Origin of the sequence: Pseudomonas sp. GZD-222 (genome assembly GCF_049310525.1) — a bacterium.
Taxonomy (GTDB): Bacteria; Pseudomonadota; Gammaproteobacteria; order Pseudomonadales; family Pseudomonadaceae; genus Aquipseudomonas.
This window is the reverse complement of sequence record NZ_JBMOWO010000053.1, coordinates 173,015-221,080: the sequence shown is the minus strand read 5'-3', so window position 1 is coordinate 221,080 and position 48,066 is coordinate 173,015. Positions and strand designations below refer to the sequence as shown.

Below are 48,066 nucleotides of genomic sequence, written 5' to 3'. Positions count from 1 at the left end.
CATGATCACGGCGGCCAAGCTGGTAGCGTTGCTGCCGGAGCTTGGGCAGGTGGACAGTAAAGAGATTGCGGCTCTGGTGGGTGTCGCACCCTTTAACCAGGACAGCGGCAAGCACTCAGGCAAACGCTCGATCTGGGGTGGTCGGTCGCGGGTCAGGCGAGCGCTGTACATGGCCTGTTGGATCGTTATTCGGCACAACAAGGACTTCGGCACGCGCTACAACGCGCTGCGAGCGCAAGGGAAGTGCGCGAAGGTAGCGGTGGTTGCCTGCATGCGGGTATTGATCGTGCGATTGAATGCCATGCTCAAAAGCGGAACACCGTGGCGCGAGCAGTTGACTTGAAGGCGGTTGAATCCGTGGTTGCTAGCGATGCCCGGGATAGCCGGGCCAGGGGCGCTACGCGCCCCATCGCCGGCTATCGCCAGCTCCTACAGTTAACCAGGTGACAGACAGTTGCTCCTACAGGTGCGGTGTTCCGGGCCGATCAGGCTTTGAGCGCTGCATCCGGCTTGACCGCCGGCACCGGTTTGCCAATGGCCTGCTCGATCCGCTGGGCGGCGTCCGGGTCATCGGCAAATGGCATCAGGCTGACCTGATCGTCCACTTCACGGCTATGGCCGCTCAGGCAGACAGTGGTGACCAGGTAGAAAAACACGATCCCGTTCAGGCAATACAGCGCATACAGCCACTCATTCATGGTGGTTCTCCTCAGGCCAGCTGGGCGTTGGACAGCGCCAGCTTTTCATCCGCTACCCGCACCGTGCGCCAGGTGTTGTAGGCCATCAACAGCATGCCGCTAAGGAACAGCACACCACCGATGAAGCGCACCAGGAAGCCTGGGTGGCTGGCCACCAGCGCTTCGACAAAGGAGTAGGTGAGGGTGCCGTCTTCGTTGGTGGCGCGCCACATCAGACCCTGGGCGATGCCGTTGACCCACATCGAGGCGATGTACAGCACGGTGCCGATGGTGGCGAGCCAGAAGTGCGCGTTGATCAGGCCGATGCTGTGCATCTGCTCGCGACCAAAGACTTTCGGGATCATGTGGTACAGCGATCCGAAGGTGATCATTGCCACCCAGCCCAAAGCGCCGGCATGCACGTGACCGATGGTCCAGTCGGTGTAGTGGGACAGGGCGTTGACGGTCTTGATCGCCATCATCGGGCCTTCGAAAGTCGACATGCCGTAGAACGCCAGTGACAACACCAGAAAGCGCAGGATCGGGTCGGTGCGCAGCTTATGCCAGGCGCCGGAGAGGGTCATCATGCCGTTGATCATGCCGCCCCAGCTCGGTGCCAGGAGGATCAGCGACATGGCCATGCCCAGCGACTGCGCCCAGTCCGGCAGCGCGGTGTAGTGCAGGTGGTGGGGACCGGCCCAGATGTACAGGGTGATCAGCGCCCAGAAGTGCACGATCGACAGGCGATAGGAATACACCGGGCGGCCGACCTGCTTGGGCACGAAGTAGTACATCATGCCGAGGAAGCCGGTGGTCAGGAAGAAGCCCACGGCGTTATGGCCATACCACCACTGGACCATGGCGTCGGTAGCGCCGGAGTAGACCGGGTAGGACTTGAACCAGCTGACCGGAATCGACAGGTGGTTAACCACATGCAGCATGGCAATCACCACGATGAAGGCACCGAAGAACCAGTTGCCTACATAAATGTGCTTGGCCTTGCGGCGCATCAACGTGGCAAAGAACACAATGCCATAGGCCACCCAGACAATAGCCATCCACACCGCGCCGGTGAATTCGATCTCGGCGTATTCCTTGGTGGTGGTCAGGCCCAGGGGCAGGCTGATCAGCATGATGACGATGGTCGCCTGCCAGCCCCAGAAGGTGAAGGCGGCCAGCTTGTCGCTGTACAGGCGTACCTGGCAGGTGCGCTGGACCGCGTAGTAACTGGCGGCAAATTGCGCACTGCCGGCAAAGCCGAAGATCACCAGGCTGGTGTGCAGGGGGCGCAGGCGGCCGAAGCTGGTCCAGGGTAATTCGAGGTTGAGTTCCGGCCAGACCAGTTGCGAGGCGATCCATACCCCCATCGCCATCCCGACGATGCCCCAAACCACCGTCATGATGACGAATTGCCGAACCACCTTGTAGTTATAGGCCTGGGCCTGTTGATGTGTGCTCATGGCTAGTTTCCACAGTTCCTGTAAGGCTCGTCCTACCTAAACGGGGCAGGACACCGGCGCAGACTGTAGGAATCTGCCGGCACTCAAAACAGACTCAGAAACTGGGCATAACACCGGATCAGATAAAAGCCCCGTATTTACTGGGGATAATTACCTCTGATATGGGCAAAGTGCGACGATTTATCTCTGTTATGTGTGAAATTTCCTAGAACTCCGTGGCTTTGTGTCGCAACCCTGAGGCGGTGGAATTACCTTGACATCACCTTTCGAGCGACCGCAGAATTTCTACAAACTTTGCGCGCAAAGTTTTAGGCGTGATCGCACAGGTCATGTCAGTGATGCGCAATAGAAAATGCAGCCAATCCGCCATCGAGCGTGTGCGCCGGTGCTTACACGCCGAGAATCAGCACCGCCGCTAGAGCGGGACACTATAAGAACGACGGGAGCAACAGATGAAGCTTTCCAAGGACCTGGTTCTCCAGGCAAAAGCGACGTTCGGAACACCGACTTACCTCTACGATGAAGCCGTGCTGCGCAGCAGTTTCAACGAGTTGCGAGACGCATTGCCGGACTGCGTGGATATCTTCTATGCGTTGAAGGTCAACCCGAACCTGTCCCTGGTGAAATTGATCCGTTCCTACGGTGGCAACACCGAAGTGTGCTCGCTGGCAGAGCTGGAAATTGCCCTCAAGGCTGGCGTGGCAGCGCAGGACATCATTCTGCTAGGCCCTTACAAGAAGCCTGAAGAACATCGCCGCGCGCTGGAAGTGGGGGTGTTCGCCATCGTTGTCGAGTCTGAAAGCGAGTTGCGCAAGCTCTCGACCCTGGCTGGGGAGCTGGGTTGTGATGCACCGGTGGCGATTCGCATCAATCCGAATTTTTCCGCCTCCGGCTCACCCTGGAAGATGGGCGGGCGGCCCACCCACTTCGGTATCGAAGAAGACACCGCCGTGGCCAACTTCGGCGAGTACGTGGCGCTGCCGAATATCAGGGTCAAGGGTATTCACGTTTATAACGGCACCAAGATCCTCGACGCCCAGTCGGTCTACGACAATGCGGCTTACATTCTCGACCTGTTCCGCAGCCTCACCCAGCGCTATCAGCTGGACATGCGCATGGTCGATGTCGGTGGCGGCCTGGGCATCAAGTACTACGAAAACGAATCAGAGCTCGATACCGCTCAGCTCAAGCAACTGCTGGCGCCGCTGTTCATGGCATTCCATCACGAGTTCCCGCGTACCCGCATCATCCTCGAATCGGGGCGTTTCATTGCCGGTAAGTGCGGGTCGTTGCTGGTCACCGTCGACAATATCAAGGAAAACCACGGCAAGACCTTTGCGGTCACCGATGGCGGCACCAACTGCCATGGTGCGGCGGCGGGCAGCGGTCAGGTGCTCAAGCGCAACTTCCGTATCGTCAAGGCCACCGGCAGCAGCGGCGGACCGCTCTGTGAGTACCATGTCTCCGGGCCGCTCTGTAGTCCCGATGACCTGCTCGGGCGCGACGTTCGCCTGGAGGCCTTGCAGGAAGGTGACATCCTCGCGGTGACGGCATCCGGTGCCTATGGCCCTTCGGCTTCACCGACGCTGTTTCACAGCCATGGCCACCCGGCTGAAGTGGTGGTCAGCAACAACCAGCTGTTTCTCGTCCGGGCGCGGCAGACGGCGCTGGACATTCGTGACAGCCATGCCGACGTGCCGCTTGAAGCGATGCTGCGTCCAGCCCCGGCCGCGCAACCGGCAGCCGATCTGCAGCCGGCAACGGTCGCTCAGCTCAGTGAGATTCTGCGTGTGGTGTTGAAGCTGCCGGAACACACCGTCATCAATAGCGACTCCCACTTGCGGGACGATCTGGGGCTCGATTCGCTGACCTCTATGGAGCTGCTGATCAGCCTGGAGGACGAAATCGAAGGTTTCTTCGTCAACCCCGACACTATTGTTCCGGGGCATTTCAACACCGTCGCGACCCTGGCCGGTTACATCGATGCCCATCGACAGACCCGTGCCGCGCTGCGACCCATGGGGGCGGTCGAGGTACAGCATGAAAGCGCCTGAAGTCCTTCTGCAGGACGTACTGGAGACCCGCAACGGCTTGCATCCGGACAAAGCCGCGATCATCTATGCCGATGAAACCTACACCTATGCGCAGCTGGACGAAGCCAGCGCGCGCCTGGCGGCTGGCTTGCAGGTCAATGGCCTGCTGCGTCAGGAACGGGTCGTGGTATGCCTGGGTAACCGGGTGGAAACGGTGTGCGCGTTCTGGGGCATCCTCAAGGCTGGCGGCGTGGTGGTCAATGTCGGCCTGGAAACCCCGGCGGACAGCCTCGATTACATCATTCGCGATGCCGAGGCGTCGGTGTTGATCACCACCACCGAGAAAATCGCCAGCCTGCCCGGCAGTACCGCCGAGCTCGAGCATCTGCGGCTAATCGTGCTGCTTGATGGCGAGGCCGGTTCAAACGAGGCCCAGACCTTCGAGAGCCTGCTCGGGCAGGGCGCCGGTGTGCCGCTGCCGTGTGCCAACCTCGACCTGGATCTCGCCGCGATCATCTACACCTCAGGCTCTACCGGTGCGCCCAAGGGGGTGATGCTGACGCACCGCAACATGCTCGCGGCCCTGACATCCCTCAATACCTACCTGGGCTACAACGAGAGCGACAACGTGCTCTGCTCGTTGCCGCTGTCATTCGACTACGGTCTGTACCAGATGATCATGGCCATCAGCTGCGGTGCCACGCTGGTGCTGGAAAAGGAATTCACCTGGCCGATTTTCCTGATCAGAAAGATTCGCCAATATCAGATCACGGTGATCCCGTTCGTACCGACCATGCTGATGCTGTTGCATGAGTATGCGCACAAGCGTCAGGCGGTGTTTGCCGATGTGCGCATGGTCACCAATACCGGCGCCGCCCTCAAGGCCCCGCATATTGCCCAGATGAAGGCGCTGTTTCCCCAGGCGCAGATCTTCTCGATGTACGGCTTGACCGAGTGCAAGCGCTGTACCTACTTGCCACCTGAAGACATCGACAGCAAGCCGGGCAGTGTCGGTATCGCGATTCCCAATACCGAATTGTGGCTGGTCGACGATGAGGGTCGGCGCATCGACCAGCCGCATCAAGTGGGCCAGTTGGTGATTCGCGGGGCCACGGTCATGGCCGGCTACTGGCGCAATCCGGCGGCCACTGCACTGAAACTCAAGCCGGGGCGCTATCCGGGTGAAAGCGTGTTGTATACCGGCGACAACTGCAGCCTCGACGAGGATGGTTACCTGTACTTTCACGGACGCATGGACCACATGATCAAGTCGCGGGGCATGAAGGTCAGCCCCAGCGAAGTGGAAAGCTTTCTCTACGCCATTGACGGTGTGGAGGCCGCCGCGGTGGTTGGCGTCGAACATGCGGCGGTGGGAGAGGGGCTGTGTGCGTTCATTACCCTGGGGCAAGGCGTGAGCCTGAGTGCCGGGCAATTGCTCGAACGTTGCCGGCTTGGCCTGGAGGCGCACAAGGTTCCCTTGTCGATCAGTATCGAAAGCAGCCTGCCACGTACCGCCAATGGCAAGATCGACCTCCTGCAATTGCAGCATTCCGCACGCAATGCCCCGCTGGCGGTGGCCGGATGAAGACCAGGGCCGATCAGTTGCACACGCAGGTGCCTTCATGAGCCATTCAGGGCGCGACCAGTCGCTGGATGTCAACGGCAACCACTTTGCCTTGCGTACCTGGGGCGATGAGCGCGGCCATCCGGTGCTCGCCCTGCACGGCTGGCTGGACAATGCCGCCTCCTTTGAGCGCATTGCCCCCTTGCTACGCGACTGCTTCGTGGTGGCCCCGGACCTGGCCGGGCATGGACGCTCCCAACACCGCCGGGCCGACAGTGGTTACTACCTGTGGGAGCACGCCGACGATATGAATGCCCTGGTCGAGTGCCTGGGCTGGAAACGTTTTTCAGTGCTGGGCCATTCCATGGGCACGGGTGTGGCGTCGATCCTGGCGGCCATGAACCGCTCCATCGCCAGCCTGGTGTTTCTTGATGGCATGGGCGCGCCGTTTACCGTGGACGACGGCAACACTGTCGAGCACATGCGCAAGGCCCAGCGCCTGTTGCGCCTGGCACTGAAAACCCGTCTACACGGCTTCAGCGGGCCTGAAGAGGCCCAGTTCAGCAGCCTGGAGACGGCCATCAACGAGCGGCGCAACAGTGTCGGTGGCAGTCTCAGTGCCGAGGGGGCACGGCTGCTGGCCCAGCGCGATCTGCTTAACGTCGGGCATGGTTACCGCTGGCGCCATGACCCACGTCTGGTGCTACCCGAACTGCTGCAGCTGAGCGAACGCCAGGCGTGCGAGTTTCTGCAGCAGATCAGCTGTCCGCTGCATCTGTTGCTCGGGCGCCAGGGGCTGTTCGCCGGGAGTGCATTCGACAAACGAAAAAACGCCTTGCCCGCGCACACCCGGGTGCAATGGCACGAGGGTGGTCACCACTTTCATCTGGACGAGCCAACGCCAGCGTTGGTCGAACAGCTCAACGTTGCACTGGGCCTGGGTGAATCGGGGCCATTGCAACGCTTAGTCAATGAGTAATGGAGTACACACGTGAAAGAGTTCTGGATTGCCCCGTCGATACTGGCGGCCGATTTCGCCCGCTTGGGCGAGGAAGCCGTACAGGTACTGGCTGCCGGTGCCGATGTCATCCATATCGATGTGATGGATAACCACTATGTGCCCAACCTGACCATGGGCCCGCAGTTCTGCAAGGCGCTGCGCAGTTACGGTATTACGGCACCGATCGATGTGCACCTGATGGTGTCGCCGGTCGACAGCATGATCCAGGCGTTCGCCGAGGCGGGTGCCGATTACATTTCGATCCATCCCGAGGCGACCCTGCACCTTGATCGTTCGGTGCAACTGATCAAGGACCTGGGTTGCAAGGCGGGCCTGGTGTTCAACCCGGCCAGTACCCTGGAGGCCGCGCACTACCTGCTCGACCGGCTTGACCTGATCCTGCTGATGTCGGTCAACCCGGGCTTTGGCGGCCAGCGTTTCATCCCGCAGGTGTTGCCCAAGATTGCCGCAGCGCGCAAGCTGATCGATGACAGCGGTCGCAACATCCGCCTGGAGGTGGACGGTGGGGTCAATCTGGACACCATCGGTCAGGTTGCAGCAGCAGGCGCGGACATGTTCGTTGCCGGTACGGCAATATTTGCCCAGCACGACTACCGCGACACGATTTGGGCCTTGCGTCGCACGATTGCCGACGCTGTGAGCAACCACAACTGATAAGTGGCCTTAACCACGATTCTCGCGAATCCAGCATGAGTTACCTGTCCTTGCACAATAAAACCGAAACCACCTTGCAGCCGTTCAGTCGGGTCAGGGGAGATGGGCATGCTTGACCCGACCTTCGACTTCGACAAGATGCTGTGCTTCTCGCTGTACTCGACCGCCAACGCCATGGTGCGCGACTATGCCGAGCCTCTGAAACAGCGTGGCATTACCTATCCGCAATTGCTGGTGATGGCCGGCTTGTGGGGTAAAGACGATGTCTCGATCAGCGCCTTGAGTGAACTGACCCTGTTCGACCTGGGCACCTTGACGCCGATTGTCAGGCGCCTGGCCGATAGCGGCTTTATAACCGTCTACCTTGATCCGGCCGACCGCCGGCGGCGCAATGTGCTGCTGACCGACAAGGGCCGCGAACTCAAGGCCGAAGCGGCCAAGGTGTTCAACAGCATGGCCTGCAAGATCGACCTTGCCGAGGGTGAGGTGGCGCAGGTGCTGAGTGTCTGCCAGCGAATTCGCTCGCGGCTGCGCTAACCGCGGATCGCGGGGCAAGTCGGGTCGCCGCGATAGGGCCCGGATCAGCGCTGCAGAAAATCCGGCGTATTGAAGTTGCTCAAGCGCCGGTCATCCTCGGCATACTCCAGCGCCCGCACCGGGTGCTTGAGCAATGCCCGCTGAATGCCCCGGTCACCCTGGTCCCAGGCCTGCTCAAGGTCAGCGCGCAAGGCGCACGGAATCAGGCTGAACATCGGCTGCCAGTAGCCACCCTGGCGAATCATCGCCGGTTGCCCCTGGTCGTTGGCCTGATTGAGCAAATCAACAATCAGCGCGCTGTCGATCAATGGTGCATCACAGGCCAGCACCAGCATCCACGGATGACGTGCCACGGCAAGGCCGGCCAACACGCCCGCCAACGGCCCGGGGAAGTCCGCCTGGGCATCGCCGACCAGTTGATCGGCATACGGCCGGTACTGGTCCTGGTTGCGGTTGCAGGAAATGATCAGGTCATCGGTCAGGGGCCGTACTACAGCCTCGATGTGGGCAATCAGTGGCTTGCCCTGCCAGGGCAGCAGGCCCTTGTCCTGGCCGCCCATGCGCTGGCCGCGACCGCCGGCCAGAAGAAGAATGGAGCAGGGGGGAGTGGCGGCGGGCATCGGTACGGTTCCTGGCAGTGTCAGCCGGTTACCTTCCCACGCACGCCGCCCTCTGTCCAGATCAGTGCTCGTCGGCCACCGCTGGCTGTTGTTGTGCCTGTGCCCGGCGCTTACCGGTCAGGCGCATGACCACGACGAAGAACACCGGCACGAACACTACCGCCAAGGTGGCACTGAGCATGCCGCCGATTACCCCGGTACCGATGGCCTGCTGGCTCGCCGAGCTGGCACCGCTGGCAATGGCCAGGGGCACCACACCGAGGATGAATGCCAGCGAGGTCATGACAATCGGGCGCAAACGCAGGCGTGCGGCCTGCACAGTGGCGTCGACCAGGTCATGGCCTTCATCGACCAGACTTTTGGCGAACTCGATGATCAGAATCGCGTTCTTCGCCGAGAGGCCGATCAGGGTGATCAGGCCGACCTTGAAGAACACATCGTTGGGCATGCCGCGCAAGCTCACGGCAATCACCGCGCCCAGCACACCCAACGGCACCACCAGCAGCACCGAGGTCGGAATCGACCAGCTCTCGTACAACGCTGCCAGGCACAGGAACACCACCAGCAGCGATAGCGCCATCAGCATCGGTGCCTGTGCACCGGACAGGCGCTCCTGCAACGACAGGCCGGTCCATTCCAGGCCCATCCCCGCTGGCAACTGGTCAACCAGGCGCTGGACCTCTTCCATCGCCTGACCCGAACTGTAGCCGGCAGCCGGTTCGCCCGACACCGCAATTGCCGGGTAACCGTTGTAGCGGGTCAGTTGCACGGGGCCGGTGACCCACTTGGCTTGCACAAAGGCCGACAGCGGAACCATCTTGCCGCTGCTGTTGCGCACATGAATCTTCAGCAGGTCTTCCACCTGGGCGCGCTGGTCGCCTTCGGCCTGCACCACCACGCGCTGCATACGACCCTGGTTGGGGAAGTCGTTGACGTAGTTGGAGCCCACCGCAGTGTTGAGCACATTACCGATATCGGCAAACGACACGCCCAGAGCGTTGGCCTGCTTGCGGTCCACCTCAAGCTGCACTTGCGGGCTTTCCGCCAGGGCACTTTCGCGCACGTTGACCAGCACCGGACTCTTCTCGGCATTGGCCAGCAACTGGTCGCGCGCAGCCATCAACGCTGCATGCCCGAGGCCGCCGCGATCCTGCAGACGGAACTCGAAGCCGCTGGAGGTGCCGAGGCCGTCCACCGGTGGCGGCAGTACCGAATAAGCGATGGCATCTTTGAGCTGGCTGAAGGCCGCGTTGGCGCGGTCGGCTATCGACTGCGCACTGTCGTCGGCGCCGCGTTCGGACCAGTCCTTGAGCGTGGTGAACGCCAGTGCAGCGTTCTGGCCATTACCGGAGAAACTGAAGCCGAGAATCAGCGTACTGTTACCCACCCCCGGTTCCGTGGCGTTGTGCGCCTCGATCTGCGCCGCCACCGCTTCGGTGCGCGCCCGGCTGGCGCCTGGCGGCAGCTGGATGTCGGTGATTGTGTAGCCCTGGTCTTCGGTGGGCAGGAACGAGGAGGGCAGTTGGCTGAAGCCGTACACCAACCCGGCCACCAGCAGCAGGTACACCGCCAGGTAGCGGCCGCTGCGCTTGAGGGCCTGGATGACCCAGCGCTGGTAGCCATTGGTCAGGCTTTCGAAGCGGCGGTTGAACCAGCCGAAGAAGCCCCGTTTTTCATGGTGCTCACCCTTGGCGATCGGCTTGAGCAGGGTGGCGCACAGGGCCGGGGTCAGGCTCAGGGCGAGGAATGCCGAGAACAGGATCGACACTGCCATGGACACCGAGAACTGCTGGTAGATAACCCCTACCGAGCCTTTCATGAAAGCCATGGGCAGGAACACCGCCACCAGCACCAGGGTAATGCCGACGATAGCGCCGCTGATCTGGCCCATGGCTTTTTTCGTCGCGTCCCGCGGTGACAGGCCTTCTTCACTCATGATCCGTTCGACGTTCTCCACCACCACGATGGCGTCGTCGACCAGGATGCCGATGGCCAACACCATGCCGAACAGCGTCAGCACGTTGACCGAGAAACCAAACGCCAGCATCACCGCGAAGGTGCCCATCAACGCAACCGGCACCACCAGGGTCGGGATCAGGGTGTAGCGGATGTTCTGCAGGAACAGAAACATCACCGCAAACACCAGGGCCATGGCTTCAAGCAGGGTGGTGATCACTTGCTGGATCGAGACCTTGACGAACGGCGAGGTGTCGTAAGGGATGTCGAACTTGGCGCCTGGCGGCAGGAAGCGTGTCAGTTCCTCGAGCTTGGCGCTGACCAGGGTCGCGGTCTCCATGGCATTGGCACCCGGTGCCAGCTGCACGCTGAAGGCGCTGGTCGGCTTGCCGTTGAGGCGAGTGCCGTACTGGTACTCCTGACTGCCGATCTCGACCCGGGCGACATCACCGATGGTCACCCGCGAACCGTCCGGGTTGGCGCGCAGCACAATGTCGGAAAACTCTTGCACCGTGCTCAGCTGACCCTTGATCACCACGTTGGCGGTGATTTCCTGGGTGCCGGTACCGGGCAGATCGCCAATGCTGCCGGGGGCGACCTGGGCGTTCTGGGCGGCAATGGCTTCGTTGACGTCGTCGGGGGTGAGGTTGAAGCCGATCAGCTTCTGCGGGTCGAGCCAGATCCGCATGGCCCGCTCGGAGCCATACAGCTGGGCCTTGCCGACACCCTTGAGGCGGCGGATCTCGTTCATCACGTTGCGCGCGAGAAAGTCGCTCAACGTCACTTCATCGAGGTTGCCGTCCTCGGCGGTCAGCGTCACCAGCAGGAGGAAACCGGTGGACACCTTCTCCACCTGCAGGCCCTGCTGGGTCACTGGACGCGGCAGACGCGACTCAACCACCTTCAGGCGGTTCTGCACATCGACCTGGGCCAGGTCAGGGTTGGTGCCCGGCTCGAAGGTCGCGGTAATGGTGGCACTGCCCAGGCTGCTCTGGGAGGCGAAGTAGAGCAGGTTGTCGGCGCCGTTGAGCTCCTCTTCGATCAGGCTGACCACACTTTCGTCGATGGTCTGCGCCGAAGCGCCCGGGTAGACGGCATAGATCTCGACCTGCGGTGGGGCTACGTCGGGGTACTGCGCCACCGGCAACTGCGGAATCGCCAGGGCACCGGCGAGCAGGATGAACAGCGCGACCACCCAGGCGAACACCGGGCGGTCAATGAAAAACTGCGGCATGAATCAGGCCCTCACTGGCCGGTGGTCTGAACGATGGAAGGCGCTTGCTTGCCGGCGTTGTCGACCTGTACGTGGTCGCCCGGATTGACGTGCTGCAAACCTTCGACCACTACCCGATCGCCGGGGGCCAGGCCTTCGCTGACGATCCAGCGGTCGTTTTGCGCACTGCCCAGTACCACCGGGCGGGCGCTGATGCGCTGCTCGGCGTCGACCAGCAACACCCGCGGCTTGCCAGCGCTGTCACGCAGGATGGCGCGTTGTGGCACGCTGATGCCCTGTGGCTGGATGGCTTGTTCCAGGCGCACGCGAATGAAACTGCCCGGCAAAAGGTCCAGATCAGGGTTGGGGAACTCACTGCGCAGGGTGATCTGCCCGGTGCTTGGATCGACACTGATGTCGGAAAACAGCAGCTTGCCTGGCAATGGATACGGTGTGCCGTCGTCCTGGATCAAGGTGGCGCTGGCCTGGTCCTGGCCAACCTGTTGCAGCTCGCCGGCACGCAGGGCACGACGCAGAGCAGTGAGCTCACGGGTCGACTGGGTGACGTCGGCATGGATCGGGTCCAGTTGCTGGATGGTCGCCAGTGGCGTGCTTTCGTTCTGGCCGACCAGGGCTCCTTCAGTCACCAGGGCGCGGCCGATACGCCCGGAAATCGGCGCAGTGACGGTGGCGTAACCGAGGTTCAGTTTTGCCCGTTCCAGCGCGGCCTTGGCTTCGGCGACAGCGGCATCGGCCTGCATCAGTGCGGCACGGGCGTTGTCGTGATCCTGGCGGCTGACGGCATTGATGGTGATCAGTTCGCGGTAGCGCTCATCCTGCAGGCGCGCCTGGTAGCGGGTTGCCTCGGCTTTGGCCAGGGTCGCACGGGCGCTGTCATAGTCGGCCTGGAACGGCGCAGGATCGATGCGGAACAGCACATCGCCTTGTTTGACGTCGCTGCCTTCGCGATACACACGCTTGAGCACCACGCCGGCGACACGGGCGCGAACCTCGGCGACGCGTGGAGCGAGGATGCGGCCATTGAGCTCGGTGCTGATGGCCAGCGGCTGGACTTTTACGGTCTCGATACTGACGGTGCTGGCGGGGGCCTGTTCTGCCTCAGGGCTGCTGTCATTGCAACCACTCAGGAACAGGGGAATGACCAATAGCGCCAGCAGGGCGCGTAGACGGACGGGGCTTGAACTGAACATGCGGATCTTCCATAAATGACCCGGCAATGCTAAGGCAGGAGGCCAACGTCCAACTGTTAAGCTGTGTAGGCCGAGTGTGAAAAAGTGTGAAGGGTTGCGCTGGCTGTGCGCAAGGTCCTATATCCTTGCCTGACTTTCCCTGCCTGTCAAACTGCCCATGCCGAACATCCTCCTGGTCGAAGACGACTGCGCCCTGTCTGAACTGATTGCCAGCTACCTGCAGCGCAATGATTTCTGCGTCACGGTAATTGCCCGTGGTGACCACGTGCTGGCCGAGGCGCGGCGCAACAAACCGGACCTGGTGATTCTCGACCTGATGCTGCCAGGCCTCGATGGTCTGCAGGTCTGCCGCTTGTTGCGGGCCGAGTCGCAGTCTTTGCCGATCCTCATGCTGACCGCCCGCGATGACAGCCATGATCAGGTGCTGGGGCTGGAGATGGGCGCCGATGACTATGTCACCAAACCGTGCGAACCTCGGGTATTGCTGGCAAGGGTACGAACCCTGTTGCGCCGCAGCAGCATCAACGAGCCGCGCCTGGAGACCGACCTGATCGTGGTTGGCGGCCTGCGTATCGACCTGGCAGAGCGTAATGTGTTCTGGCGCGAGCAACTGGTCGAGCTGTCCAGCGGTGAATACAACCTCTTGGTGGTGCTGGCGCGCAATGCCGGCGAGGTGCTCAGTCGCGACCGTATCCTGCAACAGTTGCGTGGTATCGAGTTCAACGGCACCGACCGCTCGGTGGACGTGGCCATTTCCAAGCTGCGCCGTAAGTTCGATGACAGCGCCGGCGAGGCGCGCAAGATCAAGACGGTATGGGGTAAGGGTTATCTGTTCAGCCGACTGGAATGGGAGTTCTGACGCGGCATGCTGAAAATCCTCGTTCGCCTGTACCTGGTGACCATCGCCGCGTACGCCGGTGCACTGCTGCTGATCCCTGACGCGATTGTCGGTGCGTTTCATGAGCGCTTCATCGCCTACAACCTCGATCAGTCCAAAGGTGTGCAGAAGCTTATCGTCGAACGCTTCCACCAGGTGCCTGCCGAGCGCTGGCCGGAAGTGGCGCGGGAACTGGCGGCGGATTTTGCGCCCTTGGAAATCGAGTTGCGGCGCCAAGATCAGATCGGTCTGGCGCATGCCGACAAGGCGCGCCTGGCAGCCGGCGAGAATGTCGTGCGCCTCGGGGATTGGGGCTATTACAAGTCGGCGCTGGCACCTCTGGACTCGACCTGGGCGGTAGAGCTGCGCAACCCGCCAGACCCCCTCGATATCAACCTGTTGTCCTGGGGTGTCACCGTATTGATCGGTGCCGCGTTGCTCGGCTGTCTGCTGCTCTGGGTATGGCCGCACTGGCGCGACCTGGAGCGCCTCAAGGAAACCGCGCGCAGCCTGGGTCAGGGGCGGCTGTCGGAGCGTACGCAGATTCCCGCGCGCTCGAACATCGGCGAGCTGGCCGAAGTGTTCGACACCATGGCCCAGGATGTCGAGCGTCTACTGACCCAGCAACGCGAACTGCTCAACGCCGTTTCCCATGAGTTGCGCACGCCACTGACCCGGCTTGATTTTGGCCTGGTGCTGCTGTTCGACGAAGTTCCGCCGCATTGTCGCAAGCGTTTGCTGGAGCTGGTCGGGCACGTGCGCGAACTGGACGAACTGGTGCTTGAGCTGCTGTCCTACAGCCGTCTGCAGAACGCCGATCAGGCGCGCGAACGGGTCGAGGTGTCGTTGCTGGAACTGGTCGACAGTATCCTTGGCAGCTTTGCCGAAGAGCTGGATAGCCGCGGCATCGAATGGCACGTTCAAGCCGACGACAACTTGCCGCGCTTTATCCTTGACCCACGCCTGACGGCCCGGGCCCTGCAGAACCTGGTGCGCAATGCCATGCGTTATTGCGACCGGCAACTGTTGCTGCGCCTGAGCCTGGACGCCGAAGGCCATTGCCTGCTGACAGTAGAAGATGACGGCATCGGCATTCCCCATGACCAGCGTGAACTGATCTTCCAGCCGTTCTACCGCCTGGATCGCAGCCGCGACCGGGCCACGGGCGGCTTTGGCCTGGGCCTGGCAATCAGTCGGCGGGCAATCGAGGGGCAGGGCGGCACGCTGACGGTGGCGCAGTCGGCGTTGGGCGGGGCGCAGTTCAGGATTCGTTTGCCGCGCGGGTGAGCTGATACCGCGGCGATGCCAACGCCCACATCAATCAAGTGCTCAGCTGGCTTGTTGCCACAGCACATAGCGATCCTTGCCCGCATGCTTGGCCTGGTACAAGGCTTCGTCAGCCTTGGTCAGTGCATTGCTCAGGTTATCGTTGCGGTCAATGCAGGTCAGGCCGATGCTGATGGTTACCGGGTGTTCGGTCAGGTCTTCGCGCACCCTTTGGCACAGGGCATTGACCCGCTGCTCGGCAAGTTCCTGGCTGACTCCCCACAGGCAGATGACGAACTCCTCGCCACCGAGGCGCGCGTACTCGAACTCGGTCATCGACGCCTTGATGTTGGCCGCGGTACGTTTGAGCACCACATCACCGATGTCGTGGCCGAACTGGTCGTTGACCTTCTTGAAGTTGTCGATATCGATCATCGCCAGGTAGCGGCTGTGCTCGTCGCCTTCCTGCAGGCGGGTCTGCGCCTTGGCCATGAATGAACGGCGGTTGGGGATCTCGGTGAGCGCGTCGATGTAAGCCTGCTCCAGCAGCACCTTGGACATGTAGAAGTTGTGCAGCTTGGCGCGGCGCATTTTCAGGTAGGTGTAGAGGATCAGGCCGTTGATGAATACCGCATAGCAGAAGAACATGATGCCGCGCAGTTCGAAAATGTGGATGCCTGGCACCTGGAATGGGTTCAGGTTGATCCAGGTGATCACCAGTGCGGCGAAAAATGACCAGCGTCGCACGGGTAACACCGACACGCTGTATAACACGCTGGAAGCGCCGAGCATCAGCCAGGCCGGCTCCAATCCGACGGGCAGGCCTTCAATTACCAGACGCATGGCCAGGGTGATAACGGCAATGAACACCAGGTTGAGAATGTCGAAATGCCCGGCCTTGCGGGTGAAGGCGAGGATGATGGTGAGGGTCGCCAGGATGGTGATGAAGGCCATCGATTTCCAGGTGAAATCCTGCTGCCCCAGGTAGCTGACGATCAGGTCGAAGAGCAGCCAGATGCCGATGCTGACGCAGAAGATCAGCAGGCAGAACGAGTGCAGGCTTTCGAAATCATGCTGGCGGAATTCCCGGCGCAGCTCGGGCGGCGCGACGTTCCTGCGCACCTGTTGTTCGATGGTCTTGTACATGGTGGCCTTGCGAATTCAATGAGTTCTTATCGTGCTTCCATTGCCGCTCAAGGTTAGCAGGCCCGCTACACAGGGGTAACGTCGATAATCGTTGCACTCATGACTCAGCCGGCTCGCGGGGCGTTTCCTCAAGCCAGCGGCTCAGGCGTTCGGCAATCCGCTCGCTGGCATGGCCATCGCCATAGGGGCTGAATACGTGGCTCATCTTCTGGTAGGCGACGGGGTCGTCGAGCAGCAGGCTGGTTTCCTTGACGATGCGTTCAGTCTGGGTGCCCACCAGTTTCACCGTGCCGCCTTCGAGCACCGAGTGCCGGTCAGTGACTTTGCGCAATACCAGCAGGGGTTTACCCAAGGCCGGGGCTTCTTCCTGGATTCCGCCGGAATCGGTGAGGATCAGGTAGGCGCGGTCCATCAGCCAGACGAAATGCTGGTAGTCCTGGGGTGGCAGCAAGAACATGTTCGACTGGTGCGAGAGTACCGCGTACACCGCTTTTTGCACCTGCGGATTGAGGTGCACCGGGTAGACGAACTGTACGTCCGGGTAACGCAGGGCCAGTTCCGCCAGCGCCAGGCAGATGCGCTCGAAGCCCTGACCGAAGTTCTCCCGGCGATGGCCGGTGATCAGCACCAGGCGCTGGTCATCGCGTAACTGCGCCAGTGGCGAGCCGGCGGCAGGTTTCCAGCGACTCTTGATCAAGTGTTCGCGCATCCACAGCAAGGCATCGATGACGGTGTTGCCGGTAACTTCGATCTGCTCCTGCGCCACGCCTTCATGCAACAGGTTGTCGCGGGCGCGGTTGGTGGGCGGGAAATGCAAGTCAGTCATCACGCTAGTCATGCGCCGGTTGGCTTCTTCGGGCCAGGGCGCCTTGAGGTTGCCGGAGCGTAAACCGGCTTCGACGTGACCGATGGGTATCTGCCGGTGGAAGGCGGCGAGGGCGGCGATGAAGCTGGTGGTGGTGCTGCCGTGAACCAGGACAATGTCTGGCTGGATGCGCGCGTAGGTGGCGTCCAGTTGTGTCAGCAACTGCTGCGACAGGCTGTTGAGGGTCTGATTTTGGGCCATCACCCGCAGGTCTTCATCCACGCTCAGGCCAAAGTCCCTGAGCACTTGCTGGAGCATCTCGCGGTGCTGGCCGGTGGAGCAGATGTTGAGCTCGATGTTTGGCCACAGGCGCAGTATTTGCGCCAACGGGGCCATCTTGATGGCCTCAGGACGTGTGCCAAATACCATCATGACTATGTAGGCCATTGTCTTGCTCTTTTGCGGTTCTGTAGGCTTTAGATACAAGCAGCAGAAGGCTGGGTTGTCCACTGACTGTGTAGGAGCGGATTCATCCGCGATGGACTGCGTAGCAGGCCCGGCAAATGGGGCCGCGCTGCGACCCATCGCGGATGAATCCGCTCCTACAACAACCAGTCGAGGAAGGCCCGCAGCGCCGGTTCGCGCTCACGCCCCGGCAGCCACACCGCGCTGTATTGCGCCGCTGGCAAGCGCACCTCTTCGCGCCATGGTTGCAGCACGCCTTGCCTGACACTCTCGGCCACCAGCACGTTGCTCGCCAGTACCAACCCATAGCCTGCCGCAGCGGCCTGTAAGGCATGCTGCTCATCGTCGTAGTGATGAAAACGTGCGCGTTGCAGCCAGTCGCTGCAACCGGCCAGGGCGCACCAGCGCGACCAGTCGATGATCACCCCGCTGACCGACACCCAGGGCACTTCCAGCAACGCCAAGGGCTGATCTGCGGGCGGCTCCTGCCAGCCCGGCGGGGTGTACACGGAAAAGTACTCGGTCAGCAGCGGCAAACGCTGCAACGCCGGGTCAGGGGCGAATTCAGCGCGCAGGGCGAGGTCGAAGCGGTGGTCGCGCTGCAGGTCGACCACCTCGCTGCCGGTCAGCACGCGGACCTGGATGTCGGCATGGCGGCGGTGAAAATCGCCCAGGCGCGGAATCAACCACAGGCTGGCAAAGGCGGCGGTGGTGGTCAGCGTCAGTTGCTGGCGATCACAGGGTGGTTGCAGGTCGTTGAGACTGCGATGCAGGTCGGCCAGACTCTGATGCACCTGGCGATACAGGCGTTCGCCGGTTTCGCTGAGCACCACGCTCTGGGCAGCACGTTGAAACAGCAGCACGCCAAGCTGTGACTCCAGGCGCTTGATCTGGTGCGAGATCGCCGCCGGGGTTACGGCCAACTCATCGGCCGCAGCCTTGAAGCTACCCAGGCGGGCCGCCGATTCAAAGGTGCGCAGGGCAGTCAGCGGCAGCTTGGCGAACATGACGTTCAACCTGATTGAGGGAGGCTCAATTTAGCTCAATTGAACCGGCGCCTCAACGCGGCTAGGGTGGGAGCTCATTCCTCGAACGGAGCCGATCATGCAAGGCAAGGCGCGCAAGGTGGTCCAGGCCATTCTCTATGAAACCATCGCGGTGATCTGCGTCGCGCCGGCATTGTCCTGGGCTTTCGACGCCGACATGGCGCACTCCACGGTGTTGTCGTTGATCCTCTCGGCTGTGGCCCTGGCCTGGAACATGTTCTACAACTGGGCCTTCGAATATTGGGAGGCTCGCCAGCAGCAACGCCGGCGGACCCTGTGGCGGCGTTTCCTGCATGCCCTGGGTTTCGAAGGCGGGCTGGTGCTGATTCTCCTGCCGGTAGTCGCCGGCTGGCTGCAGATCAGCCTGTGGGCGGCGCTGTTGACCAATATGGCGCTGTTCCTGTTCTTCTTCGTGTATGCCTTTGTCTTCCAGTGGGGTTTTGACCGGGTGTTCGATGTACCGGAATCGGCGCGTGAGCCTGCTTGACTTTGCCTGTAGGCCTGCGCTAGTTTCGTCGGTATGAAAACATTCCTGCAGTCGCCTCAGCGCAGCATTATTACCGCCATTATCGTTTTGGCGGGCTAGCTGGCACTTGCACCGAACCCGCCCTGGAGGCGGGTTCTTTCTCTCTCTCCTGGGCACTTTAAAAAAACCAGGAGTCACTGATGACCAGCCTTGCCGTTAACCCTCGCACACCGTCCGCGTCGCTGAATCTGCTGTCCGATTACGTGCGGCGCATTCTTGCGGCGCCAGTGTACGACCTGGCAATCGAGACGCCCCTGCAACACGCGCCAGCCTTGTCCGAGGCGCTGGGCAACCAGGTGCTGCTCAAACGTGAAGACCTGCAACCGACCTTCTCGTTCAAAATCCGCGGCGCCTATACCCGACTCAGCCGTCTGAGCCCGGCCCAGCGCGCCCGCGGGGTGATTACTGCATCGGCTGGCAATCATGCCCAGGGCGTGGCCCTGGCTGCCCGCGAGTTGGGCATGCGTGCAACCATCGTCATGCCGACCACGACGCCGGAGCTGAAAGTCAATGGCGTGCGCTCGCGCGGCGGTGAAGTGGTGCTACACGGCGATAGTTTTCCTCATGCATTGGCCCATGCCTTGAAACTGGCCGACAGCGAAGGCGCAACCTTCGTCCCGCCCTTTGACGACCCGGACGTAATCGCCGGCCAAGGCACGGTGGCCATGGAAATCCTGCGCCAGCAGCCTGGTGCACTGGATGCAATCTTCGTCCCGGTGGGCGGTGGCGGATTGATCGCCGGTATCGCGGCCTACGTCAAATACCTGCGTCCTGAAGTGAAAGTCATCGGCGTCGAGCCGCAAGACTCCAACTGCCTGCAGGCTGCCATGCTCGCCGGTGAGCGGGTGGTGCTGGCCCAGGTCGGCAGCTTCGCCGAAGGCGTGGCGGTGGCGCAGATCGGTGCGCATTGCTTTGAGGTGTGCCGGCACTATGTCGACGAGGTGATCACCGTCAGCAACGACGAGCTCTGCGCGGCGATCAAGGACATCTACGACGACACCCGTTCGATCACCGAGCCGTCCGGGGCCTTGGCCGTCGCCGGAATCAAGAAGTATGTCGCCCGTGAGCACGCCCAGGGCCAGACCCTGGTAGCGATCGACTCGGGAGCTAACGTCAACTTCGATCGCCTGCGTCATGTCGCCGAGCGCGCCGAGCTGGGCGAGCAGCGCGAAGCGATCATCGCCGTAACCATCCCGGAGCAGCCCGGCAGTTTCCGCGCCTTTTGCCAGGCCTTGGGCAAACGCCAGATCACCGAATTCAACTATCGCTATTACCCAGGCAAGGAAGCCCGCTTGTTTGTCGGCGTGCAGACCCACCCGCAGCACGATCCGCGTGATCAGTTGCTGGCCAGCTTGCGCGCGCAGGGCTACAGCGTGCTCGACCTGACTGACAACGAACTGGCCAAGCTGCACGTGCGCCACACCGTTGGCGGGCACGCAGGGCCGGGGGCGGATGAGCGGGTGTTGCGCTTTGAATTCCCGGAGCGTCCGGGGGCGTTGCTGGGCTTTCTGGAGCGGCTGGGCAAGCGCTGGAACATCAGCCTGTTCCACTACCGCAATCATGGCGCGGCGGAAGCACGGGTGTTCGCGGCGCTAGAGGTGCCGGCAGAAGAACAGGCCGGCTTGCCTGCGGCTCTTGATGGCATGGGTTATCGCTACTGGGATGAAACCGACAACCCTGCCTATCGGCTGTTCCTCGGCTAAGCAAGGTTTGCCCCAGATCAACACGGGGCAGGGCACAGAGGCGGATCCTGAAGGCAATGGAATATTGCACGAGGGTTTCGCCATGAGCAGCACGTTCTTCATCCCCGCCGTCAACATCATGGGCATCGACTGCCTCGACGAAGCGATGGCAGCCATCGCCGGCTACGGATTACGCAAGGCGCTGATTGTTACTGACAGCGGCCTGGCCAAGGCTGGCGTGGCCGAGCGTATTGCCGAACTGCTGGCGATGCGCGACATCGACTCGTCGATCTTCGACGGCGCCAAACCCAACCCCAGTATCGCCAACGTCGAGCAAGGCCTGGCGCAGTTGCAGCGCGAACGTTGCGATTGTGTGGTGTCCCTGGGCGGCGGTTCACCCCATGACTGCGCCAAGGGTATCGCCCTGTGTGCGACCAACGGCGGGCATATCAGCGACTACGAGGGGGTCGACCGCTCGGCCAAGCCGCAGCTACCGCTGATTGCGATCAACACCACGGCCGGTACGGCCAGTGAAATGACCCGTTTCTGCATCATCACTGACGAAGCGCGCCACGTGAAAATGGCCATCGTCGACCGTAACGTCACGCCCTTGCTGTCGGTCAACGACCCGGCATTGATGGCGGCCATGCCCAAAGGCTTGACCGCTGCGACCGGGATGGATGCCCTGACCCACGCCATCGAGGCCTATGTGTCCACCGCGGCTACACCGATTACCGATGCCTGTGCCATTAAAGCCATCGAGCTGATCAGTGCAAACCTGCGTCAGGCCGTGGCCGAAGGCAGCGACCTGCAGGCGCGGGAGAGCATGGCCTATGCCCAGTTCCTCGCCGGCATGGCCTTCAACAATGCCTCGCTGGGTTATGTGCATGCCATGGCTCACCAGCTGGGTGGTTTCTACGACCTGCCTCATGGTGTGTGCAACGCGGTGCTGCTGCCTCATGTGCAGCGCTTCAATGCCAAGGTCAGTGCTGCGCGGTTGCGTGATGTCGCCAAGGCCATGGGCGTGGAGGTGTCCGCGATGACGGCGGAGCAGGGTAGCGACGCAGCGATTGCAGCGATCGAAAAACTGTCGCGGGACATTGATATCCCGGCCGGGTTGGCGGTGCTAGGCGCGAAAGAAGCGGATGTACCGACCTTGGCCAGCAATGCGCTGAAGGATGCCTGCGGGCTGACCAACCCGCGGGTGGCCAGTCAGGAAGAGATTGAGGGCATCTTCAAGGCTGCCTTTTAACAGCATCGCGGGGCAAGCCCGCTCCCACCGGCCTCGGAAAATTCCTGTGGGAGCGGGCTTGCCCCGCGATATGGCCTTCAGACCACCAACGACAACAGCATGATAAAGATGATGCCGACCACCGACAGGATGGTCTCCATCATGCTCCAGGTCTTGAAGGTCTCGGCCACGGTCATGTTGAAATACTGCTTCACCAACCAGAAACCGGCGTCGTTGACGTGCGACAGAATCAACGATCCCGCGCCCGTCGCCAGCACCAGCAACTCACGGTTGACCCCCGGCATCATGCCGATCACCGGTGCCACGATGCCGGCACCGGTAATGGTCGCCACCGTTGCCGACCCGGTGGCGATGCGAATCACCGCCGCTACCAGCCAGGCCAGCATGATCGGCGAAATCTGCGCCTGCACGGCCATCTGGCCGATTACATTACCCACGCCCGTGTCCACCAGCATCTGCTTGAAACCGCCCCCCGCACCGACAATCAATATGATCGCGGCGGTGGGTGCCAGGCTCTGGTCGAGCAGTTTCATGATCTGCTGGCGCGAGAAGCCGCGGGCGGCACCAAAGGTGTAGAAGGCCAGCAACAATGCGGCGAGCAGGGCAGTGATCGGGTGGCCGATCAGATCCATCCATTGGCGCACGATGTGTTCAGCTGGCAGCACCACATCCGCGAAGGTTTTCAGCAGCATGAGGAACACCGGCAACAGCACGGTGATCAGGGTCACGCTGAAGCTGGGCAGGTTCTTCTGCTCGGATTCGCGGGCGATCTGGTCCATCAGTTCCTGGGACGGTGTCCCTGGAATGTAGCGGGAGATGAAATTGCCATACAACGGACCGGCAATGATCGCGGTGGGCAAGGCGACGATCAGGCCGTAGAAAATGGTTTTGCCGATGTCGGCGTTGAAGATACCGATGGCCAGCAGCGGGCCCGGATGCGGCGGTACCAGGCCATGCACCACCGACAGCCCGGCCAGCAGCGGAATACCGATCTTGATCAACGACACCCCGGAGCGGCGGGCGACGATGAACACCAGCGGGATCAACAGCACAAAGCCGATCTCGAAGAACAGCGGAATGCCCACCAGGAATGCGGCGAACATCATTGCCCAGTGCACTTTTTCTTTGCCAAAGGCACGGATCAAGGTTTGCGCAATCTGGTCGGCCCCGCCGGAATCGGCCATCAGCTTGCCGAGCATGGTCCCCAGGGCCAGGACAATACCGACAAACCCAAGCACGCCACCAAAGCCGTCCTGGAAGGATTTCATCACCTTGGCCACCGGCATGCCCGAGGTCAGGCCGAGAAAACCGGCGGCCAGGGTCAATGCGACAAAAGGGTGGACCTTGAAGTGGGTAATCAGCAGCACCAGGCCGATGATGGTGACCACCGCATCGAGTAGCAGGTAGGTATCAGTTGCCAAACCAAACATGGTTCAGTGCCTCATCTTGTCATTGTTGTGGGCGGAGCATTTGCAGCATTTACGGGTTGGGATAGCGCTATCTTTGGTGAGCCGGAAAACCGCCTGAATCAGGCCGTTCGCGCCAGCACCGGTTCACCGCAGGGCTTTAGCCACAGATCGACCTGCACCGCCAGTTTGTCGACCGGCATTGTCGCGTCCAGGGGCAAGGTGAGGGCTTCGCCGTTGGGGCGTTCGAGGGCGGCGAACTGGCTGTCGATCAGGCTGGCCGGCATGAAATGCCCGGGGCGGGCACGCACGCGGCGGCTGGCTTCTTCAGGGCTGAGGTCGAGGAAGACAAAACCGAGGTCGGGAACGGCATGACGCAAGGCGTCGCGGTAGCGCTTTTTCAGCGCTGAACAGGTCAGGATCGGGCGTTCGCCGGATATGAGGGTGGCTTGCATCTCTTCACCCAGGCGGATCAGCCAACCGGCGCGGTCGTCATCGTCCAGGGGAATGCCGGCACTCATCTTTTCGATATTGGCAGCAGGGTGGAAATCATCGCCTTCGATCAGGCGACCGCCGCTCAAGCCGGCAATGGCGGCACCGACGTAGCTCTTGCCGCAGCCTGCTACGCCCATGACCACGATCGCGGATAGGGGTGGGTTCATCGGTACCTCCTGCAAGGCAAGATAGCGCTGTCTTGAGCCGGGAAAAGCTTGGCTCGGGCGCTTCTCACCCAGATGTTATTGATCTTGTATTCAGCAGTCTGGATGCTCATTTCAGGTCACCTGCAGTTATGCATTGCCTGTGTTCTGAGACAGCGCTACCTTAGTGCCCGTTCCCCATTCTTTGCAAGTCGAAAATACAATTCCCCATGACCCGCATCGGCTCCCGTACTACCGGTCGTCCCACCCTGGCTGAAGTCGCCAGGCTTTCCGGGGTTTCCCCGATTACCGCTTCGCGTGCCTTGCGCGGTGTCAGCACGGTGGCCCCGGAGCTGGTCGAGAAGGTCAAGGTCGCGGCAACCACGCTGGGCTATGTCGCCAACCCCGCTGCCCGGGCGCTGGCATCGGCGCAGAGCGAGTCGATCGTGGTGCTGATTCCGTCGCTGTCCAACCAGTTGTTCATCGAGACCCTGGAGGCCGTCCACGAGATCATGCGCCCCCGTGGCCTTGAGGTATTGATCGGCAACTATCACTACGATATCGCCGAAGAAGAAAACCTGATTCGCAATTATCTCGCCTACCAGCCGCGCGGCATGCTGCTCACCGGTTTCGACCGCAGTGACGCCGCCAAGCAGATGCTCACGGCCAGTGGCGTGCCCTGCGTGCACATGATGGAGCTGGGCGTGCAGGAGCAGGGCATGTCGGTGGGTTTTTCCCAGCATCAGGCCGGTGCGGCGGCGGCGCAGCATTTGCTCGAACGCGGTTGCCAGCGCCTGGGCTTTATCGCCGCGCAGCTCGACCCGCGGGTGATGCAGCGAGCCGAAGGCTTTCGCCAGGCGCTGGTCGCAGCCGGGCGCTATGCCAGTGAGCTGCAGGTGTTGTCGCCACAACCGTCGTCCATCGGCCTTGGCGGCGAGTTGTTCAGGCAACTGCTTGCAGAACACGGCGATGTTGACGGCATTTTCTTCTGCAACGACGACCTGGCCCAAGGGGCGACGCTTGAAGCGTTGCGTTTGGGGATAAAGGTGCCAGAGCAGGTCGCCATGGTCGGTTTCAACGATCTTCCGGCTTCGGCACACATGGTCCCGCGCCTGACCTCGATTCGCACCCCGCGCGCTGCCATTGGTCGGTGTGCTGCGCAGGCCTTGCTGGGCTTGCTTGATGGCAAGCGTGGCACGGTGCACAACCAGGACCTGGGTTTTGAGCTGGTGGTCCGCGAAAGTAGCTGAAACCTGGTCCCCCCCTTGATGGGCGGGGCAATATCAAAGTGCTTGCACGGCGTCGGAGTCGATCTATGCTCAGCAAAACCTGGGCGTAGAGGGCAGTACGATGTTCGATTTTCATCGCAAGTCCGATTTAGTCGAAATTGAGCAATGCAACCGGGTTTTGGCCGGTATGAATGCAAAACTGGCCGCTATCAGCCGCTCCATGGCGATGATTGAGTTCAGCCCGGACGGCGTCATTCTTGAAGCCAACGACAACTTCTGCAGGGCCATGGGCTACAGCCTCGAGCAGATCCGCGGCAAGCACCACCGGATTTTCTGCGAGCCTGACTACGCCAACAGTGAAGACTACCGACGCTTGTGGCGCGATCTGGCCCGCGGTGAGCCACAAAGCGGTACCTTCGCCCGAATTGATCAACAAGGTCGCGAACTCTGGCTTGAGGCCAGCTACATGCCGGTGTTCGGACCACAACAGCAAGTCACCAGCGTCATCAAAGTCGCCTCCGACATCACCCGCCGGGTGCGTGACGAGCATGAGAGCGAAAGCCTGATCAAGGCCATCAGCCGCTCCATGGCGATGATCGAGTTCAGCCCGGACGGCAAGGTGATCAAGGCCAACCAGAACTTCCTCGACACCATGCGCTACCGCCATGAAGAGATTGTCGGCCAGCATCACAGCCTGTTCTGCCACAAGAGCGAAAGCGAGTCGGCCAGCTACAAGGCCTTCTGGGCCTCGCTCAATCGCGGCGAGTACCACTCGCACCGCTTTGAACGGGTGAACAAACTGGGGCAGATGGTCTACCTGGAGGCCTCCTATAACCCGATCTTCGACACCCGGGGCCGGCTATACAAAGTGGTCAAGTTCGCCAGTGATATCACCTCCCAGGTCAGCACCCAGCAGACGGCCGCCGAGGCTGCACATGCCACCTCGGTGCAAAACGATGCTTGCGCGCGCAAAGGCTCTCAGGTGGTGCAGCAGACCGTGCAGGTGATCGAGGAGATTTCCCAGAACCTCAATGCCGCCGCGCGCAGTATCGACGCGGTGAGCAAACAGTCGGAACTGATCGGGCAGATCGTGCAGACCATTCGTGGCATTGCCGACCAGACCAACCTGCTGGCCCTCAACGCGGCCATCGAGGCGGCGCGGGCTGGTGAACACGGCCGCGGTTTTGCAGTAGTGGCCGATGAAGTGCGCAACCTGGCCGCGCGCACCAGCAAGGCGACCCTGGAAATTGTCGAGGTGGTACGTCAGAACCACGACCTGTCGTTGACCGCTGTCGCGAGCATGCAATCAAGCCTGAGTCAGACCGGGATCGGCGTGGAGCTGGCCAACGAGGCCGGGGAAGTGATCCTGGAAATCCAGCAGGGCTCCCGGCATGTGGTCGATGCCATCAGTCAGATCAATTCGACCTTGCAGTTGCACTAACCGTTATGGCGTCGTCGGTTGGGCCAGTTGTTTTTCCAGGGTCAGCAAGCTCTGCTCCAGGCTATCGAGCATGACCTTGAGCTGCTCGTTCGAGGCATTGCCGAGACTGGCCTGCTCCAACGCTTCGCAATTGCGCACGACGCCGCGCGCCTTGAGCATCTTGGCCCCACCTTTGATCCGGTGGGCCAGGTTGCGCAGGGCTGCGCGTGAAGGCTGCGGGCCAAGGGCGCGCAGGGCCTTGAGGTCTTCGTGGTTGCTACGCGCCAGTTCGCCTATCAACCTGCGGATCAAGCCGGGGTCACCCAAGGTCAGATACTGCAGGTTATCAATGTCGAAACCGCTGGCATGCTCATCATCTTCGACGGTCTGCGCGTGCACGGATGGCGTGTTCCTGGCGAGCAGGTGACGGCGTAGTTCAGCCAGGCCGATCGGCTTGAACAGGCAATCATTCATGCCGCTGGCCAGGCAACGCTCGCGCTCTTGCGCCTGGGCATTGGCGGTCAGGCCGAGAATCAGGCAGGCGGGGCGCTGCAACTGACGTTCCAGGTTGCGGATCCGACGTGTCAACTGATGGCCGTCCATGCCAGGCATGTAGCAGTCGGTGATCACCGTATCAAACACCTGCTGTTGCCACAGCGCCAGGGCCTGCTGTGCATCGCTGGCCTGACTGACTCGATGGCCGAGCACGGTCAGCTGACGTTCCAGGAGCATCAGGTTGGCGGGGTAGTCGTCCACGACCAGAATCGACTGCGCCGGCATCGGCGTGCCTGTTACCTGCGGGCTGGCGTCGGTGGCAGCTTCGGCCCGGGGCAAGGTCAGCGAGACATCGACACGGGTGCCCTGTTGCGGGGCGCTGCGCAAGGTCAATTGCCCGCCCATCAGCTCACACAGGTTACGGCTGATCATCAAGCCCAGGCCAGTGCCCTGGCGGGCGGTGTGCTCGCCGACCTGGGTAAAATGCTGGAACAGTCGTTGCTGGTCTTCGGTGCTGATACCGATGCCACTGTCTTCCACCCCAAGCACGACCCGCAAATGACCGGGCTGGCTGTCCTCCAAGCGCAGACTGACCTTGACACTGCCGCGCTCGGTGAACTTGATCGCATTGCTCACCAGGTTGGAGAGGATCTGTTTCAGGCGCAAGGCATCGACAGCGACCAAGCTTTCAGTTGCCTGCAAGTCGGTTTCGAGCCGCAGCCCTTTGAGCCTGGCATTGCCTTCGAACACGCGGACAATGGAAGTGATCAGTGCATGCAAGTCGGTCGGCTGCGGCGTCAGGGCCATGTGCCCGGATTCGATGCGAACAATATCGAGAATGTCGCCAATCAGTTCCAGCATGCCATTGGCCGATTCAAACGCCACTTGTAGCGAGGCGCGGTCGGCACGTCCGTGTTCTGCGTCCTTGACGGCCAGTTCAAGCAGGCCGATGACGGCGTTCATCGGCGTACGGATTTCATGGCTCATGGTTGCCAGGAAGGTACTCTTCGCGCGACTGGCGTCTTCGGCCTGCTCCTTGGCCAGGCGTAGTTCTTCGAGCAGACGCTTGCTGAAGACCAGTTCAAGTTGCAGCGCCTGCTCGGCTTCGCTGCGTTGCCGGATCAGCTTGCGCAGGTAGCGGTTCCAGATGATCGCAGCCCCAATCAGCACGCCAGCGCAAAGCAGGATCTGCAGGATGAGCCCGCGGTAGTTGTACCAGAGGCTATCGCTGATCAGCGCATTGGTGCGCCAGCGACCGGTCAGTTCGGTCATCTCATCAGGGGGGATGCTGAGCAGGGCTTTGTCGAGGATCGAGTGCAACAGTGTCGCATCGCGGGCTACGGCAAAGGCGGCAACGCCGGGTTGATCGCCGTATACCGAAGCGATCTGCAAACGGTCTTTGAACATGCGGTTGACGAAATAGCTGGCGTTGATCTGTGAACTCAACGCCGCATCCACCTTGCCCTGTGCCACTTGCTCCATCAGCGACAGCGGGTCATCTACCGCTACCAGCGTGGTCTGGGGGAAGCGCTGACGCAGCTCGGACTCGATCGGGACGAAGTCGCGTATCAACGCCAGGCGTTTATCCTTCAGATCCTCGGCACTGTGCAGGGTGTGGTTGGCGGTGCGGGTGACCAGTACGCGCGGCGTGATCAGGTAGGGGCGAGTGAAACGCAAGGTGGCTTCACGTCCCGGGGTGGGCGGCAGCACACCGGCGATATCGGCTTTGCCTTGCTCGACCTGCTGGATGATCTGCGCCACTGAATCGACGACATGGGCCTCGAACTTCAGACCGGTCCTCAGACTGATCTGGTCAAGGACATCAGCAGTGATGCCACGAAACTGATGGTCGTCATCATAAAAGGTCAAAGGGGCGAAGTACTTGTTGATCGCCACACGCAGCAGTGGATGTTGTGCGATCCAGGTACGCTCAGCGGCGCTCAGGCTCAAGCTGCTGCGATCGAGCAGCACCCGGGTACTGCCGCTGGTCCAGCGCCGCAGGATGTTCAATCGGTCGTTGTCACCGATACGGTCCAGCGCCTGATCGACCAGGCGCAACAAGGTCGGGTTGTTACGCGATACGGCAAAGGCAAAGGTACCCCGCAGGTTCTTGATGAAATGCTCGATCTGCACACTGTCCCGGTAGACACGGGTGATCAGGTAGTCACTGCTAACCGCATCGCCGAGAAAGACGTCAGCTTGCCCCAGTGACACGGCCGAGAGGCCGGCCAGGCTGGAGTTGTAAAGCTGAAGTTTGGCTTGCGGGTAAAGTTCAGCCACCAGCGGTCCAGGCAGGTAATGATCGACCATGGCCAGGCGCAGCCCTTCAAGCCTTGGGTTGATCCCCAGGGATTTACCCGAGCCGATCGCAATCACCGGTTGATCGTCGGTATACGAATGGCTGAGCACCAGCTGTGCATCAGCGGCCTCGAAGGCATTCGAGCTGCCCAGCAGGTCGATCTTCCCGGCATGCAGCGCAGCAATGGCCTGGGCCCGATCGGCAAAACGCCGAACTGTGATCGGGATACCGAGCAGCTCACTGATCAGACCGGCATAGTCGGCGGTCAAGCCTTCGTAGTCGCTGTTGCTGACATTGATATCGAAAGGCGGGTAATCCGGCGCGGTGGTGCCGAGCAGCAGGTGATGCTTGTTTTTCAGCCAGGCACTGTCCTGCGCCGACAGTGTCAATGCCGCGCTGCTGCTGACCGAGCGGGCCAGTAACTGGCGAGGTTCACCAACGTCGATGGCAAGGGCTGGGAGTGCCTGCAGACTTAGCAGGCAACCCCAAAGCACGCGCTCGAACAGATTCATGATGGGCTCAGAATGAATGTCGACGCCACAAGTCGAGCATTTCCACGAATGAACCCAAGTCCAGTTTTTCCATGATCCGGGTCTTGTAGGTGCTGACGGTTTTGGCACTGAGGTGCATGCTGTCGGCGATATCGTTATTCGACAGCCCGTCTGCCAGCAGGCGCAGCACCGCTATTTCCTGATCGGAGAGTTTATCCAGGCGCTGCTGTTCGGTAAGCACAGGACCGTGCTGTGTCGGCAGGTCAGGAAAGATCGAATAGCCCTTGAGCATGGCTTTGAATGCGGCCAGCAAGGCTTCGAGATCTTCGTCCTTGCGCATGAATGCCGAGGCGCCAGCCTCAAGGCAGCGTCGGGCAAACAGACTGGCGGGTTGGCCGGTAAGCACCATTACCCGTGGCGGAGCAGGTTCGAGCAGTTGCAGGCGCTTGAGCACGTTCAGGCCATCAATGCCTGGCAGTCCGATGTCGAGTACCACCACATCCGGGCGTAGCTCCCGGGCCATCCGCGCGGCATCTTCACCGTTGGCGGCTTCACCAATGACGGTGAAGAGGGCGCGCTCAAGCAGCACGCGCACGGCCAAGCGGACGGTGGCGTGGTCATCAACGATCAACACAGAGGTCAATGTTCAGCTCCTTGTCGAGTATGTAAGCAAATTCCCGAATCATTCAGGAGGGCGGCTCTGGCCGGGGCCGGAAGGGCGCCAACGATACGTCGAATCAAGGAACGATAGTACGGGGAGTATAGCGGTGTTGAATTAATCAGCTGTATTTGATGAAAACACCTACAACTTGAGAGGCTTTTATTGGTAGGGCCGACACCTTGATGTGCGGCCCGCTGTAGGACTTTAGAACGAAGTCGTGAAGGACGCGTAGTAAGCACGACCGGCTTCGTTGTAGGTCAAGGCACCGGCTTCGTCGGAGTTACCCTCGCGGTACAGGCGCTTGTCGAACAGGTTGTTGACCCCGACACGCACGCTCAGGTGCTTGTTGAATTCATAGCCGCTGCTGATGCCGACCAGGCCATAGGGGTCGACATCTTTCTGTACCTTGGGGTCGAGCGCTTCATTGGCTCGCGCGTTGTAGCCAGGCGCTTCCTGCTTGCCATAGTAGGTACCGTTGAGCTGGAACGAGAGTTTCTCGGTGGCATTCCAGTCCAGGGTCGTATTCACCGTGTACTCGGGGATGATGCTCAGCGGTTCGCCGGTTTTCTTGTCTTCGGACTCAATCATGTAGGTGAAGTTGGTGTTCCAGTCCAGGCTCGGCGTGAGCGCGATGAACAGGTTGCCTTCCACCCCTTGCACCACGGCTTTGCCGGTGTTCTCCCAGCGCAGGATACGGCGGCCGTTGGGCAGGCGGAACAAGGTCTGGTTACCAGCCTCGATCTTGTTCTTGTAGTCGTTGCGAAAGTAGGTTGCGCTGGTGCGCCAGGTGCCTTTGTCGTAGGCCAGGCCCAGTTCCTTGTTGATACTGGTTTCCGGATCGAGGTTGGCGTTGCCCAGCAAGTAGCAGCCGCCGTTGTTGACTTCGCTGGAGTTGCAGCCGCCGCCGCGGCTGTAGAGCAGGTAGTTGGGGTTGGCCTGGTACAGGTTCGGGGTTTTGTAGGCGCGGGCGATACCGCCCTTGACGCTCAGGGCTTCGGTGATCTGGTGCGAGGCGTTCAGGCTCGGGCTCCAGTTGCTGCCGAAGTCTTCGTGATGATCGTAGCGCACGCCGGGGGTGACGATGGTGTTGGCGCCGACCTCGATGTTGTCTTCGGCGTACAGGGCAAAGCTGCGCGCAGTGGATTTGGTCTGGGTGCGGTCGAAGCCAGGCAGTTCAGCACCCGGGTCATAGCTTTGCGGACGCAGCGAGCCCGGATCGTTGAGCGATTCATAAAGGTACTCGCCGCCCAGGGTCAGCACTTGCTCAAGGCCGATGCTCAACGGCAGGTTGACCTCGCCAGTGGCGCGGGTGTTGCGCAAACGCGATTCAAAGCGCCCGGCACTTTCGGACGGGGCGCCTTCGCCCCAGCCGGCCAGGCCTTCGTTGAGGCGACCGTTACGGGTCAGGTCGTAGGACAGCGCCGCAGTGGAGCTCCCCCAGTCATAGTCGCCGCGATGGGTGACGGCGAAACTGGAGCGTTGCATGACGTTGGTTTCTTTGCCGGCCTGGCTTTCGACGAATTCGCCGCCGGCGTTGAGCATGGTGTCACCGGCAAAGATGTTGCCCTGGCGGCTGTAACTCGACTCCAGGTCGACGGTGTTGGACGGGTCGATCTTCCAGCTCAGCAGGCCGTTGATGTCTTTGTTGCGCACGCCTTCACGCCCGGCCATCAAGGACTCTTCGAACGCCTGGTGCGCCGAGTTGATTTTCATGTCATCGGCGTCGGTCTTGTTCAGGTTGCCGTATACGCGAAAGATCAGACTGTCGGTGAGCGGCCCGCTGAGACTGAAGTTGACGCGCTTGCCGGTACCTTCGGCGTCGTCCTCGGGGAGCATGGTGTACAGGGTCATCGAGCCGCGCAGGTCCTGGGTCGGGCGTTTGGTGATGATATTCACCACGCCGCCCATGGCCCCGGAGCCATAACGGGCCGCGGCCGGGCCGCGCAGGATCTCGATACGGTCGACTTCTTCGGCCGGTACCCAGTTGGTTTCGCCGCGGGTATCGCGGTCGCCACTCCAGCCGTAACGCACGGCGTTACGTGAAGTGGAGGGCTTGCCGTCGATAAGGATCAGGGTGTTTTCCGGACCCATGCCGCGCAGGTCGATCTGGCGGTTGTTGCCGCGGGCGCCGCTGCTGCTGTTGCCGGTGAGGTTGACCCCGGGCTCGCGGCGGATGATGTCGGACAGGTCGTTGACCGGTGGGCGCTTCTTGATGTCTTCAGCAGTGATGATCGATACGCCGGGAGCTTGCTTGAGTTCTTCTTCGGCAGTTCCCAGCACCCGGGTGTTCTCCAACTGGATCGCCTGCCGGCTGCCGTCCACTGGCAGGTCGGTAGGCTGCACCTGGACTTCGTCCGGCTGCAGCTCCAGCGGGGCCGCGGCCAGCGCCGTGGAGCCCAGGGTAGCCAGCAAGGCGATGCTCATGCGGCTGAGGTTGAAGCGCGACACCATGTCAGATTTCTCCTGAAACAAAGGGTGAACCGCCAGGACGGAAAGGCCTGGTGGCTCGGAAGGCTGAGAATGATAAGAGTTACCATTCGCATGTAAACCCTTCGGGAGAAAAATAAAATATTAACGAAGTAGGGCGCTAACGCTCTGTTGCGCGGGTTTTAGCAGATGCACCGTGCTGGCTAGACTCAAGAATGCTGACGTGGTTGGGTTGTTGTGGTTGTGAGCTTATCCATTTGATGTGGCGCCGCTGCCGGCCCCTTCCGCCCTTACGGCGGGTCCCTTTTGTCTTGGTGGCAAAGGAACCAAAACCGCTTGCTCCTGCATACGGCCCTACGCTGCGCTCCGGGTCCCTTCGCTCCGGCACCTTCCGGGGCCACGCGGCCTACGACTTGCTGCGCCAAGTCTACGGCTCGCGTTCTTCGGCTACGCCGAAGGTGCTGCGCACCGGCCCCTACAGGCACCTCCACTCAGCCTCCTGAAGTCGCAGTTCGCGGCGTCTGTACTGGCGTGGATGAAGATCAAGATCAAGATCAAGTTCAGAAGCGGGCTTGCCCGCAGATTTCAGTCTGGCTTCGCCAGATTTGATTTCGAAGATGCGTCAGCACAGGCGCCGCATTGAATGGATAAGTTCGCAAACTCAACCTCCCATAAAAAAGGGCCGTGACCACCCCCATCGGTAGTCACGGTCAAATCGGGGAGAGGAGGGTTGGAACTCACTGCTGCAGCACTGTGGCCTGGTTGCCATTACCGTACTGCTGGATGGTCGAGGTCATGCTCGCACCGCTCTGGTCAACGGTTGCCTGGTTGTAGGAACCTCCTTGGGTCACGTAGGACACGTTGACGCCGTCAGTTTGTTTGATGATCGCGCTGTTGTTGTCACCGTACAGCTGCCAGGTGGAGCTCTGGTTGCCAGTGCCGGACTGCTCCAGTTTGACGCTGTTGCTCAGACCGGTGCTGGAACCCGTGGCGTAGTTGGCGGTGCCGCGCTGATCGGCGATCAGCAGGTTGTCAGTACCGTTCTGTTCGAAGTACAGCTCGTTGTTGTTGTCGATCTGGGTCATCTCGGCGGTGTTGTCGATACCGGTCTGGTTCAGGCGGGCCAGTTGCGCGACATCCTTCTGGGTGATGTTGGCGCTGTTGCCGCTGCCGTTCTGGCTGATGATTGCGGTCTGGCTGGTGCCGAACTGACCACCGGCCTTGTCGCCTTTCCAGTTGCTGGCCAGGACCTTGTTGCCATCGCCGCTGGAGCTGACTTCCAGGACATGGCTGTCGCCGGTCTGGTAGGTGAGGCTGAGGTTGCCGACGCCGGACTGGGTCAGGGTCGCCAGCGACCCGGTCGATTCATACTGGTCGGCGTACAGGGCATTGAGGTTGCCGCCCTGGAACACGGTGGCGGTGTTGTTATCACCGAAGCTCTGGTCGATAACGCCTTCGTTGGTCATACCGTACTGGGTCAATGAAGCGTGGCTACCCGCCTGGGTGTCTTGCCAGACTTCGGTGGAGTTGCCGGTGCCGCTTTGGGTAACGGTGATCGTGCCTCCCTGGCCTTCGCGCTGGTCGCCATACGCCCAGTTGCTTTCACCGGCCTGATAGATGCCGATCTGGCCGTCGTTGTGGTTGATGTGTTCGGCGGCGCTGTAGTTGTCGGTACCGGTTTGGCTGCTGTAGGCGTTGTTGGCAGCGCCGCTGATCAGTTGCTCGACAAAGGCCCGGTTATCGTTGCCGTATTGCACGGTGGTGCCGGTGCTGCCGGTCTGGGTATCCTGATAGACGAACGAGAAGTTGCCTGAGCCTTCCTGGGTTTGCTCGGCGTGGTTTGCGGTACCCAGCGACTGGCTGGCATGGGTGTTGTTCAGCGAGCCGCTCGATTGCTGCTTGATCTGGCTGCCGAACTCGAACAGTTGCTCAGCGTAGCCGGCGTTGTATTCACCGACAGTGCTCTGCTGGATTTTACTGTCGCCGCCCTCCTGCTTGGCGGCGTGGTTGTTACCCAGGCCGACCTGGTCCTGGGTAGTCTCACTGAGTGCGGCGGCGGTCTGTTTGACCTCGGCGATGTTCTCGGTACCGGTCTGGTTCTGGGTCGACTGGCTTTCGTTGGCCATTGCCTGGCCGGCGAGGCACAGCACAATGGCGGCGCTTAAGGGAGCGAGCTTGAACATGGTGGTGCCTCCTGCTGTTAACGGTATTGGTTGACTTGCACGCGTTGACCGTTGCCGGTCTGGACCACCGAGCTTTGCAGCCCGGTGCCGGACTGGACGATGCTGGCGCTATTGCTGTTGCCGTATTGCTCGATGTTCGCGCGGTTGTTGCTGCCGCTCTGAGCAATCGAGGCGTTGTTGCCATAGCCCTGTTGGGTGATGCTGGCCATCAGGTCGTTGCCTTGTTGCAGGATGTACGCCTCCTGCGCCCCGCCGGACTGCACGATGCGTCCGAGCAGGGTCTGGCCGTCCTGGCCGATTGCAGCGCGGTTGGATTGACCGTTCTGCTCCACTTGCGCCTGCTGTCCGGTACTGGCTGGCAACGGTTGCAACGACAGCGGTTCGTCCAGGTCCCCGACGGGACCGAGGTCGGCGTTATCCATCAAGTCGTCGGCCAGGGCGGCCTGACCCAGCAAGGTCAGGCACAGCAGCAAGGTGGTCAGGCGCGCCATGGTCATTTCTCCTGCGTTCTACTGCACGGTAACCGGCACGGTACGGACAGTGCCCTGGCTGGTGGTGATGGTTACCGTTGTTCCTGCGGTCGGGATCGCGGTGGTGCTGGTGACGTTCAGCCGCCAGCGTCCGGTCAGCGGTACCGGGGTGGTGCCCAGGGTGACCGGGCCGGTAGGGGTATTGACCCGCACCGTCACGGCATTGAGCAGGATCACCGATGAGGTACCGGAGATGTCCCAGGTGAAGCGGCCGCCGGCGCGTGCGGTGACGGTTGCGGCGGTGACGGTGAAGTTCTCGTTGATGATCGGCCGTGGCGTGACCTGCACGGTGACCGTGGCCGGTGCCGAGATCAGTCCTGCGCTGTCCCGGGCGGTGTAGGTAAAGGTGGTGGTGTAAGGCAGCAGTACTACCGCCGGTGGGGTGTAGGTGACTTGATTGCCATCGGTACTGACCGTACCGACGCCAGGTTGGGTCACGCCGGCGACGGTCAGCGGCAGGTTGCCTTCCAGGTCGGTGTCGTTGGCCAGGACGTTGATCGGCAGGGCGACACCTTGGGTTGAGGCGAAGTCGTTGACGGCCGTTGGCGCCTGGTTCGGTGTGACGCTGATCGTTACTGTGGTGATTGCCGACTTCAGCCCTTTGCTGTCCTGGGCACGGTAGGTGAAGGTGGTGGTCAGCGGTGCGGTGAGCACCGGCGGCGGTGTGTAGAGCACGGTGGTACTGCTGGTCAGGGCAACGCTGCCTTGGCCGTTGGCTGGCTGGGTGAGGTCGGTGATCGACAGTGGCACATCATTATTCGGGGCACTGTCGTTGGCCAGTAGATTGAGGGTCAGCGGTTGGTCGAAGCGGGTGCTGCCGACGTCCGCTTGCGCCACTGGCACGTCACTTCCGGGTTCGACCGGTGCATTGCCCACTACCACGACCGCTTCGGTATCACTGCCACCTGCGGCGGACTTGATGGTGACATGTGACGGAGGCTGCGCCACATCATTGACCGTCAGGCTTTGCACGGTGCCGGACTTGGACAGGCGGCCATAACCCTGGGCAACCAGGTCAGGCACCTGTACTTCATCACTGGAGCTGGCCTCGATGCGCAGGCGTTTGTTGACCCAGTCGTAGCGTGCCGTGGTGACCTTGACCACGTCGCTGAGCTTGCGCGACAACGCGGTGGGGCGGGTAGCGCCGGTCGGGTCGGTGGCGGTGACCACGATCACGGGCGGCGGCGCATCGTTGCTCAGGTGATTGGCAAAGAACAGGCCATTGTCGTCAGGCTCCAGGTTGAACTGGCAAGGCGAAGCCGGGGTGCCGGGGACCAGTGCCAGCGTCTCACGGAAACACAGGGTGGCGTTGTTCGGTGCCTTGGCGAACACCTCGACCCGGGTACCGTCTGCTGCGGTACGCCGGTAGCTGGCGCGCTCCAGCTCGGCCGGGGTCTGTTTGCGGGCATCGAGGACTTTGCCGGACACGGTGAAAATATCGGTGCTGATGGTGCCGGCCGGCCCCTTGATTTCCACATAGTTCGTATTGAACGGGCTGCCAGTAACCCGTTCGGTGATGTTCGGGTCACCGATGTAGGTTTCACTGGCACTGGTATCCGGGTTGATCTCGGTGTAAGGGCCGCCGACGCCGCGCAGGAATGGACCAATGGCGCCGTTGAGCACACCGCTGAAGTTGCCCGGTGCACCGATGCCGATGTCGCGGGTGATGTTGATCGCGCGCCGCCCGGCGGTGGTGACGTTGACCGTTTCGACGCCGTACGGGTGGGTGATCACATAGGTGCCGGTACGGGGCACCGAGGCGCGGATACGGATACGGGCGAAGCTCTGCTGGTCGCCATCGACCGGATTCTCGCTGGCAAACGCCGCTTCGATACCGGCGACATAGACCTCCAGCTCATAGCCGCTGTTGCCGACCTGCGGGATCTCGGTTTCGGCCAGGAACCAGAACATCTCCGGTGGCCAGTTGTCGGGGAACACCAGGGGCAGGGCGTCGTCATAGATGCCAGGTTCAGGTAGCAGGGTGCACATGTAGCTTGGTGGCACCGATACCGGTACCCGCGAGCTGGCGGCTCTTGACTGGCACAGTTCCATGGACAGGTTGTTGTTGTCCTGGTACCACATCGGGTAACGCCCGGTGGCCAGGGTGTAGGGGCCCGGATCGACCGCTTTGAGGCCGGCCCAGGCAGTGCCGACCAGCGAGAGGGAAAGCCCGGCTGCGCAGAGCGCCAGGCGTGGCCAGTTATTCATGCTGCCTCCTGCTACGGGACGTGGCGTGATGATGTTCATGGCACGAGCACCACTTCTTCGCTGTCGCTACCGCCATACGCGCTGGTCACCGTGACCGTGGCGGGCGGGATTGGCGAAAGCCCGGTGGTGAGTGTCTTGACCGCGCCATTGCCGCTCAGGGTGCCGATGACCGCGCCATTGCCGGTGGTGGCGCTGAGCACCGGTGGGCTGGTTTCGTCGCTGGTCGAGGCGACCAGGGTCAGTTGTCCGGAATTCAAGCTGAACTCGGCACGCTGGATCACCACCAGGTCGGTCAGCGGCAGGCTCAGGGTGGTTGGAGTGCTGCTGGGAATTGCCAACTGGTTGTTGGCGGTCACCTGCAGGTTCAATGGCAGTGTCGGGTTGAGTGCCGACTGGGCGTACCAGGCACCGGTGGTGGTGGCTTCGGTGAAGCTCAGGTTCGGGGTCTGGCTGACCAGCGTGGCAGTGCCTGGCGGCGGCGGGGCCATCACGAATACATCCTGCTGGGCGCGCAAGTTGCCGTTTTCGTTGTGGCGCGAGAACGTGCTGCGCTGAGGAATCATCGGTGTTGGGCGAACGACTGTGGAGAGCTTGCCGGAGACCGAGAACAGCGTGGTCCGCAGGTCCAGGCCGTTGGGCCCTTCGATGCGTACGAAGTTGGTGTTGAACGGGCTGCCGGTGACGGCTTCTTGCAGGTTCGGGTCGCCAATGAAGCGTTCGCTGGCACCGTTGGCCGGGTTGGTCTCGGTGTAGGGGCCGCCGACCCCGCGCAGGAACGGGCCGACATCACCTCTGAGGGCGCCGGTGTAGTTTTTCTGTCCGCCAATGCCGATGTCGCGAGTCATGTTGATCGCCCGCCGTCCGGCCGCCGGCACATCGAACACTTCGACACCGTAGGGGTGGGTAACGATGTAAGTGCCTGCCGTGGGCACGTCGACCCGGATGCGCACCCGGGCGAAGCTGACCTGGTCGCCTTCGACCACTTCTTCGGCGGCGAAGGCTGCCTCGATGGCGGTGCCATAGGTCAAGTCGATACCGCTGGCAGCGTCGGTGATCGCTGCATCGGCGGTGAACCAGAAGGTCTCGTCGGGGTAGTTGGTGGGAAAGCTGATCGGCCGGGTGTCATCGAACACGCCCGGGGCCGGATTCAGCACACACATGTACGACGGCGCGCCAGGTGCACCGGCCACCCGCGAGCTGACAGCCTTGGACAGGCACAAATCGAGGACCCGGCCGTGGGTGTCCTGATACCAGGCGGCGAATCCGCCTGTGGCCGGCAGGTAAGGACCGGGATCTACTTCAAACAGCGCAGCCTGGGCTGGTGCTTGAGTCAGGCCAGCCAGGATCAGCAAAGCCAGGGGGTGGGGCGTTGGACGGTGCATGAGTCTTCCCTCTTGCAATCGGGCCCATGGGCTTGGGTCGTCTGCACAGGGTTCGGCAACTTCCATACCACTTTTCAAAAAGCCTTGCGGGGCCTGGCTTGCAGGGGATTTTCGCCTTTACCCAGGGGCGATGAGGCGGGGGGGATGCCCCAGGGTTGGGGGCAACTGGGGCACGCTTGCGGGGCAATCGAAGTTAACTGGGCTATAACCTAAGAAGTCATTTGCCAGGAGTTCGCGATGGACCTGCAATCACGCCTGGATTCACCCCCCCTGCAAGAGACCGTGCATAGCGCCGCGTCCGCCAAGCGGCCCTTCAATCTGCTGCGCTGGTATGCCTTTGTCAGCCTGGCGATCATCCTCTCGGTGGCCGTAGGGCTTGGCCTGATTTCCAGCCGCTTCGTGATCAACGAAAGCGTTGAACGTGATGCACTGCTCACGGCGCAATTCATTCAGTCCATCGCCTTGGCTGAAGTGCGCCATGTGTCCATTCCCAATGTCAGAACCATGGGCGAACTGCTCGATCCCCGGCTCGACCAGAGCTTCCCTGAGGTCAATCCCGAGGCGCGGCGCAACGCCCGTGGCGAATTCCTCGACCATGTCGCGCACTTGCCGGACATGCTCCTGGCCAATATCTATGCCCCGGACCGCACGGTGATCTGGTCGAGCAACCCGGCGTTGGTAGGGCGGATGATCGAATCGGATGAAGACCTTGATCATGCCTTCGATAACAAAGTCCGGGTCTCGGCCAGCTATCACGACGTTGACCAGGCGCGCAGCGAGCAGAAATTCATCACCCCGCCTGAGAATCTGTTCATCGAGAACTACATCCCGTTGTTCGATGCCGACGGTGAGAACGTCACGGCCATGGTCGAAATCTATAAAGAGCCTCATGACCTGATCGAGCGTATCGAACACGGTTTGCTGATGATCTGGATGGCCGTCGCGCTGGGGGCGGCACTGGTGTATGGCGGCCTGTACTGGCTGATGTATCACGCCAACCGCCAATTGGCGCAGCAGCAGAAACGCTTGATCAATAACGAAACCTTTGTCGCGCTGGGTGAAATGTCTTCGGCGGTGGCTCACAGCCTGCGCAACCCCCTGGCGAGCATTCGCTCCAGTGCCGAACTGGCCCAGGAAATCGAAGAGGGCCCGGCGCAGAAAAACATCGGCGACATCATCAGCCAGGTCGATCGCATGTCGCACTGGGTGCGTCAGTTACTGCAATCGTTGCGCCCGCTCAATGATCAGGCCGAGGCGGTTGAGCTGGAGCGCGTGCTGCAGGACAGCCTGCTGGCGTTCAGCCTGCAATGCAGGCGCAACGGGGTCGAGGTCAAACTCGATTCAATGGCCAATGTCCAGGTGCTCAGCCAGCCGACCTTGCTCGGGCAGATTTTCAACAGCCTGATCGCCAACGCGCTGGAAGCCATGAGCGAAGGCGGAACCTTGCGTATCGAACAGGTGCAAAAGAACCGCAAGACCTTGATCGTCCGCTTGAGTGACAACGGCAAGGGCATGAGCGACGAACAACTGCGCATGGCGGTCAGACCGTTCTACACCACCAAACAGGGCGGCCTGGGCGTTGGGCTGGTGCTGGTCAAAAGGATCATGGAGCGCTTTGGCGGCTCGGTGCGTCTGAGCAGTCGCGAGGGTGAGGGCACCTGTGTGCAGTTGAATTTCCGGGTGGCCCGCGAGGGGTGAGACTGCTGAATATTTGGGGGGCGGACCCGAGTTTGGGGGATGTTCCCCCCCGATTTTTACCGGTAATTGATGGAGATCTCTGCTAAGTCATTGATAAGTAGCTTGTACATATCTTGAAACAGTTTTGGCCAAGTAGTTGCAAATCGACATTACCGGTCGACAACACTGGGTGAGAGATATGGCCAAGCGTGTGTATTACCCCCTCTGCCTGAGCGCCGCTCTGGCATTACTGCTGGTGGCTGAAGTGCCTGCCAGTCCGATTGACGATGTCGACCCGCCGGAGCCGGGAGATCCGTCGGCCTTCACCGATGTACCCGCCGACCCGGCGGCTGCCTTGAGCAACCTGCTGCTACTCCCGGAAGCCAATGAAGGGGCCTTTGACCTGCCTGACGGTGTCGAGGGCAACCGTTCCACACCGCGTCAGGAAAACCCGCGGCCACCGGCGCTGCAAACTTCGTTCAACTACCCCACCAATGGCGCCCCAAGCCCGACGTTCGGGGCTGCGCCCTTCAGTCAGCAGCTGTTGTTGTTCGAAGAATTCGGCCCGACCCGTCTGGACCCCACCACGCCTTCCGGTTTACTGATATTTCCCGCGCCAACCACCGGATCTGCGCCGCAGCAGGATCCTGTCAGCGTCGCCCGCAGCTCTCCCAGCGGGCCGCTGCTCGATGCTTTTCTCAAAGAGCCGGGGCTGACGCCGTTTCCCAGCCAGTTTGCCAACGTGGTCGACCGCAACCCCTGGCAGACGCAGATCGAGACGTTCCTCAACCGCCATATCGGCGCCTCCGCCGAAGGCCGTCCGCCAGGAAAGGGCTGGTCGCACCAGCGCTGGAACGAGTTTTACCCGCAGGCGTCCTACAAGACGGCCCAGGCTGGGGCTCGGCTTAACGGCGGGCTTCGTGATGCGATGCAGATGCACCACTACAGCGTCGGTGAATTCGCGCCTGGTGGGTTGTATTACAACACGGCCGGGCAGGCCTATACCCTGGGGACCACCAAGGGCGTGGATACGCGTTTTCATCCCAACATGCCCCTGCAGGATCACAAATCGCTGTGGACTTTCGACGGCACCCTGCCAGCCAAGCTGCTGATGGTGCGTTACGGCCAGCCGTTGCTGATGCGTCATTACAACGCCTTGCCGATTGATCCGGCCGCCAACCACGGCTTTGGCCTGCACACAATCAGCACCCACGAGCACAATGGTCACTCGCCGGCGGAAAGTGATGGCTATGCCAACGCGTTCTTCTTTCCCGGGCAGTACTACGACTACCGCTGGCCCATGCAGTTGGCCGGCTACGACAGCATCAACACTCGCGCCGAAGATCCGCGTGCCGCGTTTCCCTGCACCCCGGGCGAGAAGCTCTGGGTCAACGACGCTCAGCCCGGCCTGAAAACCTGTGACAACGGCAGCATCCGTATTCGCGGCGACTGGCGCGAAACCATGAGCACCCACTGGTTTCACGACCATATGCTCGATTTCACCGCGCAGAATGTCTACAAGGGCAACGCGGCGATGATGAACTATTACAGCGCCCTGGACCGCGGCAACGAGGCTTTTGCCGACGGCGTCAACCTGCGCCTGCCCAGCGGCTCGGCGTTGTCCTGGGGCAACCGCGACTATGACGTCAACCTGCTGATCGCCGACAAAGCCTGGGGCGCGGACGGTCAGTTGTGGTTCAACCCCTTCAACACCGACGGCTTTCTTGGTGACCAGGTGTTGGTCAACTGGCAGTACAAACCCTACCTCGATGTACGTGCGCGCAGTTACCGCCTGCGTATCCTCAACGGTTCGGTGTCGCGCTACTTCAAACTGGCACTGGTGCGCGAAATCAAGGGCAGTAGTGGCGAGTTCGCCGGGCCCAAGGGCTCCGGCCTGTCCTATTCGCGGGTGCCGTTCCACATGATCGCCAACGACGGCAACATCATGGAGCACTCGGTGCCGTTCGACGGCAGCATGGACCTCGATGCTGACGGCGACCGCCAGAACCATAATGCGATTCTGCCGACCCAGGGCATCGCCGAACGCTTCGACATCATCGTCAACTTCGCCAGGAACGGTATCAAGCCGGGCGACAAGCTGTTCTTCATCAACCTCAAGGCCCATGACACCGGCAAAGGTCCGAAAGAGGACATCCCCCTGGCCGATGTGCTGTCGGAGAAGTACCTGGCGGTGATCAAGCAAACCAGCAAAGGCCCGCAGTGGGACAGGGGTGACCCGGCGGTGGGCAAGATTTTGCAGTTCAACGTCAAGGCCTACAGCGGCCAGGATCTGGCCATGGACCCGGCGGACTATGAACCGGCCAAACCGGGTAAGGCCGAAGGCAAGATCATGATCCCGCTCAAGCTGCACCGCGATAACCCGGCTGATCAGGCGCGCCTGGCCCAGGCCCGCCACCGCACCTTCATCTTCGGTCGCTCCGATGGCACCGACCAGGTGCCCTGGACGATCAAGACCGACGGCAGTCTGGGCTACAACATGGACCCGCGCCGGCTCAGTGCCGCGCCGCAGCTGGCCACTGGGCCAACTGATGGCGGCTACAACGGCGTCGGCACCCTGGAAGTGTGGAAGATCCAGAATGGCGGCAATGGCTGGAGTCATCCCGTGCACGTGCACTTCGAGGAAGGCATCATCCTCAGCCGCGGCGGCAAGGCGCCACCGGAATGGGAAAAATGGGCGCGCAAAGACGTCTATCGCATCGGCAACGAGAGTGATGGCCTGGACAACGTCGAGATGGCAATCAACTTCCGCGAGTTCGCCGGTACCTACATGGAGCATTGCCACAACACCCAGCATGAAGACAACTCGATGCTCCTGCGCTGGGACATTGATCACCCCGGTCAGTTGCAGTTGATGCCGACGCCACTGCCCAGTTGGGATGGCGTCAAGTACATCAACTCCGCAGCGCTGCCGACCTGGCGTGCCGGGGATGGCAAGGGCCCGCAAGTCAAGGTCGGCAAGTAACCAAAGGAGCAGCGATCATGGGGCGATTGGCAATCTGGCTCGGTACGGCGTTGCTGTGCTGGGCCCTTCAGGGGCAGGCGGAAGAAGCCACCCCATGGGGGGCGGGGTATTTCCCCAACACCCCGCTGACCGATCAGGACGGTCAGCAGGTACGCTTTTTCGATGACCTGATCAAGGACAAGGTGGTGGTGATCAACTTCATCTTCACCGGTTGCGGCGATTCGTGTCCGCTGGAAACCGCACGCTTGCGCCAGGTCCAGCAATTGCTCGGTGAGCGGGTGGGGCGCGATGTGTTTTTCTACTCCATCAGCATTGACCCGCTCAGCGATACCCCTGAAGTGCTCAAAGCCTACGCGGCGCGCTTCAAGGTCGGACCCGGCTGGCGCTTTCTGACCGGTGACAAGGAGCAGATCGACGCCTTGCGCCGGCGCCTGGGGCTGTTCATCGAAGGGGTCGACAACGGCCGTAGCCGCGACCACAACCTGAGCCTGATTGTCGGTAACCAGGCGACCGGGCGCTGGATGAAAGCCTCACCCTTCGAGAACCCCTGGATCCTTGCCGATCAGTTGGCCAACAGCCTGCAGAACTGGAAGACCCCCAGCGTCGAGGAGAGTTATGCCCAGGCGCCGGATATCCGCCCACCCAGCAGCGGCGAGGAGCTGTTCCGCACACGCTGCGCAGCCTGTCACAGCGTCGGCCCGCAAGACGGCCAGGGGATCGGCATGCGCAACGTCGGACCGGATCTGCTGGGCGTCACCGAGCGGCGTGATCGCGCCTGGTTGAGCCGCTGGATTCGCGAGCCGGATCGCATGCTGGCGGAACGCGAAGCATTGGCTGTTGAGCTGTATGAACAGTTCAATCGGGTGGCCATGCCCAACTTGCGCCTGAACCACGAGGACGCCGAGCGCGTGCTCGAATTTCTTCAGCAAGAGACGCTACGCCAAGGGGCGCTGGAGCAGGCGCGTGCCACGGAAGCGGGGGCGCCTCGCGCACAGTAAAGGCAAAATACTATCAGTGGGCGACTGGCCATTAGTATTGATTCAAACCAGCGTCACCTGGCTGGGCTATAAGTTGTAAGAAAAAAACAGCCCGCCAGGAAGAACCGATGCAGGTGCTGAACAAGAAACTGGCCGATGAGGGCCGCGACACCCAGTCTTCACCCGACCGGACCTTGCGCGAATTCAATTTGCTGCGCTGGTTTTCTGTGGTCAGCCTGTTGATCATCGCCTCGGTGGCCGTGGGGCTGGGCTATGTCTCGACGCAATTTGTGGTCAATGACAGCGTCGAGCGTGATGCCATGCTCACCGCCCAGTTCATCCAGGCCATGGCCAAGGCCGAGGTGCGCCACTCGCGAATTCCGCCGGGCACCACCATGGCGCAATTGCTGGATCCGCGCATGGACCATCAGCATCCGGGGATCAGTGCCGACCTGGCGGCGTCCACGCGGATCGAATTCCTCGACCATGTCGAACACCTGCCCGATACCTTGCTGACCAATGTCTATGCGCTGGACCGGACCATTGTCTGGTCCACCAACCCGCTGCTGATTGGCCAGAAAATCGTCGGCGATGACGACCTCGATGAGTCGTTCAACTCGCAAGTACCGGTGTCGGCCAGCTATCACAAGGCCGATGAAGACCGTGAAGAGCAGAAATTCCAGCGTGAGCCGCAGTACCTGTTCATCGAAAACTACATCCCGATGTTCGATGAGAGCGGTACCAAGGTGCTGTCGATGGTCGAGGTGTACAAGGAACCGCAGGACCTGGTGCGGCGCATCCAGCGCGGTTATGTGCTGATCTGGACCTCAACCCTGCTCGGCGGCGCACTGATCTACTTCGGCCTGTTCTGGATCGTGCGCCGTGCGGCGAGCCTGTTGCACGATCAACAGACCAGGCTGGTCGCCAGCGAAACCTTTGTGGCCCTGGGCGAGATGTCTTCAGCGGTGGCGCACAGCTTGCGCAACCCGCTGGCGACCATTCGCTCCAGCGCCGAGCTGGCGCAGGAAATTGCCAGTGACCGCTCACAGAAGAACATCGGCGACATCATCAGCCAGGTCGACCGTATGTCGCGTTGGGTACGCGAGCTACTGGTGTCGTTGCGGCCGTTGAAGGACGATGCCGAAGCCGTTGACCTGATTGCCGCGGTTGAAGACACCTGCAGCGCCTTTGCCCCGCAGACCGAGCGCAACAAGGTGCAACTGCAGGTCAGTGCACCACCGACGGCGTTGGTGGTAAGCCAGCCGGTGTTGCTTACGCAGATTCTCAACAGCCTGTTTTCCAATGCGCTCGAGGCGATGCCCAGTGGCGGCCGATTGACCCTGGAAGTGCTGGAGCTGCCGGATGAACGCAAGATCCAGCTAACCTTGAGTGATACCGGCAAGGGCATGAGCCAGCAACAGGAACGCATGGTCTTCAAACCTTTTTTCACCACCAAGCAGGGCGGCCTGGGTGTCGGCCTGGTATTGGTCAAACGAATAATGGAGCGTTTCGGCGGCGCGGTCAGCCTGACCAGTCGCGAAGAGGAAGGAACCCGCGTATGCCTGACTTTCAATGTTGCAGCGGGAGGGGATCATGGAGCACAGCATCCTGGTGGTGGAGGATGATGAAATCCTTGCTGAAAATATCCAGACCTATCTGGAGCGCAAAGGCTTTGAGGTCACCGTCTGCCATAGCGCCGAGCAGGCGCTGGAGCAACTGGGGCAGTGTCAGCCCGACGCGGTATTGACCGACAACTCGCTGCCGGGCATGAACGGCCACGAGCTGATCAAGGCCCTGGCCGTGCGGGCGCCGGAACTCAAGGTGATCATGATGACCGGCTACGGCAACGTCGAAGATGCCGTGCTGGCGATGAAGGAGGGGGCCTTTCACTACCTGACCAAACCGGTGGTGCTGGCCGAACTCAAACTGATGCTCGACAAGGCCCTGGCAGCCGACCGCATGGAACGTACGCTGTCGTTCTACCAGGAGCGCGAAGCGCAGAAGTCCGGAGGGCAGTCGCTGATCGGCGAGTCGCCGGCCATGCTCGGGCTCAAGCACACCCTCACGCAGTTGCTCGATGCCGAGCGGCGCATGTCCAGCGGTGACTTGCCGCCGGTGCTGGTGGAGGGCGAGACGGGAACGGGTAAGGAACTGGTAGCCCGCGCCCTGCATTTTGACGGGGCGCGCAGCAAAGGGCCGTTCATTGAATTCAACTGTGCTTCGATTCCGGCCAACCTGCTGGAGGCGGAACTCTTCGGCCACGAGAAGGGCGCGTTCACGGATGCCAAGGACCGCCGTGTCGGTCTGGTAGAGGCCGCCGATGGCGGCACCCTGTTCCTTGACGAGATCGGTGAAATGGACCTGCTGTTGCAGGCCAAGCTGCTCAAACTGCTTGAAGACCGGACGATTCGCCGTATTGGTGCGGTGAAGGAACGCAAGGTTGACCTACGCATCATCAGCGCCACCAACTGCAACCTGGAGCAGATGGTGCAGCAGGGTAAATTCCGTCGAGACCTGTTCTTTCGCCTGCGCATCATCTCGATCAAGGTCCCCCGGTTGTATGCCCGCGGTGAAGATATCCTCCTGCTGGCCCGGCACTTCCTGGCGTTGCATGGCAAGCGCTATGGCAAGACGCACTTGTATTTCAGTCCCGACGCAGAGGAGCTGCTGCTCAATTACAGTTGGCCGGGTAACGTTCGGGAGCTGCGCAATATGCTTGAACAGACGGTATTGCTTGCGCCTACCGAGGAGATTGCGCCGCATCAGCTCAATGTCTGCATGAGCCTGGTCGATGAACCGTTTGAAATGCCGGCGCCGGTATTTCACGAGAGCCACGGCGGTAGTGAGATGCCCAGCTCGACCAGCTTGCCGGAGGTGGAGCGGGACATGGTGCGCAAGATGCTTGATCGCACCGATTGGAATGTCACCAAATCGGCGCGGCTGCTGGGCTTGAGCCGCGACATGCTGCGTTACCGGATCGAGAAACTCGGCCTGACCCGGCCGGATAAGCGCCAGTGGTGACCATCTGTAGGAGCGGATTTACCGGGGC

General features: G+C 61.4%; 35 protein-coding genes and 1 pseudogene. 19 read left to right on the top strand and 17 right to left on the bottom strand.

From position 1 onward, the window contains the following. On the top strand, positions 1–343 hold a 343-nt coding region (locus tag ACO6VD_RS09950), incomplete at its 5' end, for a transposase (RefSeq protein ID WP_422418685.1). A gap of 142 nt (positions 344–485) precedes the next feature. Here the strand turns inward: ACO6VD_RS09950 and ACO6VD_RS09945 are convergent. After that, positions 486–698 (bottom strand): cbb3-type cytochrome c oxidase subunit 3, encoded by a 213-nt coding sequence (locus ACO6VD_RS09945; RefSeq protein WP_422418684.1) that lies wholly within the window; start codon positions 696–698, stop codon positions 486–488. 11 nt (positions 699–709) lie between these two features. Continuing rightward, positions 710–2,137, bottom strand: coding sequence for a cytochrome-c oxidase, cbb3-type subunit I (ccoN, locus tag ACO6VD_RS09940; protein WP_422418683.1), 1,428 nt, complete (start codon positions 2,135–2,137; stop codon positions 710–712). Between the two features lie 452 nt (positions 2,138–2,589). Between ccoN and ACO6VD_RS09935 the strand changes: the two genes are divergently transcribed. From ACO6VD_RS09935 to ACO6VD_RS09915, 5 genes are all read left to right on the top strand, one after another. Further along, entirely contained in the window at positions 2,590–4,191 is a 1,602-nt protein-coding gene (locus ACO6VD_RS09935; protein ID WP_422418682.1) for a phosphopantetheine-binding protein, read from the top strand. Further along, complete coding sequence (locus ACO6VD_RS09930; RefSeq protein WP_422418681.1) at positions 4,178–5,755, top strand: class I adenylate-forming enzyme family protein; 1,578 nt, start codon at positions 4,178–4,180, stop codon at positions 5,753–5,755. The genes ACO6VD_RS09935 and ACO6VD_RS09930 overlap by 14 nt, the downstream gene beginning before the upstream one ends. Before the next feature lie 37 nt (positions 5,756–5,792). After that, a complete protein-coding gene (locus ACO6VD_RS09925) occupies positions 5,793–6,713 on the top strand; it encodes an alpha/beta fold hydrolase (RefSeq protein ID WP_422418680.1) in 921 nt (306 codons plus the stop codon). Between the two features lie 12 nt (positions 6,714–6,725). Next, complete coding sequence (gene rpe / locus ACO6VD_RS09920; RefSeq protein ID WP_422418678.1) at positions 6,726–7,409, top strand: ribulose-phosphate 3-epimerase; 684 nt, start codon at positions 6,726–6,728, stop codon at positions 7,407–7,409. A 108-nt stretch (positions 7,410–7,517) separates the two neighbouring features. Continuing rightward, complete coding sequence (locus ACO6VD_RS09915; RefSeq protein ID WP_422418676.1) at positions 7,518–7,946, top strand: MarR family winged helix-turn-helix transcriptional regulator; 429 nt, start codon at positions 7,518–7,520, stop codon at positions 7,944–7,946. A 44-nt stretch (positions 7,947–7,990) separates the two neighbouring features. Here ACO6VD_RS09915 and mobA read toward each other — a convergent pair whose 3' ends face one another. From mobA to ACO6VD_RS09900, 3 genes are all read right to left on the bottom strand, one after another. Continuing rightward, positions 7,991–8,566, bottom strand: coding sequence for a molybdenum cofactor guanylyltransferase MobA (gene mobA, locus ACO6VD_RS09910; RefSeq protein ID WP_422418675.1), 576 nt, complete (start codon positions 8,564–8,566; stop codon positions 7,991–7,993). Positions 8,567–8,627: 61 nt separating this feature from the next. Next, positions 8,628–11,756 carry a multidrug efflux RND transporter permease subunit gene (locus ACO6VD_RS09905; protein ID WP_422418674.1) on the bottom strand — a complete coding sequence of 1,043 codons (3,129 nt, stop codon included), beginning with the start codon at positions 11,754–11,756 and terminating at the stop codon, positions 8,628–8,630. Positions 11,757–11,767: 11 nt separating this feature from the next. Continuing rightward, on the bottom strand, positions 11,768–12,946 hold the full coding sequence (locus ACO6VD_RS09900) for an efflux RND transporter periplasmic adaptor subunit (protein WP_422418673.1): 1,179 nt from the start codon (positions 12,944–12,946) through the stop codon (positions 11,768–11,770). Between the two features lie 157 nt (positions 12,947–13,103). On the opposite strand from ACO6VD_RS09900, the gene ACO6VD_RS09895 reads away from it, so the two are divergent. Then, entirely contained in the window at positions 13,104–13,805 is a 702-nt protein-coding gene (locus ACO6VD_RS09895) for a response regulator (protein WP_400173683.1), read from the top strand. Positions 13,806–13,811: 6 nt separating this feature from the next. Continuing rightward, entirely contained in the window at positions 13,812–15,110 is a 1,299-nt protein-coding gene (locus tag ACO6VD_RS09890) for an ATP-binding protein (protein WP_422418671.1), read from the top strand. A 42-nt stretch (positions 15,111–15,152) separates the two neighbouring features. On the opposite strand, the gene ACO6VD_RS09885 is transcribed toward ACO6VD_RS09890, so the two are convergent. The 3 genes from ACO6VD_RS09885 to ACO6VD_RS09875 all read right to left on the bottom strand — a co-directional run bounded on the left by ACO6VD_RS09885 (position 15,153) and on the right by ACO6VD_RS09875 (position 18,512). Next, complete coding sequence (locus tag ACO6VD_RS09885; protein ID WP_422418670.1) at positions 15,153–16,235, bottom strand: diguanylate cyclase; 1,083 nt, start codon at positions 16,233–16,235, stop codon at positions 15,153–15,155. Positions 16,236–16,332: 97 nt separating this feature from the next. Beyond that, positions 16,333–17,487 carry a non-hydrolyzing UDP-N-acetylglucosamine 2-epimerase gene (wecB, locus tag ACO6VD_RS09880; RefSeq protein WP_422418669.1) on the bottom strand — a complete coding sequence of 385 codons (1,155 nt, stop codon included), beginning with the start codon at positions 17,485–17,487 and terminating at the stop codon, positions 16,333–16,335. Positions 17,488–17,642: 155 nt separating this feature from the next. Continuing rightward, positions 17,643–18,512, bottom strand: a complete 870-nt coding sequence (locus ACO6VD_RS09875) for a LysR substrate-binding domain-containing protein (protein ID WP_422418668.1) — start codon at positions 18,510–18,512, stop codon at positions 17,643–17,645. A gap of 97 nt (positions 18,513–18,609) precedes the next feature. Here ACO6VD_RS09875 and ACO6VD_RS09870 point away from each other — a divergent pair, with 97 nt between their 5' ends. The 3 genes from ACO6VD_RS09870 (at position 18,610) to yiaY (ending at position 22,011) form a co-directional block, all read left to right on the top strand. Then, positions 18,610–19,038, top strand: coding sequence for a PACE efflux transporter (locus ACO6VD_RS09870; RefSeq protein ID WP_400174275.1), 429 nt, complete (start codon positions 18,610–18,612; stop codon positions 19,036–19,038). Positions 19,039–19,217: 179 nt separating this feature from the next. Continuing rightward, positions 19,218–20,780 (top strand): threonine ammonia-lyase, biosynthetic, encoded by a 1,563-nt coding sequence (ilvA, locus tag ACO6VD_RS09865; protein WP_422418667.1) that lies wholly within the window; start codon positions 19,218–19,220, stop codon positions 20,778–20,780. Positions 20,781–20,862: 82 nt separating this feature from the next. Then, a complete protein-coding gene (gene yiaY / locus ACO6VD_RS09860) occupies positions 20,863–22,011 on the top strand; it encodes an L-threonine dehydrogenase (protein WP_422418665.1) in 1,149 nt (382 codons plus the stop codon). A gap of 77 nt (positions 22,012–22,088) precedes the next feature. On the opposite strand, the gene ACO6VD_RS09855 is transcribed toward yiaY, so the two are convergent. Together ACO6VD_RS09855 and ACO6VD_RS09850 are read right to left on the bottom strand one after the other, a co-directional pair. Then, positions 22,089–23,441, bottom strand: coding sequence for a GntP family permease (locus ACO6VD_RS09855; RefSeq protein ID WP_400174117.1), 1,353 nt, complete (start codon positions 23,439–23,441; stop codon positions 22,089–22,091). Between the two features lie 98 nt (positions 23,442–23,539). Continuing rightward, positions 23,540–24,079: a gluconokinase gene (locus ACO6VD_RS09850; protein WP_400174116.1), complete on the bottom strand. Its 540-nt coding sequence runs from the start codon at positions 24,077–24,079 to the stop codon at positions 23,540–23,542. 206 nt (positions 24,080–24,285) lie between these two features. Here ACO6VD_RS09850 and ACO6VD_RS09845 point away from each other — a divergent pair, with 206 nt between their 5' ends. The 3 genes and pseudogenes from ACO6VD_RS09845 to ACO6VD_RS09835 all read left to right on the top strand — a co-directional run bounded on the left by ACO6VD_RS09845 (position 24,286) and on the right by ACO6VD_RS09835 (position 26,725). Further along, on the top strand, positions 24,286–25,305 hold the full coding sequence (locus ACO6VD_RS09845) for a LacI family DNA-binding transcriptional regulator (RefSeq protein ID WP_422418663.1): 1,020 nt from the start codon (positions 24,286–24,288) through the stop codon (positions 25,303–25,305). A gap of 100 nt (positions 25,306–25,405) precedes the next feature. Next, positions 25,406–26,188: pseudogene (locus ACO6VD_RS09840) on the top strand (PAS domain-containing protein); the annotation flags it as partial. A gap of 42 nt (positions 26,189–26,230) precedes the next feature. Beyond that, the gene (locus tag ACO6VD_RS09835) at positions 26,231–26,725 is read left to right on the top strand and encodes a methyl-accepting chemotaxis protein (protein WP_400174118.1); all 495 of its coding nucleotides are present in this window, start codon (positions 26,231–26,233) and stop codon (positions 26,723–26,725) included. Positions 26,726–26,728: 3 nt separating this feature from the next. On the opposite strand, the gene ACO6VD_RS09830 is transcribed toward ACO6VD_RS09835, so the two are convergent. The 7 genes from ACO6VD_RS09830 to ACO6VD_RS09800 form a co-directional block, all read right to left on the bottom strand. Beyond that, the gene (locus ACO6VD_RS09830) at positions 26,729–30,010 is read right to left on the bottom strand and encodes a transporter substrate-binding domain-containing protein (protein WP_422418662.1); all 3,282 of its coding nucleotides are present in this window, start codon (positions 30,008–30,010) and stop codon (positions 26,729–26,731) included. 7 nt (positions 30,011–30,017) lie between these two features. After that, positions 30,018–30,632: a response regulator gene (locus ACO6VD_RS09825; protein WP_422418661.1), complete on the bottom strand. Its 615-nt coding sequence runs from the start codon at positions 30,630–30,632 to the stop codon at positions 30,018–30,020. A gap of 222 nt (positions 30,633–30,854) precedes the next feature. After that, positions 30,855–33,101: a FepA family TonB-dependent siderophore receptor gene (locus tag ACO6VD_RS09820; RefSeq protein WP_422418660.1), complete on the bottom strand. Its 2,247-nt coding sequence runs from the start codon at positions 33,099–33,101 to the stop codon at positions 30,855–30,857. A 713-nt stretch (positions 33,102–33,814) separates the two neighbouring features. After that, on the bottom strand, positions 33,815–35,260 hold the full coding sequence (locus tag ACO6VD_RS09815) for a curlin (protein WP_422418659.1): 1,446 nt from the start codon (positions 35,258–35,260) through the stop codon (positions 33,815–33,817). A 17-nt stretch (positions 35,261–35,277) separates the two neighbouring features. Then, entirely contained in the window at positions 35,278–35,751 is a 474-nt protein-coding gene (locus ACO6VD_RS09810) for a curlin (RefSeq protein WP_422418658.1), read from the bottom strand. 18 nt (positions 35,752–35,769) lie between these two features. After that, positions 35,770–37,998 (bottom strand): Ig-like domain-containing protein, encoded by a 2,229-nt coding sequence (locus ACO6VD_RS09805; protein WP_422418657.1) that lies wholly within the window; start codon positions 37,996–37,998, stop codon positions 35,770–35,772. Between the two features lie 35 nt (positions 37,999–38,033). After that, the gene (locus tag ACO6VD_RS09800; RefSeq protein ID WP_422418656.1) at positions 38,034–39,380 is read right to left on the bottom strand and encodes a hypothetical protein; all 1,347 of its coding nucleotides are present in this window, start codon (positions 39,378–39,380) and stop codon (positions 38,034–38,036) included. A gap of 237 nt (positions 39,381–39,617) precedes the next feature. Between ACO6VD_RS09800 and ACO6VD_RS09795 the strand changes: the two genes are divergently transcribed. The 5 genes from ACO6VD_RS09795 (at position 39,618) to ACO6VD_RS09775 (ending at position 48,038) form a co-directional block, all read left to right on the top strand. Next, positions 39,618–41,078, top strand: coding sequence for a sensor histidine kinase (locus tag ACO6VD_RS09795; RefSeq protein ID WP_422418655.1), 1,461 nt, complete (start codon positions 39,618–39,620; stop codon positions 41,076–41,078). 178 nt (positions 41,079–41,256) lie between these two features. After that, positions 41,257–44,040, top strand: coding sequence for a multicopper oxidase domain-containing protein (locus ACO6VD_RS09790; RefSeq protein WP_422418653.1), 2,784 nt, complete (start codon positions 41,257–41,259; stop codon positions 44,038–44,040). A gap of 17 nt (positions 44,041–44,057) precedes the next feature. Continuing rightward, positions 44,058–45,038 (top strand): SCO family protein, encoded by a 981-nt coding sequence (locus ACO6VD_RS09785; RefSeq protein ID WP_422418651.1) that lies wholly within the window; start codon positions 44,058–44,060, stop codon positions 45,036–45,038. 107 nt (positions 45,039–45,145) lie between these two features. Then, positions 45,146–46,642 carry a sensor histidine kinase gene (locus tag ACO6VD_RS09780; RefSeq protein WP_422418649.1) on the top strand — a complete coding sequence of 499 codons (1,497 nt, stop codon included), beginning with the start codon at positions 45,146–45,148 and terminating at the stop codon, positions 46,640–46,642. Further along, a complete protein-coding gene (locus ACO6VD_RS09775) occupies positions 46,611–48,038 on the top strand; it encodes a sigma-54-dependent transcriptional regulator (protein WP_422418647.1) in 1,428 nt (475 codons plus the stop codon). Before ACO6VD_RS09780 ends, ACO6VD_RS09775 begins: the two co-directional genes overlap by 32 nt. Positions 48,039–48,066 lie beyond the last annotated feature (28 nt).

Excerpts from the sequence above, each read along its gene's own strand:
- ACO6VD_RS09945 (WP_422418684.1), bottom strand. The coding sequence starts at position 698 with ATGAATGAGTGGCTGTATGCGCTGTATTGCCTGAACGGGATCGTGTTT.
- ccoN (WP_422418683.1), bottom strand. The coding sequence starts at position 2,137 with ATGAGCACACATCAACAGGCCCAGGCCTATAACTACAAGGTGGTTCGG.
- ACO6VD_RS09935 (WP_422418682.1), top strand. The coding sequence starts at position 2,590 with ATGAAGCTTTCCAAGGACCTGGTTCTCCAGGCAAAAGCGACGTTCGGA.
- ACO6VD_RS09930 (WP_422418681.1), top strand. The coding sequence starts at position 4,178 with ATGAAAGCGCCTGAAGTCCTTCTGCAGGACGTACTGGAGACCCGCAAC.
- ACO6VD_RS09925 (WP_422418680.1), top strand. The coding sequence starts at position 5,793 with ATGAGCCATTCAGGGCGCGACCAGTCGCTGGATGTCAACGGCAACCAC.
- ACO6VD_RS09915 (WP_422418676.1), top strand. The coding sequence starts at position 7,518 with ATGCTTGACCCGACCTTCGACTTCGACAAGATGCTGTGCTTCTCGCTG.
- mobA (WP_422418675.1), bottom strand. The coding sequence starts at position 8,566 with ATGCCCGCCGCCACTCCCCCCTGCTCCATTCTTCTTCTGGCCGGCGGT.
- ACO6VD_RS09905 (WP_422418674.1), bottom strand. The coding sequence starts at position 11,756 with ATGCCGCAGTTTTTCATTGACCGCCCGGTGTTCGCCTGGGTGGTCGCG.
- ACO6VD_RS09900 (WP_422418673.1), bottom strand. The coding sequence starts at position 12,946 with ATGTTCAGTTCAAGCCCCGTCCGTCTACGCGCCCTGCTGGCGCTATTG.
- ACO6VD_RS09895 (WP_400173683.1), top strand. The coding sequence starts at position 13,104 with ATGCCGAACATCCTCCTGGTCGAAGACGACTGCGCCCTGTCTGAACTG.
- ACO6VD_RS09890 (WP_422418671.1), top strand. The coding sequence starts at position 13,812 with ATGCTGAAAATCCTCGTTCGCCTGTACCTGGTGACCATCGCCGCGTAC.
- ACO6VD_RS09885 (WP_422418670.1), bottom strand. The coding sequence starts at position 16,235 with ATGTACAAGACCATCGAACAACAGGTGCGCAGGAACGTCGCGCCGCCC.
- wecB (WP_422418669.1), bottom strand. The coding sequence starts at position 17,487 with ATGGCCTACATAGTCATGATGGTATTTGGCACACGTCCTGAGGCCATC.
- ACO6VD_RS09875 (WP_422418668.1), bottom strand. The coding sequence starts at position 18,512 with ATGTTCGCCAAGCTGCCGCTGACTGCCCTGCGCACCTTTGAATCGGCG.
- ACO6VD_RS09870 (WP_400174275.1), top strand. The coding sequence starts at position 18,610 with ATGCAAGGCAAGGCGCGCAAGGTGGTCCAGGCCATTCTCTATGAAACC.
- ilvA (WP_422418667.1), top strand. The coding sequence starts at position 19,218 with ATGACCAGCCTTGCCGTTAACCCTCGCACACCGTCCGCGTCGCTGAAT.
- yiaY (WP_422418665.1), top strand. The coding sequence starts at position 20,863 with ATGAGCAGCACGTTCTTCATCCCCGCCGTCAACATCATGGGCATCGAC.
- ACO6VD_RS09855 (WP_400174117.1), bottom strand. The coding sequence starts at position 23,441 with ATGTTTGGTTTGGCAACTGATACCTACCTGCTACTCGATGCGGTGGTC.
- ACO6VD_RS09850 (WP_400174116.1), bottom strand. The coding sequence starts at position 24,079 with ATGAACCCACCCCTATCCGCGATCGTGGTCATGGGCGTAGCAGGCTGC.
- ACO6VD_RS09845 (WP_422418663.1), top strand. The coding sequence starts at position 24,286 with ATGACCCGCATCGGCTCCCGTACTACCGGTCGTCCCACCCTGGCTGAA.
- ACO6VD_RS09830 (WP_422418662.1), bottom strand. The coding sequence starts at position 30,010 with ATGAATCTGTTCGAGCGCGTGCTTTGGGGTTGCCTGCTAAGTCTGCAG.
- ACO6VD_RS09820 (WP_422418660.1), bottom strand. The coding sequence starts at position 33,101 with ATGGTGTCGCGCTTCAACCTCAGCCGCATGAGCATCGCCTTGCTGGCT.
- ACO6VD_RS09815 (WP_422418659.1), bottom strand. The coding sequence starts at position 35,260 with ATGTTCAAGCTCGCTCCCTTAAGCGCCGCCATTGTGCTGTGCCTCGCC.
- ACO6VD_RS09810 (WP_422418658.1), bottom strand. The coding sequence starts at position 35,751 with ATGGCGCGCCTGACCACCTTGCTGCTGTGCCTGACCTTGCTGGGTCAG.
- ACO6VD_RS09805 (WP_422418657.1), bottom strand. The coding sequence starts at position 37,998 with ATGAATAACTGGCCACGCCTGGCGCTCTGCGCAGCCGGGCTTTCCCTC.
- ACO6VD_RS09800 (WP_422418656.1), bottom strand. The coding sequence starts at position 39,380 with ATGCACCGTCCAACGCCCCACCCCCTGGCTTTGCTGATCCTGGCTGGC.
- ACO6VD_RS09795 (WP_422418655.1), top strand. The coding sequence starts at position 39,618 with ATGGACCTGCAATCACGCCTGGATTCACCCCCCCTGCAAGAGACCGTG.
- ACO6VD_RS09790 (WP_422418653.1), top strand. The coding sequence starts at position 41,257 with ATGGCCAAGCGTGTGTATTACCCCCTCTGCCTGAGCGCCGCTCTGGCA.
- ACO6VD_RS09785 (WP_422418651.1), top strand. The coding sequence starts at position 44,058 with ATGGGGCGATTGGCAATCTGGCTCGGTACGGCGTTGCTGTGCTGGGCC.
- ACO6VD_RS09780 (WP_422418649.1), top strand. The coding sequence starts at position 45,146 with ATGCAGGTGCTGAACAAGAAACTGGCCGATGAGGGCCGCGACACCCAG.
- ACO6VD_RS09775 (WP_422418647.1), top strand. The coding sequence starts at position 46,611 with ATGGAGCACAGCATCCTGGTGGTGGAGGATGATGAAATCCTTGCTGAA.